Origin of the sequence: Tenebrionibacter intestinalis, assembly GCF_016632365.1 — a bacterium.
Lineage (GTDB): Bacteria > Pseudomonadota > Gammaproteobacteria > Enterobacterales > Enterobacteriaceae > Tenebrionibacter > Tenebrionibacter intestinalis.
Window position 1 is genome coordinate 1 of sequence record NZ_JAEPBH010000009.1, and the last position, 56544, is coordinate 56544.

Below are 56544 nucleotides of genomic sequence, written 5' to 3' on the forward strand. Positions count from 1 at the left end.
TAGCGCTGATTTATGGGGATCCCTCAGCGCGTAAGCGGGCCTTGTTTGTTTGCATCGTTCACCGCTATCCCGTCTCGCGCCTTATAACCCCAACGCATATTTCAGTGCCTGACGTTTAAGCGCGCCCGCGCGCTGCGCGGCCATCAGCCCCAGATTACGCAGCACCCGTACCGGGGCAAGGGAGTGACTAAAACCATTACACAACAGGTCCATACCGCTTTGCATCACATAGTTATCCGGCATACGGCGATTCTGGTAGCGCGTAAGCACTGGCAAACCGTGCCATTCTTCGTCGCGATCCCGGGCGTTACCCAGTACCTCCAGTAACGCCCGGGCGTCCCGATAGCCAAGATTCACCCCCTGCCCGGCCAGCGGATGAATCGTGTGCGCCGCATCTCCCACCAGCGCCAGGCCGGGATTAACATAGCGCATCGCATGGCGGCGAGTCAGCGAAAATGCGCCGCTGGCAATCGGGTCAACCTCTCCCAGCCGGGCGGGGAAAGCGGCGGCAACGGCATTTTTTAACTGCGGCATCGTCATTGCCTGCAACTGGCGAATCCGCGCCGGCGCGTCGTACCACACAAGCGACGCCCAATGGTCAAATAAAGGGAGAAACGCGTGCGGCCCGCTGGGGGTGAAGTGCTGCCAGGTACTGTCGCCTGGCGCATGTTCACACCGTACGGTAATTAACAGACAGGACTGGCGGTATTCCCAGGCGTGGACGCCAATGCCGGCCCACGCGCGCACGCGCGAACAGGCGCCGTCTGCGCCAATCACTAACTGCGCTGTCAGTGTATCGCCGTTATCAAACATCAGCTCATGCCCGCCGCTGCGGGAATGCATTGCCGTCAGGGTCGCCGGGCTGCGAAGCTGTACCTGCGGGTGCGCTTCCAGCGCCTGCCACAGCGCATATTGCAACACCGTATTTTCCACCATAAAGCCCAGCTCCGGCAGCCTCAACTCTGCGGCGTCGAACACGACGTGCGCGCTTTCCCATTCCCACGTTTCCAGCCGCCGATAGGGGTGACAGCGCATAGCGCGCACCTGCTGCCATACGCCAAGCGATTTGAGCAAATCCACCGACGCGCGGCTGATAGCTGAAACCCGCACGTCCGGCGGTGAAGCCGCGTTAAAGGCGCAAGGCGCGTCATGTTCCACGACAACCACCCGAAACCCGCGCTGCGCCAGCCCCAGCGCCACCGCGCCGCCAACCATTCCGCTGCCGACAACCGCTACCTCAATGGATTGATTTGCCATAGCCATTTTTCCTTAATCACGAATCCCTTAAGTCTACCGGATTTTTCACCGCCGCGCGGCAGGCGCGCTTTGCTGGTCACAACGCCGCCAAAGCATTACAATACGCGCCCTGCATTCCTTGTATGACGTATGACATAAGCCAGACCAATGACAAAAAAACTTCACATCAAAACCTGGGGCTGTCAGATGAACGAGTATGATTCATCAAAGATGGCCGATCTGCTGGAAACCACTCACGGTTTTACATTAACCGACGTGGCTGAAGAGGCGGACGTTCTGCTACTGAATACCTGCTCAATTCGCGAGAAGGCCCAGGAGAAAGTATTTCATCAGTTAGGTCGCTGGAAGCTTCTCAAGGAAAAGAATCCGGCGCTGATTATCGGCGTCGGCGGCTGCGTGGCCTCTCAGGAAGGCGAGCATATTCGCGAACGCGCGCGCTATGTAGACATCATATTTGGGCCGCAGACGCTGCACCGTTTGCCGGAAATGATCAACCGCGTCAGCGGCGATCGCAGCCCGGTCATTGACGTCAGCTTCCCGGAAATCGAAAAATTCGACCGCCTGCCGGAGCCGCGCGCCGAAGGGCCGACCGCCTTCGTCTCCATTATGGAAGGCTGCAACAAATACTGCACTTATTGCGTGGTGCCCTACACGCGCGGCGAAGAAGTCAGTCGCCCCTGCGACGATATTCTGCTGGAAATCGCCCAGCTTGCCGCCCAGGGCGTACGCGAAGTGAACCTGCTCGGCCAGAACGTTAACGCCTATCGCGGCGCCGCCTTTGACGGTGGCGTTTGCTCCTTTGCCGAGCTGCTGCGTTTGGTCGCGGCCATCGACGGCATCGATCGCATTCGTTTTACCACCAGCCACCCTATTGAATTCACCGACGACATTATCGATGTGTATCGCGACACGCCGGAACTGGTGAGCTTCCTGCACCTTCCCGTGCAAAGCGGCGCCGACCGCGTGCTGAATATGATGGGGCGCACCCACACAGCGCTGGAATATAAGGCCATCGTTCGCAAACTGCTGGCCGCGCGGCCGGATATACAAATCAGCTCAGATTTCATTGTTGGTTTCCCGGGGGAAACCGCCCAGGATTTTGAACAAACGATGAAGCTGATTGCCGACGTAAACTTCGACATGAGCTTTAGCTTTATCTTTTCAGCTCGCCCGGGCACGCCAGCCGCCGATATGGTGGATGATGTTACGGAAGAGGAGAAAAAGCAGCGCCTGTACATTCTTCAGGAGCGCATCAACCAGCAGGCAATGGCATGGAGCCGCCGTATGCTTGGCACCACTCAGCGTATTCTGGTGGAAGGAACGTCGCGCAAGAACCTGATGGAACTATCCGGGCGCACGGAAAACAACCGGGTGGTGAATTTTGAAGGCACGCCGGATATGATCGGCAAATTTGTCGATGTGGAAATCGTCGATGTTTTCCCGAACTCGCTGCGCGGCAAGGTCGTGCGCACCGAAGACGACATGGATTTACGTGCGATGGAAACGCCGGAGTCCGTTATTGCCCGCACCCGTAAAGAGAACGATATCGGCGTAGGCATCTACCAGCCCTGACGCCCGGCCCGCCTTTCGTCAGTGGAACTGGCTTCGCATAGTTCCACTGGCGTTTGCAGCCGAATACTTGCATTCCTGAATCACCGCCCAGATATTGAACTTCTGTCGCCAGAAACCGCATTAGCTCCATGCAACAGGCGCTATTATTCATCTCAAAGCCCTGTATGACGTAAAGAGGAACAGTTTGAATATCGAAACACGTGAAATAACCCTTGAACCAGCGGATAACGCCCGCCTGTTAAGCCTGTGCGGGCCATTTGATGACAACATCAAACAACTGGAGAGCCGGCTGGGCATTGAAATTAGCCGCCGCGATAACCGTTTCAAGATTACCGGGCGGCAGCTTAGCGTCAGCGCCGCTACGGATATACTGCGCCATCTTTATATTGATACGGCCCCCATGCGCGGGCAAACGCAGGATATCAATCCAGAACAAATCCATCTCGCTATAAAAGAATTTCGCGTGCTGGAGCAGGCGGCGCAAAGCATTCCCGATTACGGCAAAGCGGTTAACATTAAAACCCGCCGCGGCGTTATCAAGCCGCGTACGCCGAATCAGGCGCAGTACATCGCTCATATTCTTGATCACGATATCACCTTCGGTATTGGCCCGGCGGGCACCGGTAAAACCTATCTGGCCGTCGCCGCCGCGGTCGATGCGCTGGAGCGTCAGGAAATTCGCCGTATTCTGCTGACTCGCCCGGCAGTCGAGGCGGGCGAGAAGCTTGGCTTTCTGCCGGGCGATCTGAGTCAGAAAGTCGATCCCTATCTGCGCCCGCTGTACGATGCGCTGTTTGAGATGCTGGGGTTTGAGCGCGTTGAAAAACTGATTGAGCGCAACGTCATTGAAGTCGCGCCGCTGGCCTATATGCGTGGCCGCACGCTAAACGATGCCTTTATCATTCTTGACGAAAGCCAGAACACCACCATCGAACAGATGAAAATGTTCCTGACCCGTATCGGCTTTAACTCCAAAGCGGTCATCACTGGCGACATCACGCAGATTGACCTGCCGCGCAATGCCAAATCCGGCCTGCGTCACGCTATTGAAGTGCTGGCTAACGTTGAAGAAATTAGCTTCAACTTCTTTCACAGCGAAGACGTGGTGCGCCACCCGGTCGTTGCGCGCATCGTTAATGCCTACGAAGCGTGGGAAGAAGCCGACCAGAAGCGCCGAGCGCAGTCAGCCGACGAACGCAAGCATGAAGCAGTGACAAACCGTTCTCAGGAGCGCAAATGAGCCAGGTGCTTCTCGATTTACAACTGGCCTGTGAAAACAACAGCGGCCTTCCCCAGGAAGCTCAGTTTCAACGCTGGCTTGATGCCGCCGTGATACCGTTTCAGGAGGTAGCCGAAGTGACCGTTCGCCTGGTGGACGAAGCCGAAAGCCACAGCCTGAACCTGACCTACCGCGGCAAAGACAAGCCCACCAACGTGCTTTCCTTCCCATTCGACGCGCCGCCGGGTATTGACCTGCCGCTGCTTGGCGATCTGGTGATTTGCCGCCAGGTCGTGGAGCGCGAAGCGCAGGAGCAGGAAAAACCGCTGGAAGCCCACTGGGCCCATATGGTGGTTCACGGCAGCCTGCATCTGCTGGGTTACGATCATATTGAAGACCGGGAGGCCGAAGAAATGGAAAAGCTGGAAACAGAGATAATGCTTGCTCTTGGTTACGCCGACCCGTACATTGCCGAGAAAGAGTAGCCCGCGCGCAAAATATTAACCGCCCGGTGCATCATACCGCCGCAGCGTGCGTTTACCCGCTGCGCCAGTACATTAATCAACATGAGATCCCTATCCTTACGCCATGAGCGACGACAATTCTCACAGTAGCGACACCTCCACAAAAAAGGGCTTTTTCTCCCTGATTCTTAGCCAGCTTTTCCACGGTGAGCCAAAAAACCGCGATGAACTGCTGGCGCTAATTCGTGATTCTGAACAAAACGAGCTTATCGATCAGGACACCCGCGATATGCTTGAAGGCGTCATGGATATCGCCGACCAGCGCGTGCGCGATATCATGATTCCACGCTCTCAGATGATAACCCTCAAGCGCAGCCAGAGTCTGGACGAATGCCTCGATGTCATCATTGAATCCGCCCATTCGCGCTTCCCGGTGATAAGCGAAGATAAAGATCACATTGAAGGGATTCTGATGGCTAAGGATCTGCTGCCGTTTATGCGCAGCGACGCCGAGCCATTTAGCATGGACAAAGTACTGCGCCCGGCTGTAGTGGTGCCGGAAAGCAAACGTGTGGATCGCATGCTCAAAGAGTTCCGCTCCCAGCGCTATCACATGGCTATCGTGATTGATGAGTTCGGCGGCGTTTCCGGTCTTGTGACCATCGAAGATATCCTTGAGCTTATCGTCGGTGAAATTGAAGACGAGTACGACGAAGAAGACGATATCGAATTCCGCCAGCTCAGTCGCCATACCTGGACTGTGCGTGCGCTGGCTTCAATCGAAGACTTTAACGATACGTTCGGCACGCATTTCAGCGATGAAGAAGTGGACACGATAGGCGGCCTGATTATGCAGGCCTTCGGCCATTTGCCCGCACGCGGCGAAACCATTGATATCGACGGCTATCTGTTTAAGGTGGCGATGGCCGATAGCCGGCGCATTATTCAGGTTCACGTCAGATTGCCGGACGACTCGCCGCCTCCCAGACTGGAAGAATAACGCTATGGCGCTCCGCTCACTGCTCCAACGCCAGCCCCTGCGTTTAGCACTGGCGCTACTCTTCGGGGCCAGCGGCACGCTGGCCTTTTCGCCGTATGATATCTGGCCTGCGGCGTTGCTTGCGCTGGCTGGCCTCCAGGGGTTAACGCTCAACCGCCGCCCTCTGCAAAGCGCCTGGATCGGTTTTTTTTGGGGGCTTGGCCTGTTCGGCGCCGGCATTAACTGGGTGTATGTCAGTATTGCCCAGTTCGGCGGTATGCCCGGCGTCGTTAACGTTTTCCTGGTTGCGCTGCTTGCCGCTTACCTCTCACTCTACACGGGTCTGTTCGCGGGCCTGCTCAGCCGCCTGTGGCCACGCGCCAGCCTCTGGCGCGTAGCGCTTGCGGCCCCTGCGCTGTGGCAACTCACCGAATTTTTACGCGGCTGGGTACTAACCGGTTTCCCGTGGCTTCAGTTCGGCTACAGTCAGATTGATGGTCCCCTTAAGGGCCTGGCGCCGCTGTTTGGGGTGGAAGGGATCAATTTTCTGCTCATGATCATCGCAGGGCTTATTGCCTTTGCCCTCGCGCAGCGCAGTTGGCGCCCAGCCCTGGCCGCTGTTCTGCTACTGGCGCTGCCCTGGCCGCTACGCTATATCCAGTGGTTTCAGCCGCTCAACGAGCGCAGCTTCAACGTTAGCCTGGTACAGGGAAATATCCCCCAGTCGATAAAATGGGATGAAGGCGAGCTGCTTAATACGCTGCGCGTCTATCTTGATATCACCCGGCCAGTGCTGGGCCAGTCGCAACTGATTATCTGGCCGGAGTCAGCCATACCGGATCTGGAAATCAACCAACAGCGCTTTTTGAAATCGCTTGACGGTTTACTGCGCGAACACCGCAGCACATTGCTCACCGGCATCGTCGATGCACGCCTCAACAACCAGAACCGTTATGACACTTATAACAGCATCATCACGCTCGGCGAAGGCAGTCCGTACAGCTACGCGTCCCGCGATCGCTACAATAAAAACCATCTTGTGCCGTTTGGCGAGTTCGTACCGCTGGAAGCAATTCTGCGTCCGCTGGCGCCGTTTTTCGACCTGCCGATGTCTTCCTTCAGCCGAGGCCCGCGCGTTCAACCGCCGCTGGAGGCGCACGGCATTAAACTCACGGCGGCCATCTGCTATGAAATCGTACTTGGCGAACAGGTAAGGGATAATTTCCGCCCGGATACCGATGTACTGTTGACGGTTTCTAACGATGCCTGGTTCGGTCACTCCATCGGCCCGTGGCAGCATTTCCAGATGGCGCGTATGCGGGCGCTGGAACTGGCGCGCCCGCTGTTACGCAGCACCAATAATGGCGTTACGGCGGTCATTGGCGCAGACGGGAGCGTGCAAAAAGCCATCCCGCAGTTTGTGCGCGAAGTGCTGAGCGCGCAGGTTACGCCAACCCGCGGGCTTACGCCGTATGCACGCATGGGCGGCTGGCCGCTGTGGACCATCGCTCTTCTTTTCGGCGCAGGCGCGCTAATGCTAAACCGCCGTTTCACGCGCTAAGCGGTATTATCACGAAAAACGCCGTCCGGTTAAGTATCGTAAGCATGGTCCGCTGGCGTAAAAAACCTGCTGAAGCAGCGCTTTTACGCCAGCGGCCAGTAACAGAAGTGAGCAGATAACGTTTCGTAGCTTCGTACATACTTCTTCACAACCGCAACACGACATGCCGGCTTTACTTTACACGTCCCACTCCTTGCCCGTAACCGAGCGCATTTTCTTCAGCCGCCAGAACAGCAGGTTGCTCCACTCCCAGCGCAGCTCGTCCACGCTGCTGCTGTCAAAGTTGTACGGGTCCTCCGGCGCTATTTCGCACCGCGCCTCAATCTCCTCCGGCCACTGCGGGATTTTGCTGGTGCGAAAGGATACCCAGCGGCCCACGCTCTCCAGCAGCACATAGGGCGACATCGGTATGGCCGCCCAGCCATACTGTATCATCTGCATACGGAACCCCAGCCAGAACGGCTCCCGGCGTTTGACTATCGGCAGGAACCAGCCCACGCCGTCCGCCACTTCGCGCACGCCCTCTTCGTCTTCCATATAGCGGCGCACCAGCTCCCAGAAGCGATACACATACTCCTCCTCCGGGCCATAAAAGCTGACGGTGAACATATCGCGCACGGTTATTTTATCTTCAGCAAATATTATCCCGCACAGATACCACATATTCGAAGAGAAACCGTGCGGCTTACGCAGCACCCTGGTGAAAAAAATATCATTCCAGCTATAGGTGGTGGCCTCGCCATTATTACGAAAGAGATGTACCTCCTGACTACGGCGGTTAAAGCGAATGGGGTAATGGGTATATTTAAAACATTCTCGCCGCATAAGAAAACCACACATTATTTCCACAGGCGAAAAAATTAAAAAAATATATAAAGCAGGCCACCAGTCTGACATTAAAACGCCAAATTTCCAGGCGCTCATCACAAAAAAAATGAGGCTCAGAAAACTAATAAACAATCCAACAAAAGTAAAGGCTCCTCTTTCCCGGTAATGCACATCCACGGTCTCCAGATAAGTAGAGTTCATCCGTATCAACTGCATATTATCCATCAGCTCTCTTTCGCTGTAGGGATAGCGTGAACCCTGATACAGGCCGCGGTGATTCGCCAGCTCTTCGCGGGACAGGACGCGATCGACCGTAAACTTAAGATGTAAATCCTTTATTTGCCGCATTCTGTCCCTTTACCGTTTTATGCTGGCAGGAGGCTGCCAGAGTTGATTAAAGCCATCTTCTTCCTGCTGACCCGTTATAAAGGGCTGCTCCTTATTATCAGGGTCAGCAACGCCCCAGTATGTACGCGACAGCCAGTTTTGCATATCGTTAGGTTTAAAATATTCAATCAGGTATGCCACACCTAAGATCATTATTCCCAGAACAATTCCCAACATTGGTAAACCCATAAAAATAAAAATAAGTCCAATGAATCCCAAACCAGCAGAAGTCCAATAAAAGCTAGCTAACATCTGATGGCCTAAAGTCCATTGTTTCCATCCCTCTAATATATCAAGCCACGCAATAAACCCCGAAGCCGCTAACCCAAGCCCCTTCCCTAATCTACCCAACACTTTCACCCACGGCCTGGCCGCCCGCATTCCGCGCATCATATGAAACTGGATCATTCCGGCCGCGGTTTCCAGCGTGCTGCCCGCTATCCCCGCCCAGGTCGCCGTCAGGCGCTGCGCCGCCGGCGTCTTCACACCGCCGTACCAGCTCTGCTCCTGCTTCACCATCAGCCCCACCGCCGCCAGTTGAAAAAGCACCGAGACCACATTGCCCCCCAGCGAGGCCCGCGTCAGCCGCCGTTTCAGCAGAAAATCTTCCGCCATATCCCCGCTCATCGCCCTCTCCTTTGCCCACGCCAGCCGCTCATCCACGCTCCTGCCCTTCAGGGCGTCGTCCATCTCATCCTGAAGAAGCATCAGATAACCCTGTCTCGCCTCGCCCTGTAAGTTTATGCCGCTGGCCTCTTTTTGCAGCATTTCCTTTTCCAGCAGCTTCACCATCTCCTGCGTATCCGGCCGCGACGTCACCTGCCGCACAAAGCGCTCACGCGCCTGTACCCTTTTCGCCGGCGACAGCCCCTCTCCGTCAAAAAGATGATTTAACAGCAGGCGCGAGAGTTTTTCCGACAGTTCCCTGCGCCTGCCCTGCCGCTCAAAATACGCCAGCGGCGCTTCTGTTCTTACGCTCAGCAGAACAATAAAACGCGACACGCCTTTTTCACCCATCTCCCCCAGCAGGGAAAGCAGCACCCCCGTCAGCGGTATACTCAGCGTATTCAGCAACTCTTTCCTGCTCCCCAGCTCGCCAAGCCAGGACGCATAAGCGCCAATCATCGCGCTCCAGGGCAGTTCGTGCACATGGCTCATCGCCACCTGCGTCGGGGCTGAGCGCTTTATCATCTGCGCAAGCGAATCCTGGTTGAGCAGCCAGGCGCGCAGAAACGGGTTTTCAGGGTCCTCCGGGTCGCCCTGCAGCCGCTCGCGATAAAATTCAAAACAGCGCCCCTCCTGCTGCCCGCCCAGCAGGCAAAGCCCGAGCGTCAGCGAATAGTGCGCGCCGCCCGCGATGTCCGTGGGGTCAAAATTATGCTCAAAAAAACGAATGAAGGTGGGATGGCGGAGCTGTTCAAGATACATCTCCGTCAGCGGCCCGGTATGCGTGGCGTAAAACACATCCATCGCCTGCCTGACTTTGGTTTCAAACCGCCGCTGTTCAGCTACCCTGTAATATTCCTGATAGCGCGGCCAGCTCTCGCTGCTCCAGTTTTCAAACTGCTTTTTTGCAGCGTCGTGTATCATTTCCGCTACGACGCGCCGCGTCTGCGCCGTCATGGGCACATACTGCATTTCCCCGAAGGCGCCCGTTACATACCCGGCCGACGCCCGCTCTTCACGCCGCTTCATTTCCTGCGTGATAAACATTTTTTCGCTTTCCTGCACGCTGTATCGCATTGTTTCAATCATGGCGTGCAGCTTCATTTCCCTGTCAAAGTCGCTGAACCCGCCGCTGTTGCGGCAGTATTCCAGTGATTCATCCGGGGCCTGCGCCAGTATCTGCGCCAGGTCGCGCGCCACGGCGGTGGCATCGCAAAGCGCCAGCATCACAGGCAGCGTCGGGTCAACGCGCAGCGGCGGCTGCGACGACACGCTCACGGCCGTTTCCAGCAGGTACCGCGCGGCATCGTCATCCCGCGCCAGCCAGGGGGCCGAGAGAAAATCAAATCCCCCGCCCTGCGCCAGCGCCGGAACATATTCCGCCACCGTCTCCTGCAACTGACTCAGCGGCAGCGCCTGCGGCCCCCTGCGCTCTTTCAGCCAGGCCGCCAGGTCAAAACACTGCATATGCCTTTCACGCCAGCCCGCCTGTTCATGGGCCTGACGCACCACGGGCGTCCAGGGGTAGTCAGACCAGGCAAACCAGAAGCGGCCATGATTTTCCGCATTCAGGGAAACGGGCAGTGTGATAAAGCTGGCTTTCGCCACCTCATCTTTTTTGCCGGCGCAGGGGCGAATACAGGAAGGGGCGTCCACTACCGGTAGCGCCGCATCGGTACGTCTGAAGTATCCTTCGCCGGTAACGAGGTAGTCCGTCCAGCGGCGGCGCTTTTCATCCCAGACATAGAGATAGCCTTCCCGCAGCAGGCGGCAGGTGTAGGTCACTTTAGCGCGCGCCGGCACGGCCGGCTTAATTTCCGCCGCCAGCGCGGGCGCCCCCACCTCACAGCGCACCACCGCCGGCCTGACCGGCAGCACCGCCAGCCCTTTTTTATCGCAAAAATCACAGCGCATTGACTTTTTCCTCCCTGAAATCGCGCTCACACGCCTGCTGAAGCGACGCGCGCGTCTGCCTGTCCCATAACGCCAGCTCATCGCTGAACGCCCCCGGCACCCCCGTCGTCTGCTGCAATGTTTGGGTGCGCCGGCCAATTACCCAGCAAAACGGACGGTTGAGGAATGCCCGGGCTTCCAGAGCCAGTACATAAAGAGGGACGGCGCAGTTTTGTACGCTCAACCGCTGGCGGTTGCGGCTAAAAAAGCGGGGCAAGGCATTATCCATCCGGGCTGACCTCCTGTGTCAGGGGTGGTTCGGGAATGAGGAGCTTCAGATATACCCGTGGCCTTTTCGTCCTGGCCCGTCATGCGTGACACACCCATTAGTTATTCTGTATGGCATTTAGTCCGTAAAGCGACCCTAAAAACTATCCGGAAAGTATATAAATCAGCCGGAAAAGTTTGTAAAGAAGGGGAAACATGCCTTAGCGGATATCTTCACGCCGTAACGGCAGGCGGAAGAATTAAAAACCAGCGATGACAAGCTTCAGGGAAAATAAAATATCTTCAGACACAAATTATTAATGCTTAAAAAATACCGTAACCGATCACAAAAATTTCCCGTCACCGGCTGATGAATAAGCGCCACATTGCGGTGACAGGTTTCACGCTGCCGCACAGACACCGTTCAATACTACGGTCACACGCAACTGTCCCTGCCTGGTTAGCCACGTGACGGTGCGGCGCGCCTCGCAAAAACACACAAATAATTAGCAAAATATTTACAGTAAACCAGGATAAAGAGAGGCCGGGTCGCAGCCTGTTAACGGCCGCAACCGCTATCACAACAACAAACAGTACATACGGTATCAGCGCCAGCCTGGCGCAACAATAAGGAGTGGATATGCCATTACGTACATTAACCACAACAATCCTGGCGCTGAGCCTTGGCGCGGGCGTGGCGCAGGCCGCAGATCGGCAGGCGGCAGAAAGCGCTACGCTTGCAAAAATCGCCAAAAACGGCGTTATTGTGGTTGGCCATCGTGAGTCTTCCGTGCCTTTTTCATATTACGATAATCAACAAAAAGTGGTTGGTTACTCTCAGGACTACTCCAGCGCCATCGTAGAAGCCATCAAAAAGAGGCTGAACAAGCCCGATTTGCAGGTCAAGCTTATCCCCATCACGTCCCAGAACCGTATTCCGCTGCTGCAAAACGGCACTTATGATTTTGAATGTGGTTCTACCACTAATAACCTGGAACGCCAGAAACAGGCAGCCTTCTCCGATACTATCTTTGTGGTCGGCACCCGGCTGTTGGTGAAGAAGGGCGGCGATATTAACGATTTTGACGACCTGAAGGACAAAGCTGTAGTCGTGACTTCCGGAACGACGTCAGAAGTTCTGCTGCACAAACTTAACGACGATAAGAAACTGAATATGCGTATTATCAGCGCTAAGGATCACGGCGACTCCTTTCGCACGCTGGAAAGCGGCCGCGCCTACGCGTTTATGATGGACGATGCCCTGCTGGCCGGCGAGCGCGCTAAAGCGAAGAAACCCGACAACTGGGAAATTGTCGGTACGCCGCAGTCCAAAGAAGCCTACGGATGTATGCTGCGTAAAGGCGATCCTGAATTCAAAAAAGTCGTTGACGATACCATTGCCCAAATACAGACGTCCGGCAAAGCGGCGAATTGGTTTGATAAATGGTTTAAGCGCCCCATCCCCCCCAAAAATCTCAACCTCAATTTCGAATTGTCTGACGACATGAAAGCGCTGTTTAAACAACCCAACGATAAGGCAATGAATTAAACGCCAGCGGCCTTAAGCTGAGTTTCAGGCCAGGCCGCTCGCCTTGCTGCCGGCACGCATTGCTATTCTGAATATGGCCGCCGCCGGAACCTTATGCTTCTTTCTCCAGGCCATATTAAGCGGGAGAAAGCACGCACAGCTTCCGCCAGCCTGGGCCAGGCCTTCATTTCTGGAGCGCGTTTATGTCTATAGACTGGAGCTGGGGGATATTTTTACAACCCGCCCCGTTCGGCAATACTACTTACCTTGGCTGGTTGTGGAGTGGTTTTCAGGTCACCGTGGCGCTGTCTGTCATGTCCTGGATTATCGCTTTTTTGGTAGGTTCGCTATTTGGTATCCTGCGCACCGTCCCAAACCGCTTTCTTTCCGCTCTCGGCACGCTATATGTGGAGCTGTTTCGCAACGTACCGCTGATCGTGCAATTTTTCACCTGGTATCTGGTCATACCTGAACTGCTGCCGAAAAATATCGGTATGTGGTTTAAGGCCGAGCTGGATCCTGACGTGCAGTTTTTTGTCTCCTCAATGCTCTGCCTTGGGCTATTTACCGCCGCCCGCGTGTGCGAACAGGTGCGCGCGGCTATCCAGTCGCTGCCGCGCGGGCAAAAGGACGCCGGGCTGGCGATGGGGCTGACGCTCACGCAAACCTATCGTTACGTGCTGCTGCCTAACGCGTATCGCATTATTGTTCCTCCTGTGACCTCGGAGATGATGAATCTCGTTAAGAATTCCGCTATCGCCTCCACCATCGGGCTGGTGGATATGGCGGCGCAGGCAGGCAAACTACTCGACTATTCCGCCCACGCCTGGGAATCCTTTAGCGCTATCACGCTGGCCTATGTGCTGATCAATGCCTTCATCATGCTGGCGATGCACCTGGTTGAACGTAAAGTACGCCTGCCGGGCAATATGGGAGGCAAATAATGTACGAGTTTGACTGGAGTTCCATCGCCCCTTCCCTACCGTATTTGTTAAACGGCATGATTATTACGCTGAAAATCACCGTAACGGCAGTGGTGACGGGCATTGCCTGGGGAACGCTGCTGGCGGTGATGCGCCTGTCCAGCATCAGGTTGATAAGCGGGTTTGCCAGCGCCTACGTTAACGTGTTTCGCTCGGTGCCGCTGGTGATGGTGCTGCTGTGGTTTTACCTCATCGTGCCGGGCTTTTTGCAACAGGTACTGGGGCTGTCGCCGAAAACCGATATCCGACTGATTTCCGCTATGGTGGCTTTCTCTTTGTTTGAAGCCGCCTATTATTCAGAAATCATCCGCGCGGGCATTCAAAGTATTTCACGCGGCCAGTCCAGCGCCGCGCTGGCGCTCGGCATGACCCACTGGCAGTCCATGAAGCTTATTATCCTGCCGCAGGCGTTTCGCGCAATGGTGCCGCTACTTCTCACCCAGGGGATCGTATTGTTTCAGGATACCTCGCTGGTTTACGTACTGAGTCTGGCGGATTTCTTTCGCACTGCCTCCACCATCGGCGAGCGCGACGGCACGCAGGTGGAGATGATCCTGTTTGCGGGCGCCGTATATTTTGTGATTAGCCTCAGCGCTTCACTGCTGGTCAACTGGCTGAAAAAAAGGACGGTAACATGATTACCCTAAACAACGTTTCAAAATGGTATGGGCAATTTCAGGTATTGACCGACTGCACCACAGCGGTTAAAAAAGGCGAGGTGGTCGTGGTATGCGGCCCATCCGGCTCCGGCAAATCAACGCTGATTAAAACGGTAAATGGCCTTGAACCGGTGCAACGCGGCAAGATTGTCGTCGACGGTACGGTCGTTACCGACAAACATACCAATCTGGCGCGCCTGCGCTCGCACGTGGGCATGGTGTTTCAGCACTTTGAGCTGTTTGCGCACTTATCTATTATTGAAAATCTCACGCTGGCGCAGGTGAAAGTCATCGGGCGCAGCAAAGAGGAATCACGCAAGAAAGGGCAAAAATTGTTAGAGCGCGTAGGGCTGACGGCGCATGCGGAAAAATACCCGGCCCAGCTTTCCGGCGGGCAACAGCAGCGCGTGGCCATTGCTCGCGCGCTGTGCATGGATCCGGTCGCTATGCTGTTTGACGAACCAACCTCGGCGCTCGACCCTGAAATGATCAACGAAGTGCTTGATGTCATGGTGGAACTGGCGCATGAAGGCATGACAATGATGGTCGTTACCCATGAAATGGGCTTCGCCCGGAAAGTGGCAAACCGGGTTATTTTTATGGACGAAGGTAAAATCGTTGAGGACTCCCTGAAAGACGCGTTCTTTGACACCCCCCAGTCGCCGCGTGCAAAAGAATTCCTCGCCAAAATACTTCACTAACCCGCTTAATTAAATAACAAAGAGAGCAAAATCAGCGTTATGCCATTTTTAAATCTCACCAGGATGCGTTAATTTTCTTACACGTCGGGCCGGAGTTATTCGGCCCGACATGTAGCTCCCCCTTTCCGGCAAGCCTGGATACGCGCCCACCGCCATTTTATGGCTCAAACGCGTGGCGATGAAACTGCGTATGACCGCACTTCGGGCACGGCGTCAGCACCTCCGGGGTATAAAAGGCCTGATGATGGCGGCAGTTTTCACACACCAAATTCCCAAGCCCCACCACCTCGCCGCTGTGATAGACGCCGTGGTGGTTCAGATCCTCAAATACCTCGCGCCATTCCAGTTGAGTTTTATCCGTAATATCCGCCAGTTCCTGCCACAGGCTTTCTTTAATAACGCGCATAAAAACACTGTCGTCGTCTTCACGGCTTTCACCATAGCTACGGGCGAATTCTTCAAGATCGCGGCGCACCGCACGGGTGGTTTCTTCCACTTCAATGCGGGTCAACTCCCCCGCCTCCATCATCCGTTTGCGCGCGCTGGCAACCAGCGCGTCAATGTCACGTTCGCCGTTACGCAGACGCTCGGTGAGCGATGCCAGCAGTTCGCGATAAATTCGAGCAACCTTGTTCATCTTACTCCCTCCAGGATTTGCTAAAAGCGCGGTAACCACTTCTAATAGTAGCCGCGAATGACGACGCACTCTGCCGGATACGCCACGGTACGCATAATTTCGCGCCAGCGGCGAAGCGCGGGATTTACGCCTGCCGGAATCGAAGTGCTGTTGCGCTGCGCGCGAATCGGCTATGCTATTGCGATCTATACGTATAAGACCTCATTATTGGTATTTTTCACAGGACCACAGGCTGCCATGCAAGAGCAATATCGCCCGGAAGAGATAGAACCCCACGTACAGCTTCACTGGCAAGAGAAGCGCACATTTGAAGTCAAAGAAGATGCAGATAAAGAGAAGTATTACTGCCTTTCAATGCTTCCCTATCCTTCTGGTCGGCTACACATGGGCCATGTGCGCAATTACACCATTGGCGATGTTATCGCCCGCTACCAGCGTCTGTTAGGCAAAAACGTGCTACAGCCTATCGGCTGGGATGCCTTCGGCCTGCCTGCGGAAGGCGCGGCGGTGAAAAACAACACCGCGCCGGCCCCCTGGACTTACGATAATATCAACTACATGAAAACGCAGCTCAAAACGCTGGGTTTTGGTTATGACTGGCGCCGCGAGCTGACCACCTGCCGCCCGGAATATTACCGCTGGGAGCAGAAGTTTTTCACTGAATTGTATAAAAAAGGCCTGGTGTACAAAAAAACCTCGGCGGTGAACTGGTGTCCGAACGATCAAACGGTTCTGGCGAACGAACAGGTCATTGACGGCTGCTGCTGGCGCTGCGACACCAAAGTTGAGCGCAAAGAGATCCCGCAGTGGTTTATCAAAATTACCGCCTACGCCGACGAATTGCTAAGCGATCTCGATACGCTGGAGCAGTGGCCGGATACGGTCAAAACCATGCAGCGCAACTGGATTGGCCGCTCAGAAGGCGTAGAGATTACCTTTAATGTTGAAAACAGCGAGCGCGCCCTGACGGTCTATACTACCCGCCCGGATACCTTTATGGGGGTAACCTATCTGGCCGTGGCCGCAGGCCATCCGCTGGCGCAGCAGGCCGCTGCCGCCAACCCGGCGCTGAACGCCTTTATTGATGAATGCCGCAACACCAAAGTCGCTGAAGCCGAAATGGCGACAATGGAGAAAAAGGGCATCGCTACCGGCTTTAACGCCATCCACCCGCTGACCGGCGAAGCAATACCCGTGTGGATTGCTAATTTCGTGCTCATGGAGTACGGCACCGGCGCAGTGATGGCGGTTCCGGGCCACGACCAGCGCGACTGGGAATTCGCCACGAAATATCACCTGCCGATTAAGCCCGTTATCCTTGATCAGAACGGCAACGCGCCGGATCTGCGCGACGCCGCCATGACCGAAAAAGGCGTGCTGTTTAATTCCGGCGAGTTCGACGGCCTCGATTTCGCCGCCGGCTTTAACGCTATTGCCGACAAGCTGGCTTCACTCGGCATGGGCGAGCGTAAGGTTAACTATCGCCTGCGCGACTGGGGCGTATCACGCCAGCGCTACTGGGGCGCGCCAATTCCAATGGTAACGCTGCAAGACGGCACGGTAATGCCAACGCCAGAAGATCAATTGCCGGTCATACTGCCGGAAGATGTCGTTATGAACGGCATCACCAGCCCTATCAAAGCCGATCCGCAGTGGGCGAAAACCACCGTTAACGGCCAGCCCGCGCTGCGCGAAACCGATACCTTCGACACCTTTATGGAGTCGTCCTGGTACTACGCGCGCTACACCTGCCCGGATTATGATAAGGGCATGCTGGATTCCGACGCCGCCAACTACTGGCTGCCGGTCGATATTTACGTCGGGGGAATTGAGCATGCCATCATGCACCTGCTTTATTTCCGCTTCTTTCATAAGCTGCTGCGCGATGCGGGCATGGTTAAGTCCAACGAACCGGCGAAGCAGCTATTGTGCCAGGGTATGGTGCTGGCCGATGCGTTCTGGTACACCGGCAGCAATGGCGAACGCGTCTGGGTTTCTCCTGTTGACGCCATCGTTGAGCGCGACGACAAAGGCCGTATTGTAAAAGCGACCGATGCCGCAGGTCATGAGCTGGTTTACGCCGGCATGAGCAAGATGTCCAAGTCAAAAAATAACGGCATCGATCCGCAGGTGATGGTGGAGCGCTATGGCGCAGATACTGTACGCCTCTTCATGATGTTCGCCGCACCGACGGAGATGACGCTTGAGTGGCAGGAGTCCGGCGTAGAAGGCGCTAACCGCTTCCTCAAGCGCGTGTGGAGGCTGGCTTTTGAGCACACCGAAAAAGGCGCCGTCACGGCCCTGGAGATGGATGCGTTGACCGGGGAGCAGAAAGCGCTGCGCCGGGAACTGCACAAAACCATTGCTAAAGTTACCGACGATATCGGTCGCCGCCAGACCTTCAACACCGCCATTGCGGCCATTATGGAGCTGATGAACAAACTGGCGAAAGCGCCGCAGGAAAGCGAGCAGGATCGCGCGCTGCTTCACGAAGCGCTGCTGGCGGTTATACGAATGCTGTATCCGTTCACGCCGCACATCTGCTTCTCATTGTGGCAGCGCCTGGGCGGCGAGGGCGATATCGACAACGCAAGCTGGCCACAGGCGGACAAAAACGCCATGATTGAAGACACGCGGCTTATCGTCGTACAGGTTAACGGCAAGGTGCGCGGTAAAATTACCGTTCCGGCCGATGCTACCGAAGAGCAGGTGCGTGAACGTGCGGGACAGGAACACCTGGTGGCGAAATACCTCACCGGCGTGACCATCCGTAAAGTGATTTATGTTCCAGGTAAGCTGCTGAACCTGGTTGTGGGCTAAGCACAGGAGGAAGCGTGCGCTATTTGTTCACTCTGTTTGTTGGCCTGGCGGTACTGTTAACCGCTGGCTGCGGCTTTCATCTTCGCGGCACCGCTCAGGTGCCAAACCAGATGCATACCCTGATTCTTGACTCCAGCGACCCCTACGGCCCGCTGACCCGCGCGGTGCGTAACCAGTTGCGCCTGAGCGGCGTGAACGTCGTTGAGAAAGATCCGCTTCGCCAGGACATACCGTCCCTGCGCCTTGTCAGCGCGGCCATTGGTAAAGATACCGCTTCAGTATTCCAGGACGGCCGCACTGCGGAATATCAGATGGTGATGGTAGTAAGGGCTAACATTTTAATCCCGGGGCACGATATTTACCCCATCAGCACCAAAGTATACCGTTCATTCTTTGATAACCCGCTGGCGGCGCTGGCAAAAGATGCCGAACAGGACATGATTATCAAGGAGATGTATGACAAAGCCGCCGAGCAACTGGTGCGTAAGCTTACTTCCGTTCACGTTGCCGACGTACAGCAAACCCGCCAGAATGAACAACCTGTCGTAAGCGACGCGCAAAACGGCAGCGAGCTGACCAGTTCCGGCAACCGCGTCGCCGCCACGCTCCCCGCTGCCAGGTAATGCTAAAACTCTGGCCGGAACAACTGCGCGCGCAGCTCCACGAAGGGCTGCGCGCCGCTTATCTGTTGCCTGGCAACGACCCGCTGTTAATTCAGGAAAGCCAGGACGCCATCCTTCAGCGCGCTGAACAACAGGGCTTTAGCGAACGCCACTCGTTCCAGCTCGATGCCGCCACCGACTGGGACGCTATTTTTACGCTAAGCCAGGCGCTGAGCCTGTTCGCCACCCGCCAGACGCTGCTGCTGACGCTGCCGGAAAACGGCCCGAACGCCGCGATGGCCGCAGAGCTTGAAAAGCTGGTCGGCCTGTTGCACGACGACCTGTTACTTATCATACGCGGGCCGCGCCTGACCAAAGCGCAGGAAAGCGCCGCCTGGTTTACCGCGCTGAGCAAACGTGCCGTACAGGTTACCTGCCAGACGCCGGAGCAGGCGCAGCTCCCGCGCTGGGTGAGCGCGCGCGCAAAACAGATGCAACTAAAGCTTGATGATGCGGCCACCCAACTTCTGTGCTACTGCTACGAAGGCAATTTGCTGGCGCTCAATCAGGCGCTGGAGCGCCTGTCTCTGATATGGCCGGATGGCAGGCTGACGCTGCCTCGCGTTGAACAGGCAGTAAACGATGCAGCGCACTTTACGCCGTTTCACTGGGTGGATGCTCTGCTGGCGGGAAAAAGCAAGCGTGCGCGTCATATTCTGCAACAGCTAAGGCTGGAGGCCAGCGAACCCGCTATGCTGTTACGTACCGTGCAGCGAGAACTGCTGCAGCTTATCAATCTCAAACGCCAGTCAGCCCAGACGCCGCTGCGCGCGCTGTTTGACAAACAGCGCGTATGGCAAAACCGCCGCGCGCTCATTACCGACGCCCTCGGTCGGCTCAGCGACAATACGCTGTGGCAGGCGGTGCGCCTGTTAAGCCGCGCCGAGCGTTCGCTAAAACAGGATTATAGCCAGTCGGTCTGGAGCGAACTGGAGAATCTGACCCTGCTGATGTGTCATAAGGCGCTGCCGGATGTGTTTATTGATGAATAACGCCGCCCCGCCCCTGCGCGCTATTTATGGCGGCACCTTCGATCCTATCCATTACGGCCACCTTAAACCCGTGGAGGCGCTGGCGCAGCAAGCAGGGCTGGCGCGGGTCACCATTATGCCAAACAACGTGCCGCCCCATCGCCCACAGCCGCAGGCAAGCAGCGAGCAGCGCAGCGCAATGGTTGCGCTGGCCATTGCCGATCGCCCCTTGTTTGAGCTTGATGAGCGTGAACTGCGTCGCGCTACTCCATCCTGGACGGTGGAAACCCTTAGCGAAATACGCCGTGAAGCCGGGCCAAAACAGCCGCTGGCGTTCATTATCGGCCAGGATTCTCTACTTACGCTGCCGCAGTGGCATCGCTACGAAACCCTGCTTACGTTATGCCATATTCTGGTCACCCGTCGCCCCGGTTATCCCCTGAGCATGAAAACACCTGCGAACAAGGCATGGCTAAAACGCCACCTGACCCAGGATATTCACGAGCTGCACCAACGTCCCGCCGGGCGTATTCTTCTGGCCGACACGCCAGAGCTGGCTATTTCCGCCACCGCTATCCGCCAGCGTCTGGCTCTACGCCAGTCGTGCGACGATATGCTGCCGCCTGCGGTACAGGCATATATTCAGCGCCAGGGCCTGTACCAATAAGAAAACGCGGTAAAAATCCTGATTTCGCGGCCGGTTTGCCCCCACAGGGGCCACACGGGCCGTTGACCATTGACACAGCCGGTCAGGCTGCTATCCTCCGCAGCCATAAACACCGCCCGGCCGACCCGATTCTGATATTGTTTTACAAAAATGACGATGCAATCGCTTGCTGTGGATGGGATGATAGCCCACCTTACGGCATCGGCCTTGTGGGCGCTTTTTAAACAGGTAACGACGCAGGGGGAAGACTTGCAGGGTAAAACGCTTCAGGATTTCGTCATCGACAAAATCGACGATCTTAAGGGTCAGGATATTATTGTCATTGACGTTAAAGGCAAATCCAGTATCACCGACTGCATGATTATCTGTACCGGCACCTCCAGCCGCCACGTTATCTCTATTGCGGACCACGTTGTTCAGCAATCCCGCGCCGCTGGCCTGATGCCGCTTGGCGTCGAGGGGGAAAACGACGCCGACTGGGTGGTGGTCGATCTTGGCGACGTCATTGTACATGTGATGCAGGATGAAAGCCGCCGCCTGTACGAACTGGAAAAACTCTGGGGCTAACGGGTGAAGCTGCAACTCGTGGCTGTCGGCACTAAAATGCCCGACTGGGTGCAAACCGGTTTTACCGATTATCTGCGGCGCTTTCCAAAAGATATGCCTTTCGATCTGGTGGAAGTTCCCGCTGGCAAGCGCGGTAAAAATGCTGATATCAAGCGTATTCTGGATAAAGAAGGCGAACTCATGCTGGCGGCAACAGGCAAAGGCAACCGGATCGTCACGCTGGATATCCCCGGCCGCCCCTGGGATACCCCGCAGCTCGCCCATGAACTGGAGCGCTGGAAACAGGACGGACGCGACGTCAGCCTGCTAATCGGCGGCCCGGAAGGGTTGGCGCCGGCCTGTAAGGCGGCGGCCGAGCAAAGTTGGTCGCTATCTCCGCTCACCCTGCCGCATCCGCTGGTGCGTGTGCTGGTGGCAGAGAGCCTGTACCGGGCATGGAGCATAACCACTAATCACCCCTATCATCGGGAATAAAGGCAAGCAGCCAGGCAAACGCAGCGGATGAAATTACAGAACTCTTTTCGTGACTATTCAGCTGAGTCCGCGCTCTTCGTGCGCCGGGCGGTCGTCGCTTTTCTCGGCATTCTTGTGCTGACCGGCATACTCATTGTCAACCTGTATAATCTGCAAATCCGCCGTCACGACGACTACCAGACCCGCTCTAACCAAAACCGTATCAAGCTGGTGCCGATTCCTCCGTCGCGCGGCGTAATTTATGACCGCAACGGCGTGCCGCTGGCGCTTAACCGCACCATTTATCAGGTAGAAATGATGCCAGAAAAGGTTGATAACGTGCAGAACACGCTTGATGCTCTGCGTCCTGTTGTCGATCTGACGGACGAGGATATCGCCGCCTTTAAAAAAGAACGTTCCCGTTCTCATCGCTTTACCTCCATCCCGGTAAAAACTAACCTGACGGAAGTGCAACTGGCGCGCTTTGCCGTCAACCAGTACCGCTTTCCGGGCGTGGAAGTCAAAGGCTACAAGCGCCGCTATTATCCCTACGGTTCGGCGTTGACTCACGTTATCGGCTATGTTTCAAAAATCAACGATAAAGACGTAGAGCGCCTCGATAAAGAAGGCAAATTGCCCAACTATGCCGCCACGCACGATATCGGCAAACTGGGCATTGAGCGCTCCTACGAAGATGTACTCCACGGCCAGACCGGCTACGAAGAGGTTGAAGTTAACAACCGCGGCCGCGTCATTCGCCAGCTTAAGGAAGTGCCGCCGCTGGCCGGACACGATATTCAACTTACCATCGACCTTAAGCTTCAGCAGTACATTGAAACGCTGCTTGCCGGAAGCCGCGCGGCGGTGGTTGTCACAGACCCGCGCACTGGCGGTATTCTGGCGATGGTCTCCATGCCAAGCTATGACCCAAATCTGTTCGTTGACGGCATCTCCAGTAAAGACTATTCAGGGCTGCTCAAAGACGAGAACACGCCCCTGGTTAACCGCGCTACGCAGGGTATTTATCCGCCCGCCTCCACCGTCAAGCCCTACGTCGCGGTTTCAGCCCTGAGCGCGGGCGTCATTACCCGCAACACCAGTCTGTTCGATCCCGGCTGGTGGCAGCTACCCGGCTCGGAAAAACGCTACCGCGACTGGAAAAAGTGGGGGCATGGCCGTCTGAATGTGACCAAAGCGCTGGAGGAGTCGGCAGATACTTACTTTTATCAGGTCGCTTACGATATGGGCATCGATCGCCTGTCGGAGTGGATGAGCAAATTCGGCTATGGCCATCTGACCGGCGTGGATATCTTCGAGGAGCGCGCAGGCAACATGCCGACTCGCGAGTGGAAGCTTAAGCGTTTTAAAAAGCCGTGGTATCAGGGCGACACCATTCCTGTCGGTATTGGCCAGGGTTACTGGACTGCGACCCCCATGCAGATTAACAAATCGCTGATGATTCTTATCAACGACGGCGTGGTAAAGGTCCCGCACTTTCTGATGAATACCACAATTAACGGGCAGAAAGTGCCGTGGAAACAGCCGGAACAGCCGCCGGTAGGCGATATCCACTCCGGCTTCTGGGAAATCGCCAAAGACGGCATGTACGGCGTAGCGAACCGCCCTAACGGCACTGCCCATAAATATTTTCAGAGCGCGCCTTACAAAATTGCCGCCAAGTCTGGCACCGCGCAGGTCTTTGGGTTGAAGGCCAATGAAACCTATAATGCCCACAAAATTAGCGAACGCCTGCGCGATCACAAGCTTATGGTGGCCTATGCGCCCTATAAGAATCCACAGGTTTCAGTGGCGATGATACTTGAAAACGGCGGCGCTGGCCCGGCTGTCGGCACCCTTATGCGCCAGATCCTCGATCACATTATGCTGGGCGATAACAACACGCAACTGCCGAATGCTAATCCGGCCACACTATCGGCAGAGGATCAGTAACATGACCGAAAATCATTCTAAAAAGTCGCTATGGGAAAAAATACATATCGATCCCACCTTCCTGCTCACTATCTTCGCCCTGTTGTTGTACAGCGCGCTGGTCATCTGGAGCGCCAGCGGCCAGTCGCCGGGCATGACAGAACGTAAAGTCGGCCAGATTCTGGCAGGTATTGTGGTGATGATCATCATGGCGCAGGTGCCGCCTCGCGTATACGAAGGATGGGCGCCGTGGCTTTATATCGTCACAATTATCCTTCTGGTCGCGGTGGATGCCTTCGGCGCCATTTCCAAAGGCGCACAGCGCTGGCTGGATCTGGGGATTATTCGTTTTCAGCCGTCGGAAATCGCCAAAATCGCCGTACCGCTGATGGTTGCTCGCTTTATTAACCGCGACGTTTGTCCGCCCACGCTTAAGAATACCGGCATTGCGCTGGTGCTGATTTTTGTACCAACGCTGCTGGTTGCAGCGCAGCCAGACCTCGGCACCTCAATTCTGGTAGCGGCCTCGGGCCTGTTCGTACTGTTCCTCTCGGGCATGAGCTGGCGGCTTATTGGCATTGCGGTTCTGCTTCTGGCGGCCTTTATTCCCATTTTGTGGTTCTTCCTGATGCATGACTATCAGCGTCAACGCGTCATGATGCTGCTCGATCCCGAAAGCGATCCGCTGGGCGCGGGTTACCACATTATTCAGTCTAAAATTGCTATCGGGTCAGGAGGCATGCGCGGCAAAGGCTGGCTGCACGGCACCCAGTCACAACTGGAGTTTCTGCCGGAGCGCCATACCGACTTTATCTTCGCGGTGCTGGCCGAAGAGCTGGGTATGATTGGCGTTCTGGTGCTGCTGGCGCTTTACCTGCTGCTGATTGTTCGCGGCCTGTGGATTGCCGCCCGCGCTCAAACAACGTTCGGGCGCGTAATGGCCGGCGCGTTAATGCTCATTCTGTTTGTGTATGTATTTGTCAATATCGGCATGGTAAGCGGCATCCTGCCGGTGGTAGGGGTGCCCCTGCCGCTTGTAAGTTATGGAGGCTCGGCGCTTATCGTGCTAATGGCCGGGTTTGGCATCGTCATGTCGATACATACCCACAGGAAAATGTTGTCCAAAAACGTGTAAGAGGTGGATGATGCGTAAGCAATGGATAAGCGTCTGCATAGCGACAGGTTTGCTGGCGGCATGCAGTACAAATAACGATAACCTGCCGCAAACCAGCGCAATACCGCAGCCAGCGGTGTGTACCGGTCCTACGGTTGAAATTACCGGCGCGCAGCCACGCTATGAGCCGCTTAACCCTGTTGCGAACCAGGACTACACGCGTGGCGGCAAAGCCTGGAAAATCGTGCGCGATCCGTCACGCTTCACGCAGACCGGCCTTGCCGCCATTTACGACGCAGAACCCGGCAGCAACCTGACCGCGATTGGCGAGGCGTTCGATCCGACCCAACTGACCGCCGCGCATCCTGTTTTGCCGGTACCGAGCTATGCGCGCATCACTAACCTTGCGAACGGCCGCATGATCGTTGTGCGCATCAATGACCGTGGGCCTTACGGAAACGGCCGCGTTATTTCGCTCTCCCGCGCGGCGGCAGACCGTCTGAACACGTCAAATAATACGAAAGTGCGTATCGATCCGATTATCGTCGCCCCGGATAATTCCCTGTCCGGCCCCGGCACCGCCTGCACGACTATCGCAAAACAGACCTATGCTCTGCCCGCCCGCCCCGATTTGAGCAGCAGCACAGGCGACGCGGCCCTTGCGCTTCAAACGCCTGCCGGTAATGTTAATGCCATTGACAACAATACGCTGACGCCAGCGGCTGCGGCCCCTATCACCGCTGCGCAAGCCAGCCATAACGCCGCCGCTCAGGCGCCGGCGACCGTCAGCGAAGCAAGCGCTCCGGTACAGCCCGCCGGGCAACCGCAGCTTGCCACAGGCAGTATGAATGCCCCGATCACCGCGCCGGGTTCAGTACAGGGGGCTGCGACCGGCGCCGGATATATGGTACAGGTTGGCGCCATCGGCGACGGCGTACGCGCCGCGCAGTGGCAGCAGCAACTGAGCCAAACATTTAGCGTGCCGGGTAAAGTAACGCAATTCGATAATATTTATCGCGTACAGCTTGGCCCTTTTAGCCTGCGTAGCGAAGCCATTGCGCTTCAGCAGCGCCTGATGGCGCAGGCCCAGCTACAGTCATTTATTACAGCGGCGCAGGCGCACTAGTTTGCGACATCCGGCTTTGTGTCAGGTTATGTAAACCTCTGTCACAATTACTTTGCAAAGTCGGATGTCTCTAAAAATAGCGTTTGCTATAGTTAATCACTTTTTTGACTTCATCACGGATGTTGCTCGTTCAGACCATGACCATATCTCCTCGTAAACGATTTGCCCGGCGCCTTGCGCTCGCCGCGGCCGTAACCCTGGCTACCCTCTCTGTTGCACAGGCTGACGACCTCAACATTAAAACCATGATCCCCGGCGTTCCGCAGATTGACGCCGAATCTTACATTCTGATTGACTACAACTCCGGTAAAGTGCTGGCTGAGTCAAATGCCGATGAACGCCGCAACCCGGCAAGCCTGACCAAAATGATGACCAGCTACGTCATCGGCCAGGCGATGAAAGCGGGAAAATTCAAAGAAACGGATCTTGTCACTATCGGTAAAGATGCCTGGGCCACTGGCAATCCCGTATTTAAAGGCTCGTCTCTGATGTTTCTCAAACCGGGGATGGAAGTGCCGGTTGCTCAGCTTATCCGCGGCATCAATTTGCAGTCTGGCAACGACGCCTGTGTGGCAATGGCCGATTACGTCGCAGGCAGTCAGGATGCCTTCGTCGGTTTGATGAATAATTATGTGGCGGCGCTGGGCCTGAAGAACTCCCATTTCCAGACCGTACACGGCCTGGACGCAGACGGCCAGTACAGCTCCGCGCGCGATATGGCGCTTATTGGCCAGGCGCTGATCCGTGATGTGCCGAACGAATACGGCATTTATAAAGAAAAAGAATTTACTTTTAACGGCATTCGCCAGCTAAACCGCAACGGCCTGCTGTGGGATAAAACCCTCAATGTAGACGGCATCAAAACCGGCCACACCAGTAAAGCTGGCTACAACCTCGTGGCCTCCGCCACCGAAGGTCAGATGCGCCTCATCTCTGCGGTGCTGGGCGGACGTACTTACAAAGGGCGCGAAACCGAAAGCAAAAAACTGCTCACCTGGGGCTTTCGCTTTTTTGAAACCGTAAATCCGCTTCAGGCCGGTAAAGAATTCGCCTCTGAACCGTCCTGGTTTGGCGACAGCGATCGCGCATCGCTGGGCGTGGATAAAGACGTTTTTCTGACTATCCCGCGCGGGCGTATGAAAGATCTTAAAGCCAGCTATGTGCTAAACGCCCAGGAGCTGCACGCGCCCCTTGAGAAAAACCAGGTCGTTGGCACCATTAACTTCCAGCTTGACGGCAAAACCATTGAACAGCGTCCGCTGGTAGTGCTTAAGCCCATTGAAGAAGGCAACTTCTTCAGCAGAATTATCGACTACATCAAACTGATGTTCCACCGCTGGTTCGGTTAAGGCGGGCAGGCTTGAAAAGCGCATAACCGGCCCCATATACTGATTATCAAAGCGACTCCCGCCCAGGCGGGAGTTATTATTTTGTTACGCTGGAGCGACTATGAAAACCAATCTGAAAGAGCTGCTTGAATTCCCCTGCCCGTTCACTTACAAAGTTATGGGCCTAGCGAAACCAGAGCTGGTTGATCTGGTGGTTGAAGTTGTACAGCGCCATGCACCGGGCGACTATACGCCACAGGTCAAACCCAGCAGCAAAGGAAACTATCACTCCGTTTCCATCACCATTAACGCCACCCATATTGACCAGGTTGAAACGCTCTACGAAGAACTTGGCAATATTGAAATTGTTCGGATGGTGCTGTAATTCCTCTACCCGGCCGCGCGCCGGGTAAGTTTCCCTTTCCCCTGTGTTATACTGCGCCCACCGATTTCCCACCGGAGACGCTGTTTTGTCTGAGGATACTCTCCTTATTCGCCAGCTCGGGCTTCAGCCTTACGCGCCCGTTTCCACGGCAATGCACGCTTTTACCGATAACCGGGGCGAGCATACCGCCGATGAAATCTGGCTGGTTGAACATCCGGCCGTTTTTACCCAGGGCCAGGCCGGTAAGGCTGAACATGTGCTAATGCCGGGCGATATTCCGGTTATCCAGAGCGATCGCGGCGGCCAGGTCACCTATCACGGCCCCGGTCAACAGGTGGTCTACCTGCTGCTCAACCTCAGAAAACGCCATCTGGGCGTGCGCGATCTCGTTACGCTACTGGAAAATGCCGTTATCGCCACGCTTGACGAACTGGGCATTGAGGCGCGCGCGCGCGCGGATGCGCCCGGCGTATACGTAGGCGACAGTAAAATTTGTTCGCTGGGGCTGCGTATCCGTAAAGGTTGCTCGTTCCACGGGCTGGCGCTGAATATCGACATGGATCTCAGCCCTTTTGAGCGCATTAATCCCTGTGGCTATGCCGGTATGACGATGACGCAGGTCCGGGCGCTGCGCCCGGACGTTACGCTTGCCACAGTACAGCCGTTGCTGGTGTCGCATTTACTGCGTCTGCTTGGTAACCCGCCAACACGCTGTAAACAGGGTTTACCGCAGGCTACGGAAAACGCGCCTCTCTGACAGGTAAGCGGTAAAATTGGCTGCTTTTTTCGATTTCTTCGACTGCTTAAGACGTTTCATAAATGATATACTGCGGTTAATTAATTTGAAAAAAGTTGACGAATAAGCACGTAAGCCAAATTTATCTTCTTCTTTTCCCGATCATACAGTGGAATACGCACGCTATGAGTAAACCTATCGTGATGGAACGCGGCGTCAAATACCGCGACGCAGATAAAATGGCGCTTATCCCGGTGAAAACCGTGGCCGCCGAGCGCCAGGAGCTGTTAAGAAAACCGGAATGGATGAAAATCAAGCTTCCAGCCGATTCTACCCGTATCCAGGGTATCAAAGCGGCAATGCGTAAAAACGGCCTGCATTCCGTGTGTGAAGAGGCCTCCTGCCCTAACCTTGCAGAATGTTTTAACCACGGCACCGCAACCTTTATGATCCTCGGAGCCATCTGCACCCGCCGCTGCCCGTTTTGCGACGTCGCCCACGGCCGCCCCAACGCGCCGGACGTAAACGAGCCGGCGAAGCTTGCCCAGACCATTGCCGATATGGGCCTGCGTTACGTGGTGATTACCTCCGTTGACCGCGATGACTTACGCGACGGCGGCGCTCAGCACTTCGCAGACTGCATCAGCGCCATCCGTGAAAAAAACCCAACTATTAAAATTGAAACGCTGGTGCCCGACTTTCGCGGGCGCATGGATCGCGCGCTGGATATTCTTACCGCCACGCCGCCGGACGTGTTTAATCACAACCTGGAAAACGTGCCGCGTATTTATCGCCAGGTGCGTCCGGGCGCAGACTACAACTGGTCGCTCAGGCTGCTGGAACGCTTTAAAGAGGCCCACCCGGCCATCCCGACCAAATCCGGCCTGATGGTAGGACTTGGCGAAACCAATGCAGAAATTATCGAGGTCATGCGCGATCTACGCCGTCATGGCGTAACCATGCTGACGCTGGGGCAGTATCTGCAGCCCAGCCGCCATCACCTGCCGGTACAACGCTACGTCAGCCCTGACGAATTTGAGGAGATGAAAGCTGAAGCGCTGGCAATGGGCTTTACCCATGCGGCATGCGGCCCGTTCGTGCGTTCGTCTTACCATGCCGATCTCCAGGCAAAGGGCATTGAAGTCAAATAAAGCCAAACATTTAGTTACATTTCACTTTCGCACGCCATAAAAAAACCGGCCCTGACGGCCGGTTTTTTACATCCATGGTCTGAATCACTCTTTATGAGAGATGCGCTCTGCCGATGCTTCAGCGCCGGTAGCAGCTTTAGTTGCGCTATCTTCGTCGTTCATGGCCTTTTTAAAGCCCTTGATCGCCGCCCCGAGATCGCCGCCGAGCGTGCGTAACTTCTTAGTACCGAACAGCAATACAATCAGTACGCCAACTACCAGCAGTTTGGTAATGCTAATCTCGCCCATATATACCTTCTTTTTAAAACAGACCGGAAAAAAACTAAGCCCATTAACGGTCATTCAGTGCGGCAACACAATAGCAATCTGTAACAAGGTGAATCAAGCGTCGATAAAAACCCTTACTGCAAACGAGGCGGCGCAAAACGGCGGTTTTTCAATACCGACAGTTGCGCACGCACTTCCGCTACCCGCTCAGCGCTGACGACGAGCAGAGCGGGCGTTTGAGCGGCTGCGGCCACCGTTACGCCAAAAGGATCCACCACCCGGCTATGGCCGATATTTTTATTTCCGCCTTCGCCTGCCGCAGCTACCCGGCAGGACGTATCCAGCGCGCGCAGCCAGCCGCGTTTCCCAGTGCCGCTCCTTATGCGCCCTTCGAACCCACGCCGCAGGCAGCGCCTGCGCGTGCGCTCCGGACAGCGCCAGTTCGGGGAAGCGTAAGTTTTAGCAGGTAAGCAGGCCCGCCTTCATACCCGCCCCGTCAATCAGCGGCGGCAACGCCCTGCCCGCATCCACACGCCTTGATTCCTGAACCTGGAAGACATCATAAAGATGGAGTTTTTCTTAACGTGCCAGCACGCAACGCCAACAGCGTGTTCGCCGCTCCGCCTGGCGAGGTTGGAACGTGTATCGTCAGCGCCGTTGTCAGGCTATAGCCGCAGCTGGCGGTCAGCAAACCCTGAACACAGACGCCATCCAGCGGCTGAGCGGATATCACGGACAAATCCGGATCGTTATCTGAGCGTGCAAGCACGGCTTGCGGCAACACCAGTAAATCCGCCCGCGGCCGTCGGGCAGAACGCATCATCGCCTGACAGGCTGCAAGGTTTTTGCGCCACGCCGGCGTTACGGCAAATTGCCCAACAGCAGCGTTCATTTCCCCTCCTGTGCATAAAGCTGGTCAGCAGCGCCCGCGCAGCGGTACACTTGCGCCATTCCAGATTATTTTTAGCAGGAAAAACGCGTGTTACAGATGTTTTTAGCGGTTTTCATTGGCGGGGGCATCGGCAGCGTCGCGCGCTGGGCGCTGGGCCTGCGGCTTAACCCGGTATACGGTCAACTGCCGCTTGGTACGCTCGCAGCCAACCTCATCGGCGCATTTATTATCGGGCTGGGTCTGGCCTGGTTCAGCCGCATGACGCAGCTCGATCCCATGTGGAAGCTGCTCATTACCACCGGCTTTTGCGGCGGACTGACCACATTTTCCACCTTTTCAGCAGAAACTGTTTTTTTGCTCCAGGAAGGGCGCCTGGCCTGGGCCGGGCTGAATGCGTTGGCCAATATGCTGGGCGCCTTTGCCATGACGGCACTCGCCTACTGGTTGATAACCGCATCACAACAGGCATAAGGCCTTAGGCTGTGTCCCTTAAACCTTATGATGCTGGATTAAGGGACACAGCTTAATGTTCCTTTAAGCTTTCACTGTTACCATTCGGTAAGTCATTACCGGAGAACCATGATGAAAACATTTTTGCAAAATGTCCAACGCTGGGGTTCGCTGTTAATGTGTATTCTTATCGTGGCGGCCTTCCTGTACGGATGGCTGTTCAGTTGGGGATAATGCAGGCATACAGCGCTAAACGGCGGGACAAAAAAAACCCGCCCTGATGGGTGGGTTTTTAATTCTTACTGCGGCTTACAGAGCGATTACGTTAGCAGCAGAAGGGCCTTTGGCACCGTTAGTGATTTCGAACTCAACGCGCTGGCCTTCAGCCAGGGTTTTGAAACCATTGCTCTGGATCGCAGAGAAGTGTACGAACACATCTTTGCTGCCATCTTCCGGAGTAATGAAACCGAAACCTTTGGATTCATTAAACCACTTAACGTTACCTTTAATCTTAGACATCAAAATTACCTTTACATGAAAAACGACACAAATGCTGTGTCGGACACCAGTACAACAATTGTGGTGGCTTTTGTCCAGTCGAACATTGCTAAAAAGTGATAAAAATCGCCAACTTTTTTTTACACAACGCGTTATCCCTTGTTTTTGCAGGTAACAGTGAAAAATGGCGTATAAATTTTATACACCTCAAAACTGAACACGCAGCCAGGCAAAATAAACATTACCGTTATTATATGTACCAGGGATATAGGTCATCTGGAATGTCGCCGGGCCATAGCCCACGGACGCCAAAGGCAACAGCGCTGGAATTGGGATATATTTCCAGTTATCACGCGCCGTAACGCCGGCGGTATAGCCCAGGCCAAGACGAAATTTCTCGTCGGGCAACGGGCGCCAGGTGGCTTCCCATCCGTAACCGGCAAACGGCTCCCATTTGTTAAAAGAGTCTTTAAACGCCATCACATATAATCCGTGCCAGTTACCCTTCTTATCCCAGCGAGACTGGCCGATCCCCGCGCCCCAGGGGCGCTCATTATAGCCATCGGTTTTTTCTTTATCGTAAGCGAAGCGCGCATGCCAGGTAATAGCAGGCACGTACAGGTCGACATGCTGCGCAGCATGCCAGGTTTGCGCGACATTATCGGTAAAGGTAGAAAACCATCCCGTTTTTTCATCTGCGGCGTACGAAGCCGAAACAGCAAATAACTGAGTGATAAACCCAGCCAAAATAATGAAATATTTATTTGATGCTTTCACAATACTATTACCATTATCTCAAATTCGGATTCTGTATACACGCGCCCGGATTAGCCAATACGCAATGAGGACGATTAGCAGCCGCTGGTATACTTTCTTTTAGCCGGGCAGCCCTTTTTAATTAAGAGGCATTAATGTATTTACGTTTCTACGGTGCGCGCAAAGGCGCCAGGCCCGTAGAGGGCCTCACATTGTACCGACTTATGGCGCATCTCATTCAATAACCCAAAAGGGTTATTATGCCATAAAGCGCTATCACGCGATCAACCCCGTCATTATTTTTACCCTTCAGGCTGACCTTAATAATCCATTCGGAATTTTACTGTTAACAGGCGTAAAAAAATAAACGCTTGCTGTGCGTAATGCTGCGCTGACGGATTATTGTTAGTTATATAACGTATTTCCTGACTCAGACAGCCCCGTATTTCTCTGCGCAGTTTAACTGCGCAAGGCGCGCGTAAAAACGGGCACGCCAGGCATACTGGCGGCACAGCGCGCTATGCTCTACATGGCTTTTTGAGCGCGGCCGGGTTAAAAACGGCTAATGAGCGCCTCTGCCGGGATAATGTCTGAATCAGCGGAGCAACGGTTTTTGTGGTTAAATAGCGCCGCATCGAGCGTCACCGACGGAAACCCAATGAAAAACAGGCTTATTAGTAGTGCATTTATTTTATTGTCCGCCTTTGTCAACCACAGCGAAGCGGCAACAGCGCTGGCGCCAACCCGCTATGGCGACTTTGATAACTATGTGCTGGCCCTTTCCTGGCAAACCGGCTTTTGTCAGAGTATGCACGTGCGCGGGCGCAACGTCCCAACAGAGTGTCGCATGCAGCAGGAAAAACGGGATAAAACCCAGTTTCTGACAATCCACGGCCTGTGGCCAGGTTTACCCAAATCCATCGCCGCACGCGGCGTAGATAATAAACGCTGGATGCGTTATGGCTGCGCCACACGTCCCGTTCCGGATATGCCCGAAGCGAAAAGCGCGCGAAAATGCGCGCTGCCGCAGGTAGCTATTAGCCCCGACATTGCAGAAAAGCTGAGTAATGCCATGCCCGGCGCTGGCGGTAACTCCTGTCTGGAACGTTACGAATATGCCAAACACGGCGTTTGCTTTGGCTTCAGTCCGGACGCGTGGTTCGCAACGATGCTGCGTCTGAATCAGGAGGTACGCCAGAGCGCACTGGGTCGCTTCCTGGCCGCGCACTATGGAGAAACCGTGAGCCGCAGTGATTTTAATCGTGCGCTGGAAAATGCGTGGGGTAAAAACAGCGTGAAGGCGGTGAAGCTTACCTGCCACGGCAACCCGGCCTGGCTGACGGAAATACAAATTAACCTGCGGGCCGATAGCATTAACGCCCCGCTCAATGCCCACTCCTTCCTCGCCCAGCCCCATCCCGGCAACTGCGCTAAGCGCTTCCTGCTCGACGCAGCAGGTTTTGACAAATAACGTAAAAAGGCCTGCCCTGGACCTCGCCGCCCTTCAGGCGGCTTCCCCCGCCTTCAATTTGCCGATTTCAGCGCGGCTACCTCGTTTCACGCTGCAAGCATCTGCGTTTTAACAGCGGCTCTGGCGCTGTTCGCGCTTTTTAAAAATGTTTGCGCGGTCGGTATTATTCACCACGCTTTTTCGTAAAAAAGTAAAGCACAATACGTCCTGCCGCATCCGGCTCCCGATGTCTGGGTTAATTGTTGCCTCACACAAATCCGCAAGCAAAAAAGCAATCGCTTCTCTTTTTGTTCCCTATTTTTCTGTCACGCTTTATTCCATTACCGGCAGGAGGACATTATGCTCAACACCGAAAACTATCTTCGCAGTCTTCGCGCGTTGTTTGATGCGCAACCTCAACCCCGTATACAGCCCCGCTGGCTGTGGCTGTCGCCGGAACAGCGCGAACAGCGGCTACGCGAACTTCTGCAACCGCAGGCCAACCGGCACCGTTAACGCGCACTGCCTCACCGTTTTATCCGGGCGCGAATACAGCAGCGTTATTTGTAACAGCAGCCGTTATCATTATGTAACAGGGCCGCCTGATTTCTGTCAAAAGTGCGGCCCTCTGACGCAAGGCCGGGATCGTTTACGTCCAGCTCCGGTTTTACGGTCAGGCTATACCCACAGGAAAGCGCAAGAAATGAGAAGCCGGACGGTATGTTTATGTCGAATGTTTGATGTTCTTCTCAAAATGTTAATCACAGTAGCAATACTTATAACTCCGCACTGAATGTTACCAGTATCATGTTACCGGTATCAGCACAATCGGCGGTCAGGCCGGTATCGTAAAAAAGAGTAGAGGTAGAGAAATGACAGAAATGACCTACGCATACGGAGCCGGAACGCTACTGGGCATCGCGGCTCTGGCCGTCGCCCTGCTATTGGTGCTGATTATGCGCTTCAGAGTACATGCGTTTCTGGCGCTAACCGTCGTTAGCATTATGGTCGCGCTGGTGACCAAAGTCCCGTTTGATAAAGTCGTCCCCACGCTGCTTGGCGGCTTTGGCAGCACGCTGGCAGGCGTTGCCCTGCTGGTAGGACTGGGCGCCATGATTGGCCGCCTGCTGGAAGTATCGGGCGGCGCCAAAGTGTTGGCCGATACGCTTATTAACAAATTTGGGTCGCACCGGGCGCCGTTCGCACTCGGCATCGCTTCACTGCTGTTCGGCTTTCCAATCTTCTTCGACGCAGGTCTGGTGGTCATGTTGCCGATTATCTTTAGCGTGGCGAAGCAGTTTGGCGGCTCAACGCTAAAATACGCCCTTCCGGCCGCAGGCGCATTCGCCGTTATGCACGCGCTGGTTCCGCCCCATCCGGGGCCGGTAGCCGCTGCGGAATTGCTCGGGGCTAATATTGGTCTGCTGGTGATGCTGGGCCTGATTATCGCCATCCCGACCTGGTACATTGGTAGTTATCTGTTCGGCCTGTACGCGGGCAAAAAATTTGACGTTAAGCTGCCCCGTTCTTTTTTAAGCGCCGTAGAGGTTGATTGCGAACATCAGCCGCCCTCTTTCGGCATGGTTATGACTATTCTGATGCTGCCGCTGGCGCTTATCTTCCTTGATACCGGCCTGAATACCGCCATAGTAATGGGAGCGGTACCCGGCGATAACGCCCTGGTAAACTTCCTGCGCATGTTGGGTAAGACCCCGATTGCGCTTTTGATTACTGTACTGTTTGCGCTGATCGTCTTCAGCGGCCGTCACTCGCGCCAGCACCTGGAAAAAATTTGCGAAGGCGCGCTCGGCCCTATTTGCGGCATTATTCTGGTAACGGGCGCAGGCGGTATGTTCGGCGGCGTTCTGCGCGCCAGCGGCATTGGCGATGCGCTGGCAGGCGTATTGTCCGACACCGGGATGCCGATTATCGTGGCGGCCTTTGTTATCTCCACCGCGCTACGCGTAGCCCAGGGGTCCGCCACTGTTGCCCTGACGACTACTGCCGCGCTGATAGCGCCGCTGGTGGAAACCGCTACCGGACTTAGCCAGTTTGACCTGTGTTTTATCGTTATCGCTATCGCGGGCGGCGCGACCGTGCTGTCTCACGTAAACGACTCCGGCTTCTGGCTGGTTGGCCGCTTCCTCGAAATGGATGAAAAAACCACGCTGAAAACCTGGACTGTAATGGAAACGCTGCTCGGTAGTATCGCATTCCTGCTGGCGCTGATGGGAAGCCTGCTTCTGTAGCCTTCCATACAACCTTTTCTGACAGCGCCCCCGGACTTACGGCGGGGGCCTGTTTTTGCCAAAACGGCGTAACCTTCGCGGCTACAACGCGCATCAGCGTCAAAACCGCCGGCTAAGGCCATCCGCTGTCTGGCACGGTATGAAAACGTCACTCACGCCACAAATTAGCTCACGCTCACAATCCTGTTGGCGTCTTACACGCCCGGCTCACGCAGACTATTTTCACGTACTACGCTTAAAAAGGAGGCGTTTTTCCACTCTCATAAGGCGTAAGCGTATGTACAATACAATCCTGATGCCGGTAGACGTTTTTGAAATAGAGCTCAGCGAAAAAGCAATCGGCCACGCTGAGTTTCTGGCGCAGGATACGGGCATGATTCATCTGCTGCACATACTGCCCGGCTCCTCAGCCAGGTTATTTCGCGGTTTTGCCGCCGAGCTGCGGCGCTTTGAAGAGCACCTGACGCGTGAAGCTAAAGAAAAGCTTGACGGCATAGCAGCGCATTTCCATCTGCCTTCGCACCGTATCCAAACCGTTATACGCTTTGGCAACGTACGCGACGAAGTGAATGCGGCAGCGAAAGCGCTCGGTGCAAACATCATCGTCATCGGCTCTAAAAACCCGACCATCGCCACTCACCTGCTTGGCTCGAATGCCGCGAGCATCATTCGCTATGCGACCGTGCCGGTACTGGTTGTCCGTTAATTGCGCCTGCGGCGACAGGCGATAAAATAAGAGGCTACCCGAAGGTAGCCTCATCACATTGCTGTATATTGTCTTTGTCCGTTTTCCAGGCTTGCGCCTGAACGGCTTCCTTTTTTATACGGTTTTAGTACGAATCAGATAATCAAAGGCGCTCAGAGAGGCTTTAGCGCCCTCGCCGGTCGCAATGATTATCTGTTTGTACGGCACCGTGGTGCAGTCACCTGCGGCAAACACGCCTTTCACACTGGTTTCACAGCGCGCATCGACGATAATTTCACCCATGCGGTTACGTTCAACCGCGCCTTCAAGCCAGTTAGTGTTCGGCAACAAGCCGATTTGCACGAAAATACCGGATAGCGCCAGGCTGTGTACGTCGCCGCTGACGCGATCCTTATACTCAATACCCGTCACTTTCTGACCATCGCCCTTCACTTCTGTGGTCTGGGCGTTAAGAATAATATCGACATTCGACAGGCTGCGAACTTTATCCTGCAGCACCCGATCGGCCTTCATTTCTGGCGCGAATTCCAGCAGGGTCACGTGGTCAACCACGCCTGCCAGGTCAATTGCGGCCTCCACGCCGGAGTTGCCGCCGCCAATCACCGCGACACGCTTGCCTTTAAACAGCGGGCCATCGCAGTGTGGGCAATAGGTTACGCCGCGGGTACGGTATTCATTTTCACCCGGCACGCCCATGTTGCGCCATTTAGCCCCGGTCGCAATGATGATGCTGCGCGCCTTCAGCACTGCGCCAGAAGCCGTTTCAATCTGATGCAATCCGCCTTGTTCGGCTGGCGGAATCAGACGGGTTGCGCTCTGAGAGTCGATAACGTCCACGTCATAGTCATTTACGTGCGCCTTCAGCGCCCCAGCCAGCTTCTGGCCTTCCGTCTTCGGCACCGAGATATAGTTCTCAATATCTACGGTATCCAGCACCTGGCCGCCAAAGCGTTCGCCCATCAGACCGGTTCGGATACCTTTACGCGCCGAATAAACCGCCGCCGCCGCGCCCGCCGGACCGGAGCCAACAATCAGCACGTCAAATACATCCCGCTTGTTCAGCGCTTCTGCCGCACGCTTTTGCGCGCCGGTATCCACTTTGCCGAGAATCTCAGCCAGCGTCATGCGGCCCTGACCGAACTCTTTACCATTCAGAAACACCGCCGGCACGCCCATCACGTTACGTTCGGTAATTTCATTTTGATAAACGCCGCCGTCGATAGCGGTGTGTTTGATGCGCGGATTAAGCACCGCCATCAGGTTCAACGCCTGCACCACGTCCGGGCAGTTGTGGCAGGAGAGCGAATAATACGTTTCAAATTCATAATCGCCGTCGAGATCGCGAATCTGCTCCAGCAGTTCTTTCGCTTCTTTCGACGGATGGCCACCGGTCCACAGCAGCGCCAGCACCAGTGATGTAAATTCATGGCCGAGCGGCGATCCCGCAAAGCGCGGCCCTTGCTCAGAGCTGGGGTTTGTAATCAGAAAGGACGGTTTACGAACCGGCAAATCGTTACGTTCCGTAAAAGTGACGCTATCGGACAACTGTGCGATTTCCCCCAACAGTTCCCTGATTTCTGCCGACTTTGCGCTGTCGTCCAGCGTAGCGATTAACTCAACAGGTTTCGTCAGTTTCTCAAGATAGGCCTTGAGCTGTGTTTTCATATTTGCGTCGAGCATGGTTTTCTCCCTGGGGCCGGCAAGAAACAGCGGGCTATCGCCCCGATAACTCATAAACGGAATTGCTGTAAATTGCGCCGCAAAATACTGCGGCGCCAAAGACGTTTCTCGTCAGGTTTACATGGCGCTATGAATATCCCCGATGCTGCCATCGGGGGTAGCGCGTTTGTTCTGTAACGGGCAGTGAATTTAGATCTTACCAACCAGATCCAGCGACGGCGCCAGCGTCGCTTCGCCTTCTTTCCATTTTGCCGGGCACACTTCACCCGGGTGTGAGGCGACATACTGAGCCGCTTTGATTTTACGCAGCAGGTCGGTCGCGTCGCGGCCGATACCTTCAGCGGTCACCTCAACAGCCTGGATGATACCCTGCGGGTCGACAAGGAAGGTGCCGCGGTTTGCCAGGCCTTCATCTTCGCGCAGAATTTCAAAGTTGCGGGACAGCGCCATCGTCTGGTCGCCCAGCATCGCATATTTAATTTTACCGATGGTTTCTGAGCTGCCGTGCCACGCTTTATGCGTGAAATGGGTATCGGTAGAAACAGAGTAAATATCCACGCCCAACTTCTGGAACTCGTCGTAATGATCGGCCAGGTCGCCCAGTTCAGTCGGGCAAACAAAGGTGAAGTCTGCCGGATAGAAGAAGAAGACGCTCCAGCGGCCTTCGATGTCTTTCTCCGTTACTTCAACAAATTCACCGTTTTTGAACGCCTGGTTTTTAAACGGTTTAACTTTAGTATTAATCAAGGACATCTGTACTTCCTCCACGTTTTCGATGGGATGTAAGGTACCGAATTCTGAACAATTCAGCTAATGCATATCCATTATCAAATCAATAAGCGATATCTAACAACGCGGCCTGGCAACCGCCCGCTACTGAATTTAACCATCCGTCAGCGTAGCGGGTCAACGCATACAGAAAAATCCCACCCAACGTTATAAATCAGCGCACTAACTGGTAACGGCTTTCAGGGCAACCGGCGTTCAGCGAAGCCCCGTTTATACGCTGACCCACGGTTCAAATACGCGCGCCGCGGCAGGCGAAAACGCGACGCTTTCGCCCCCGCTCAATGTTAACCTGCATGCAGGCGCAGCGGATTTTACAGCGCCGCGCAACGCTTCGGGCTGTTTGGCAAAACACAGGCGAATAAGCGTACAGGGAAACAGCCCTTCGCAGAAAACGGAAAGCGGTATCGCCGCCACGCCCGCTTCCGTTGTCAGCCAGCGGCAAAACGCCACGTCATCCTGCGATGAAATAGCGCTATAGTCCGCCAGCAGAAAACAGGCGCCTTCACAAGGCAGCAGTTTAACGCCCCGGCGCAGGCGCCTGCACAAACAGATCGCGTTGTGCGCGGTAAAACGCGGGGGAGTTCGCGGTAGTGTTCCGGCCCGGCGCGCAGCATATCCGCCAGCGCAAGCTGCGCCGGCGAATTCACGGAAAACGTCAGATATTGACGCACTTTGCGTAATTCAGCGCTCCACGCCGCAGGCGCAATGCAGTAGCCGACTTTCCAGCCAGTCATATGAAAGGGTTACGCGGCCACCGCGCGTTGGCGGTAGTTTGGGCTGGCTCAACGGTGGCGTCTTTTATGCACACGTGATACATGAGAGTGGTACGACGCTATCACGGCGCTACCGCTCAATTTCAGCCGGAATGGAGGGCTAAGCCGCTGGAAACAATATCCGGTATGGGCCAGTGTTACAGAGATTCGCTTTATAACAAAGTAAGAAGAGGCCAGCCGACTGTTTCACAGCCGGCCTTCAGGGCCTCGCTAACGCTTAGCGTCAGGCGCCGTCTCTCCCATAGCGGTGGTGATTTCCGCTGCTAAAAACGCAGCCCGAAGCGCATCAAGCGGCAGATAACGGCCAATAATCACCAGCCGTGAAAGCACAGGCTCCTGCCCGCCCCAGGGCGCGCCGTAATCAAACCCCGCCACTTTATGCACGCCCTGCACAATCAGGCGTCGGGGGTTATCGTCTACGGCCAGCACGCCTTTGTAACGCAGCATATCGTTGCCATAACGTGCAATACAGCTTTCCATAAATGCGCCAATCTTTTTAAGATCCAGCCGTCCGGCCTCGAAAACGTGCGCCTGAATGGCATCATCCCACGAACGCATGCCCCCTACAGGCTGGCGAAACGGCATAAAGCGCGGCGCCTGGACGTCTGCGGCGCGAATAATGTGGAAACCCTGGCTAAGCGCGTTGCCGTCGCTCAGTTCAAATGCGGCGATATCAAGCCACAGCGCCGCCGGACATTCACCCTGAGTGATGTGGAAAATCTCGGCTTTATTATTGATACGGTGAATGCGCGCCAGCGCCTGATTCTGCTCTTCTTCATCGCAAAGATCGGCTTTGGTCAGCAAAATACGATCGGCAAAGCCTATCTGCGCCGCCGCCACCGGATGCTCATCAAGCTGGCGCTGAATGTGTCGGCAATCCACCAGCGTAACCACTGCGTCCAGCCGCAGCGCCTCGCGCAGGCGCTCTTGTACAAAAAATGTCTGAATCACCGGCGCCGGATCGGCCAGCCCCGTGGTTTCAACAATCAGGCGTTCAAAACGCATTTCTCCGCTTGCGCGCTTATCAAGCAGTTCGTTGAGCGCAGCGGTAAATTCGCCGCGCACGCTACAGCACACGCAGCCGTTAGACAGCTCCACAACGTGGACGTTTTCGCCGTCGCGCAGCAGCGCGCCGTCAATATTGACCGCGCCAAACTCATTTTCGAGAATAGCGACTGACGCGTCGCCGTGGTGAGAGAGAAAATAATTGATTAGCGTGGTTTTTCCCGCGCCGAGAAAACCGGTAAGCAGCGTAACGGAGACAACATCATTCATAACAACTTTCCTGAACTGCGCCTGCGGCACAAACTTAACAACAGCGCGCGCCGCCTTTGCCGCCGTAGCGCGCATCCTGGCGATCGCGGAAGAATTCTTCATAAGACATCGGCGTCTGGTCCGGATGGTTCAGGCGCATATGCTGGACATAATTATCATAATCGGGCACCCCAACCATAAGCTTCGCCGCCTGGCCCAGGTATTTGCCCGCTTTTGCAAGCGTGTCGAACATTGTTTCTCCTTAAAGCGCTACCCGCGCCTCCCACACGGGAAACGGCGAAGAGCGTTAACAAACGCCGGAGCGAAAAATCATGGCAATCAATCTGAAAAAACGATTACGTTGATTTTCATCTGTTAACCGCAAAGAGGGCAAAACCCCGGTTTTGCGCTCTGAGCCTCCCATACGAGAGACGTTTTTGCAACTGACTCAGTGCGCGTTTTTGGGCTGCGCAACAAACTGTTCAAGGTTTTCCGGCGCTGGCGCATACGGCGTCTCACGCGCCGTTGGCCGCGGATTACGCATCGCCGCAAGCGCGGCTTTCACCGAAAACAGCGCCAGCGCCATAACCATAAAGAAAAGCGTCAAGTCGATGGTTGCCCTCCCGTTGCGTAAGCTGCGAGCGGGTTTACTGCGCCAAAATCGCGCCGCTGTCAATCGTGGCCTGAAACTTACCGGCAACGGCCAGAAACCCCACTTTCGCAACCGGGCTGAAATATTTTTTGCCCACCTGCCGCCGACCTCACCCAGGCGTAGCGCTGACGGGTATATGCCGAAGAGATAGCCAGCGCCTCACCCCCGCCATGAAGCTGACGACGCATTTCATACCAGCCCCGCTCCCGTATCGCGCAGTGACGTCCTGATTCGGCTCTGGCGTTTCTCCCGTGCTGCGCGGCCATACCTTTTGCCGACTTTGACATGTTGCTGACCTTCAGGCCCTCAATGACAATCATCGCGTGGTTTTCGCTGGTTTCTGCCGGTTGGCACTAAATTTAACTTTGCGGTTTACCTGTCTCTGGCGCGTCGCCAGCTTGCGCTGGCTGGCTTTAAAGCGGTTTACAGGCGCGTATATCGTGCCGTATGAGAGTGTCGCAGGTTTGGTTATTCCGACATCCAGCCCAACCATCGATTCGGCGTTGCAAACGGGGTCAGTCGCTTCGTATTTCGTCTGGGTATTCACAAACCCTTTACCGCATGACTGGCTGATCGTGACGTTTTTCACCCCCCCTGTGACTTCACGGCTGCTGCGGTAGCGTATCCAGCCCGGCTTTGGAAGCGAGCGACAGGCAATTGTTGACCCGATCGCGTTTCACGCCCTGCGGGTAGCGGAATGCATCGTTTTGACCGCGTTTTTTGAAGCGGGGAAACGCTGCGCGCTTCTGGCAGTCATTCCTGCCGCCACGCTGCGGATCTTTCAGTGACGGCTGCAATGGCTGGGCAGGCAGTTGCGCTGATGCGCCGATATCGATCAGCGGGCAATACGCTGAGCAGCAGCAAACGCAAGGTTAGTCGGAAAACCGCGCCCTATCCCCCCCGCCATGCAGGACGGGGGGATAAGGGCGCGCTGGATAATAATCAACCCAGAACCGCCGTACTCAACCGGCTGGTGCAGCAGCGTTTTCCCTGCGCGTCATAAAGCATGATTTCCCAGCACTGAGAGCTGCGGCTAAGGTGCAGGGGCTTACACACGCCGCGCACCACCCCGCGCGACACGGCGCGGTGGTGGGTGGCGCTGATTTCCGTTCCCACCACGCTTTGCCCCTCCCGGCTGGCTAAAAAGCCGGCCATCGATCCCATTGTTTCAGCCAGCGCGGCTGAAGCGCCGCCGTGCAGCAGGCCAAACGGCTGTAGGGTGCGGTGATCCACGGGCATTTCAGCTTCCAGCCTGTCGTCATGAATGCCGGTAAACACAATACCAAGGTGGCCGACCAGCGTTTGCGCCGCCATATGGTTAAGCGCCTCAAGGGACAGCTCACGTTTCCAGATCATATTACGCTCCCAGCGTCGAACCGCCATCGACCACAATATCCTGAAGCGTAATGTGGCTGGCGCGCGATGAAGCCAGAAACAGCACCGTGTTGGCTATCTCCTGCGGATGGGCGATTTTGCCAAGCGGAATGCCCAGTTTGTATTGCTCCGGGTAGCCTGCTATACGCGCGCTTTGCGCATCCGGCGTTGTCCACATTGCGCGCTGCATATCGGTATCCGTCGAACCCGGCGAGACAAGATTACCGCGCACGCCGTAAGGCGCCAGCTCCAGCGCCACGGTCAGCGCCAGGCTTTTCAGCGCTGCTTTCGACGCGCAATAGGCCGACATCCCAAGCCGCGGAGTATGGGCCGCATCCGACGCCACCGTCACCAGCGCCCCGCCGCGCTGGGCGCGAAACTGCGCCATCGTGGCGCGAAAAAAGTTAAACGCGCCGCCGACATTAACCGCGAAAGTCTCCTGCCAGTCGCGCAGCGCCAGCGCGTCGGTCGCGCCCATACGCAAAATACCGGCAGCGTTCACCAGCACATCCAGCCGCCCGGTATCCTGAAGCAGACGCCGGCATACCGCGTTTACCTCATCGGCGCTGGACACATCCACCACTTCTGTGGCGAACGGATAGTCACCCAGCGCAAACGTAAGATCAAAGCCCACCACGCGCGCGCCCGCCAGGCGGAAGGCCAGGGCAGTCTGATAGCCAATGCCGCGCCCCGCGCCAGTCACCCAGACCGTCTGCCCCTGAAATTCCTGCGTCATGACGTGCTCCTGCGGCTCAGCAACGCCCACCAGGCGTCAATGGTCGGCTCTTTAGCGAGCATAACAAAATCAATATCATTCAATGCCTTACGCCAGCGCGCCGCCAGCGCCATCATGCGTACTGAATCCAGCCCGTAATCGATAAGATTTTCATCGTCCTCAGGCACATCCTCTTCATCGAGCTGCGCCAGCACCAGCGCGCGAAGCTGCGCTTTACTCTGCGGCGCCGGCAACAATTCACCGGTTGTCACAACGCGCCCGCTGCGCCCGGCCACGTAATTCAACGCCATCATGTGCTCTTCACGGCTGAAATCCGCCAGCCCGTCGGCCACCAGAAACGGTTTAATATCACGCATAAACGCATCGGTGGCGGTAGTCATGCAACCAATGTGGGCATACACGCCGCAAATAATTAGCTGGTCGCGCCCGGTTTCCTTAAGCGCCTGCTCCAGCGGCGAGCGGATAAACGCGCTGTAGCGCCACTTGGCGAGCACGGTATCGCCCTCTTGCGGCGCCAGCGCGTTCACGATGGATTTACGTTCGGCATGCTGGTTAATGCCCGGTCCCCACATATCATTGAGCAGCGCACGGTCCTCATCGCGCTGATTTTCCGGCTGGGCGGTGTAGTAAACCGGTATAGCGTTCTGGCGGCAGAACTGACGCAGCGCGGCGATATTAGCAATGACCTGCTCTATCATCGGGCAGCCGTCGCCCCAGAAATCAATAAAATAATCCTGCATATCGTGAATCAGCAGCGCGGCACGCTCTGGCTCAAACGCCCAGTTAACCTTATTTTCAGGTAGATCCGCCGCCCCCGGCAGGGCATATCCGTGTAGTTTTGGAATGGTCATTACAAAAATCTCCTTTAATTTGTGGACAAACGACGCCCGGCAATCAACTGCCGCAAACGTTTTTTATCAGGCTTCCCCACGTGGGTTAGCGGCAGTTCGGACACGTTTTCCACTTTGTCCGGCAGTTTGTAATCCGCAACGCCCAGCTCACGCAGCCAGCGGCGAATGTCTACCGGGCGAAAAGGGCGTCGGCCAACAATAAACGCACAGCTTTTTTCCCCCATCAGCTCGTCATCCATCGACACCAGCGCGGCGTGGATAATGTCTTCATGGCGATGCAACAGATTTTCTATCTCTTCAGCGGCAATCTTTTCGCCGCCACGGTTGATCTGATCTTTTTCGCGGCCCACCACGCGGATATAGCCGTCTTTGTCGATAACAATCAGATCGCCCGAGCAATAGAAGCCATCGGCGTCAAACGCCTTCGCATTCGCCTCAGGGCTGTTGTAATAACCGCGAAACGTATATGGCCCGCGCGTCATCAGCAACCCAACCTCCCCCGGCGCCACCGGGTCGCCGTTTTCATCAGCGGCCCAAACTTCGTCGTCCGGGCACATTGGGCGGCCCTGGGTTGTGAAGATATGTTCATCGTCATCATCAAGCGCGGTGTAGTTCACCAGCCCTTCCGCCATACCGAACACCTGCTGTAACTGACAACCAATTTCAGACGGCACGCGGCGCGCCAGCGCCTCAGGGAAGCGCGCGCCGCCGACCTGCAACAAACGCAGCGAGGCCAACTGTCGGTTGCCGTTCTCTTCGCCCACAGCCTGCAACCACAGGCTGACGGCAGGCGGCACCAGCGCAGTGACGTTAACCTGATGCTTTTCAATCAACGGGAAACACAGCGTCGCACTGGGATCGTCCGCCAACACAACGCAGCCCTGGCAGTAAAAAACGCCAAGCGAGCCGGGCGAGCTAAGCGCATAGTTATGCGCCGCCGGAATGGCGCAAAGAAAGCGGGTATGCTCATTAAGGCGGCAAATTTCGGCGCTGCGCCGAATACTGTAGTAATAATCATTATGCGTGCGCGGGATGAGCTTTGGCGTGCCGGTACTGCCGCCGGAAAGCTGGAAAAACGCCACTTCATCCGGCGCCGACGAACGGGTCCCGACATTCTCTTGCGGCGTGTCGATCATCGACTGAAGTGAATACTCACCGTCATCGCCACGCAGCGCGATCGTAGCCAGGGTTGGATAATCGCAGCGCAGTTGATTGAGGAAATCGTCGTTGCGAAACAGCGCATGCGCGCGATCGGCCACCAGCAGCCTCGGCGCTATCTGCGCGGCATAGGCCGTCAGTTCCGTGCGCTGATGGCTGAACAGCGCGTTAACCGGCGCCACGCCCGCCTTCAGCAGGGCAAACAGCGTAATAAACAGCTCAGCGTGATTGCCCAGTTGCACCAGCGCGGTATCGCCCGTTTTCAGTCCCCGGCGCTGCAACGCAGCCGCCATCCGGCTGGAAGCCGCATTCAGCTCGCGGTAGCTGATGTGACGCTCGCCATCGATAATTGCCGTACGTTCACTGTCGGCGTGGCGAGTCAGTATGTCCGTGAGCGGTAACTCCGCCCAGTAGCCCTTCTCACGGTAGCGCGCAGCCAGCGCATCCGGCCAGCGGTTAAAAGGAATTGCCATATCCTTGCCTCAGTTCAGACCAAATACATTTAACATGGTAGAAAGTTTGGTACCCGTCTCCTGCCATTCAGCGGTGGGTGACGACGCGGGCACAATTCCCGCGCCGGCAAACAGCCGCACCTGGCTGCCGTGCAGCCTTGCGCAGCGGATCGTCACGACCCATTCGCCGTTGCCTTCGGCATCGCACCAGCCGACAATGCCGCCAAACAGATCGCGCTCAAACGGCTCCAGCTCATGAATAAGACGGCGCGCCGCCTCGTCAGGGAAACCGCTCAGCGCCGGGGTTGGATGCAACAGGCAGGCCAGCGACAGCGCATTTTCCGCCGGGTTGCGCGCCTGCCCTTTAATCGGTGTGGACAGATGCCACAACGTAGGGGTGGTAATCAGCCTCGGGCAGTCCGGCAGCGCCAGGTACGATGCGCGCGGCGCCAGTACATCGCGCATCGCGTCAGTGACCAGCTTGTGCTCGTGGCGATCTTTACGCGAGCGCATCAGCGCTTCGCCAGCGGCGTTATCCGCGTGCGGATCGGCGTCACGACGCGCGGAACCCGCCAGCGGCAGCGAGCTAAACGCGCTGCCCTCCATGCGCAGCAACAGCTCAGGGCTGGCGCCTATCAGCGCGCCGCCGTCTGCAAGCGGTACGTGAAAATTAAAGCTATCCGGATTCTGGGCGGCCAGGCGTTCAAACAGCGCCGCACAGTCAACCGGACGCTCGGTGGTAATATCAATCAAACGCGACAGCACCACTTTGTCCAGGCCCGGTTGACGGGTAGCGTCAGCGCCACGCGCCACCATCTCTTCAAATACAGCCTGCTCAGGGATAGCCTTGCGGGACACCACGCCGGGCTGGCGCAGACGGCTTTCGCTCTGGCTCTCTCGCTGGCGCTCCCTGCGGCAAAACGGCGTCACCCGTTGCGGGATAAACAGCGCCGAAGGCCGGCGAGGATCAAACGGTATCGCCCCAACCATTATCGGGTCTTTAACGCCCTGCGCTTTTGCCGCGTCAAACGCAGCTTGCAGCCGGCGCTGAAAACTCCCCTGCAAATCAGCGCCGTCAGCGGCGCTGGCGGTAAAGCGAGAAACACAGCCAGACGTGGTAAAGCTTCTGAACGCAGACATAAAAAAGAAACTGTCCGACGCCAGTGCAGACGGGGCCTGCGTCGGCGCTTGCATCAATAGTGTATCCATGCACCCTCCATATAAATGATAAGATGATTGATAATTATTATCATTTGTATTTTGTTGCGTAAGCTACGTCCAGAACTTTATTCTGTCAACAAGGTTAAATTTTTTAACCTGTCTGATGCTTGCACCCTGAAGCGTCAGGCGTGAAAATGAGAAGCATTCCAAAATAACACTCACAGGATATCCGCTTTGAAACGTCATCTCTCTGGCCTGCTTCCCGCGCTTTATGCCGCGCTTTTACTTTTCGGATTAACTTCAGCTTCCGCTGCCGAATGGCCGCGCCAGATAACCGACAGCCGCGGCGCGCATACGCTTACGCAGGCGCCGCAGCGTATTGTCTCCACAAGCGTAACCCTCACAGGTTCGCTGCTCGCCATTGACGCGCCGGTCATTGCCAGCGGCGCCACCACGCCCGGCAACCGCTTTGCCGACGATCGGGGTTTTTTGCGCCAGTGGAGCGACGTGGCGAAAGCGCGCCGCGTCCAGCGCCTTTATATCGGCGAACCCAACGCCGAAGCCGTGGCGGCGCAAATGCCCGATCTGATCCTCATTAGCGCGACCGGCGGCGATTCAGCCCTGGCGCTTTACGATCAGCTCAGCGCTATCGCCCCTACACTTGTCGTAAACTACGACGATAAGAGCTGGCAGGCGCTGTTAACGGAGCTTGGCACGATTACCGGCCATGAAGCGCAGGCCAAAGCACGCATCGCCAGCTTTAATGCCGAACTGGCTAAAACGAAAGCCGCCATTACTCTGCCGCCGCAGCCGATAAGCGCGCTGGTGTACAACACGCCTGCGCGCACGGCCAATCTCTGGACGCCGCAATCCGCGCAGGGCCAGTTGCTCAGCGAACTGGGCTTTACCCTCGCCACACCGCCTGCGCAGATGCAGACCAGCCAGAGTCAGGGCAAACGCCACGATATTGTGCAACTGGCGGGCGAAAATCTCGCGTCCGGGCTAAACGGCCAGACGCTGCTCCTGTTCGCCAATGACGAGCGCGACGCCGACGCCCTGCGCAATAATCCGCTGCTTGCCCATATCCCGGCCGTGCGAGAGCAACAGGTCTGGCCGCTTGGCACAGAGACATTCCGCCTTGATTATTACAGCGTCAGGCATCTGCTTACGCTGCTCAACCAGCGGTTTAAATCCTGATGATTAACAGGCGGGCGCGCAACCACATCAGATGGCCTTCCCGGTTACGCCAGCCTCCGGCGGCAACTGGCGAAAACGGCGCAGTTGGCTGAAGGCAAGCGTCAGCACAGCGCCCAGCGCCGCCAGGGCAAAGCCGCTCAGGCTTGCGGAGCTTACCGGCGACAGCGCCGCGCCCATCCCGCCCAACAGCGCCGCGCCAATGGCATCGCCGGTGACAATTTGCGCCGTCCAAAGCCCGTTGATGCGCCCCAGCATAGCGTCCGGCGTCTGCGTCTGAATCAGGGTGTATTGCAACAGCGAGCTTATCGCGCTCAGGTAGCCAAACAGCGTCAGGCAGAACATCCCCAGCGCCCAGCCTGGCATCAGGCTGAACATACCCACCGCGACAAACGAAGCCACCGTGCTAAACAGCATAATCCGCCCCGGCCGCACGCTCTGCGCTACCGATCCGCTGGTAAGCGCGCCGAGCGCTGCGCCAAGCGGTATCGCCGCATAAAGTAGGCCTATTTGCGCTTCACTCATGCCCCAGTAACCAGCCAGCGCCGGATATAACACACGTACTGCGCTCGCCATCGTCAACAAAGCGCCAATAAGCGCTACGCCGCCCAGCAGCGGATGACCCAGCAAAAACGCCAGCCCCTCATAGAGCGCACGCAGCGGATGCTGGCGCGCCTGCGCCGGTGGATGCTGAGGCGGCAGGCGCAGCAGCGGCAGCAGCGTAATAACAGTGCCAAAAGCCGCCAGGCCGTAGTTCCACGCCACACCGCCAAAGGCAAGCAGTAACCCGCCCAACATCGGCGAAATCACCGATCCCAGACGAACCGTCAGCATGGTTATCGCCCCGGCCTGCATCAGATTTTCTCGCCCTACCAGCCCCGGCGTCGCCGCCAGCAGCGCAGTAACGCCTACTGCGGCAAAAAGCCCGTCCCAGACCCCCAACAAATAAATGACCGTCAGCGATGGCGCAGGCGACATGGCGTTGACGCACAAACCGATAAACCCCAGCCCGCAGGTAGCGCGCGCCAGCAGAATCAGGCGTTTTCGCTCATAGCGATCTGCCAGCACGCCGCCTGCCATCATGCCGATAAACATCGCGCCGCCGGTGAGCGTCACTGACAGCCCGACCTGTAGGGTTGAGCCTGTCAGATGCTGAATCTGAACCGGTACGGCCACGCCGAGCAGGCCCAATGAGAGAATAGAAATCAGGCGGGCTACAAATACCGCGCAAAAAGCAGGATGGCTCCTCAGCAGACTGAGGTTCAGCCATAAAGAATTTTTCTTCATTACATGGCCTTAAACATTTTTCTTTACCAGGAGACGCGCGCGCCATGCTACCATAAACAAATAGTAGTGATAACGATAATAAAAATCATTATCAATATTCAGGATATGCATTTATGTGGTTTTCCCGCTTTTCAGCGCGCGGCGCCGTGCTGCTGGGCCTGGCTATTTTTCTGCTGCTGATGGCGGCGCTAAGCCTGTTTACAGGCGCTAAAACGCTTTCTCCTTCTGTGGTCATTGACGCCCTCGGCGGCCAGTGCCGCAGCGCCGATTGTACTATCGTGCTCAATGCGCGATTGCCCCGCACGATAGCCGGGCTACTGGCCGGCAGCGCCCTGGGCGTCGCGGGCGCGCTAATGCAAACGCTCACGCGCAACCCGCTGGCTGACCCCGGACTGCTGGGCGTGAACGCAGGCGCAAGCTTCGCTATCGTGCTGGGAACCGCGCTACTTGGCTACTCTTCCCCTGTGACGCTACTGGGTCTGGGCTTTACCGGCGCGCTGCTCGCCTCGCTAACGGTCGCCCTGACCGGCAGCCAGGGCGGCGGCCAGCTCAGCCCGGTACGCCTGACGCTGGCAGGCGTTGCGCTGGCAGCCGTACTGGAAGGGTTAAGCAGCGGTATCGCCCTGCTCAACCCGGCGGTATTTGACCAGCTACGTTACTGGCAATCGGGTTCGCTCGACATCCGCACCTTTTCAACGCTAAAAATAATTTTTGCGCCGATCGCAGTCGGGCTTGCGACAGCGCTGCTGCTGTCACGCTCGCTAAACAGCCTGAGCATGGGGAGCGATACGGCAACGGCGCTGGGGAGTAAAGTGGCCCGCACTCAGCTTCTGGGCCTGCTGGTTATTACGCTTTTATGCGCCAGCGCCACCGCCGCCGTTGGCCCCATTGCCTTTATTGGGCTGATGATGCCGCACATGGCGCGCTGGCTTACCGGCCCGGATCATCGCTGGTCGCTGCCCGTTACCCTGCTGGCAACGCCGTCGCTGCTGCTGGCGGCCGATATTCTCGGGCGTCTGCTGGTGCCCGGCGAGCTGCGCGTTTCCGTCGTCAGCGCCTTTATCGGCGCGCCAGTGCTTATCTGGCTGGTGCGCCGACGCCGTGCGGGGGTCGCGCTATGAAGCCATTAACCCCACGCCTGCTTACGACTATTATCTTACTGATTGCCGCAGCCGTCGGCCTGGGCGGCTGGAGCCTCGGCAGCGGCGCCGTGCCGCTCAGCGGCATCCAGGTTTTCGAGGCCCTGTTCGGCAACGCGCCACGCGGCATAACATTAGTGGTTGTTGAATGGCGTCTGCCGCGCGTCCTGTCGGCGCTGCTGGTTGGCGCCGCGCTCGGCGTGAGCGGCGCTATTTTTCAATCGCTGCTGCGTAACCCGCTGGGCAGTCCGGACGTCATGGGTTTCAACACCGGGGCATGGAGCGGCGTGCTGTTGGCGATGGTGTTATTCAATCAGCAGGCGACCACTGTCGCTTTTGCCGCTATGGGCGGCGGCATTCTCTGTTCGTTTGTCGTCTGGCTGCTGGCATGGCGTAACGGCATTGATACCTTTCGCCTGATTATTATCGGTATCGGCGTACGCGCAATGCTGATGGCGTTCAACACCTGGCTACTGCTGCATGCCTCACTCGATACAGCCGTTTCCGCCGGGCTATGGAACGCCGGTTCGCTCAACGGCCTGACATGGAGCAAGCTATTTCCTGGCGCGCCGCTGATTGTGGTAATACTGGCGGCGGCCGGTATTCTGGCGCGCCGTATGCGCCTGCTGGAGATGGGCGACGATACCGCCTGCGCGCTCGGCGTACGCGTGGAATTATCGCGCATGCTGTTAATTCTCACCGCAGTGCTGCTCACCGCCTGCGCTACCGCGCTGGCCGGGCCCGTTTCTTTTGTGGCGCTGGTTGCGCCGCATATTGCGCGCCGCATCAGCGGCACGGCGCGCTGGGGGCTGGCGCAGTCGGCATTGTGCGGCGGCGTGCTGCTGCTGCTTGCGGATTTATGCGCTCAGCGCCTGTTTATGCCTTACCAGTTGCCGGTCGGCGTTGTTACCGTCAGCATTGGGGGGCTTTACCTCATCGCTCTGCTGATTAAGGAGTCACGCAAAAGATGACGACACAATCCCGCCTGCGAGGCGAAAAGCTCACCCTGGGCTACGGCAAACATACGGTGGCGGACAATCTTAGCGTTTCCATTCCCGACGGTGAATTCACCGCTATTATTGGCCCTAACGGCTGCGGCAAATCGACGCTATTGCGTAGCCTCAGCCGCCTGATGACCCCGCTTAACGGCCAGGTCTGGCTTGATGGCGAACCTATCGGGCGCTACGCCACAAAAGAAGTGGCGCGGCGCATTGGGCTTCTGGCGCAAAACGCCAGCACGCCGGGGGATATCAGCGTTCAGGAACTGGTATCACGGGGACGCTACCCGCATCAACCGCTCTTTACCCGCTGGCGCGAAGAGGATGAGAACGCCGTGCGCAACGCCATGCGCGCAACCGGCATCGAGGCGCTGGCAAAACAGCCTGTGGATACGCTCTCCGGCGGCCAGCGCCAGCGCGCCTGGATAGCAATGGTACTGGCGCAGGAAACCGCCATCATGCTGCTGGATGAACCCACGACCTGGCTTGATATCAGCCACCAGATCGATTTGCTTGAATTACTAAGCAGCCTTAATCGCGAGCAGGGCTATACGCTGGCGGCCGTACTGCACGATCTCAACCAGGCCTGCCGTTACGCCACGCACCTTATCGCCCTGCGCGAGGGGAAAATTATCGCCCAGGGCGCGCCTAAAGCAATCGTGACCGCCGAACTGATTGAAGCCATATACGGCCTGCGCTGCATGATTATTGACGATCCGGTCGCCCACACACCGTTGGTCGTCCCGCTGGGGCGCAGATAACAAAACGCCTGCGCCGCACCGGCGCAGGCGATATCTTCTGCGTATAGCGTCTACTTCGCCCCGGCGTTCGCGTCCACTGGCTGCGCCATACACGGCGTATCGTGATTACTGGCGTCAAGCCACGTAAATAGCTGCGTAATTTCCGGCTGCAACGGTGTTTCAGACACAATAAACATCAGGCTATGGTCTTGTTTATAACTTCTGAATTTGTTTAATACTTTCAGATTAAATTTCTGGCTGTTAAGCGCCCTTACCTTTTTATAGGCCGACAACAACTGGCTGCACTGTTTAAAAGCGGTTTCAATAATCGCCGCATGCGCGCTGGAATTTTCAGGAAAGTAGGTTACAAAATCGGCCAATTTAATCAGTGAAGCCTTTGTAAAAATATCGGTGGCGAATTGATCATTGAGAAATTCCACCTGTTCACTGGCATCAACGCTATTAAATTTAACAGACAGCTTATGGCGAAATGCAGGTGCGCCCTGAATAATATCAAACCATTTCAGCGCCTGGCTTTCTCCGGTATATGAAAAATTAACTTCATCGATATGCCTTTTAAATCCATTATGCTGTGCTAACGCCGCCGTTGTGGCTAACAGGGCTATACCCAAAATATATTTTCGCACCCTTTCCTCCTTTGTGCGGCCAAATAAAAATTTTACTAAAACCTGATTCAGGCATTCCACAGCCGCAGCGCTGGCCTTAGCGCTCTTTCATAAGTAATTTTCTTCCTGCCCGCATGAGCGATATCACGCAGTTGCCGCGCCCGGGGAAGGGCCTTTTCAACGCCGGACAGCCTGATAATTAGCGAATTAACGCGATCAAAGCCATACGGATCATCACACACGTCGATACAGCCGGCGGTCGCATAAACCTCCCGTACAGGGTTATCCGCACCATCGTGAATAAGGTAATCTTTAAAAACATGCCGGGCGCTATGCACACTATAGTCGGGAAGCCAGCGGCGAATATAAGAGGACTGGAGTTTGGCAAGTCCATAAACATAACTGACGTTTGTTTGTGTGCTCCAGCCCACGCCGAAACGAATCACCCGAACTGTGTGTTGAACCGCATTACCGGCATCGTCTCTCCCGCTTATTGTCATTCGGTACAGCGGGATTCGATAAAGATTTTTATCCTGGCTTTTTCCATCCCGATGATAAGAAAACGTTTTTGCATACTCATTACTGATGGCCGTACCGCTTACGGTCAGGTTAACAGGTCTGATTGCCATATTCATTATCCTTAATGAAAAATCACAAGGCCAACGGTGTATCATAATTTGTATAAAAATAAAGTGGAGCTGATAGCATATAAAAATAAACGAGGAGAGAATCTTGCCTGTTATACCGCCAATAAAGCTTCGGCCATTTTCTGGCATGAATATTCTGAACCGCTTTATTCAAACACAGCCGGGCGAAGTAATTACGCTTACGCGTTTGTAACTGAATAAATAACAGACCCGTAATCAGATTAACACAGCATTATGTCGAATATTCCGTTATCGCGCCGCCGAAATAAAAACCGCCCTGATGTTTAGCCTGAGAGTGTTCTGGCCCCAAAAAGTTGATCAGATTAACCGGGGCATCAGTTAAAGAGTCCATATAATACACGGGCGCTTTTTTATTCTGGCTATACCTAAATAACATTTTCCGCAATCGGATCATTCATTTCGTTGCTTTCTTACATCACGCGGATTCCTGTCTCATCAATATTTTGTTCGTCGTATTCTTTCCTGAAGGATTCCTACTGATTTAATCTTATACGTACTATCAAATTATCGCTTATGGCGATTTGAACGTAACAGTCTTTGCGTTCTATTGAGGGAGCCTCAGGAACAATGTTCGCTGCTGAGTTTGTGATGATTTGAGACCATGATGAATGTAGAAATTTTTGGCTTCTTCGGTAAGCGCATGAACCATGATTGCACGTACACCAATATTCCCGGCAACCCGATAGCAACGAAGCACTGCATCATGAAGTAAATCGGCACCAAGCCCTTTTCCATGGAATGAGAGATCGACAGCAAGACGGGCAAGTATAAAGACAGGGATGGGATCTGGCATGTTACGCCGAAGATTACCTGTCGCTTCTGTATGGTTGACGCTGCCGGTGGCCAGAGAGTAAAAACCGACTACTTGCTTCGCGTCTTTCTTGCGCACAACAAATGTTCTGGCCGCTCCGGGAGCCGGGTTTTTGAGGCCCTTTTGCTTCAACCAGTCATCGAGCACAGCCTCACCGCTGACGAACTCAGCCACCTGATGAAAAGCGGACAAAGGTTCTGGTGCTGTTACACGTCCCACTGAGGTTTCCTTGCCAGCAGTTTTTCGATAACGGGATCGTCTGCGACCGGCGCATCAAGCGTATCGATGAACTTCGCAAATTGCTCATCGTTAAAGTTAAATACACGGCGGTCAAGGATCACATTCTCGGCAGCCTTACAGGCCATTTCCAGAATGAAATCTGTACGTGACTTGTGAAGGATTTCCGCAGCTTCATCAATAAGCGCCCGCTGCGATTCCTTAGCTCTAAGGTTAAGTTGAACAACTGATTTCATGAGACACACCATGTATAGCAAATGCTATACATCAAGTCGTCGTTTTTCATTTTTTTGAATACTGATGTCCGCTTTGTGCCAGAAGCGGACCTTTATTTGTAAAAGAACTGAGTTATCTTTGACAAGCCTGCTCTTATCAAGCTGAATCAGGCGGCCAAATTCAGTAAACCACTATAAGTCCAACTAAATGGGTGCAGCGTAATAGTATTGCGAGCCGACCTACCTGAGCAGAAAGGCCCCTTCGCCAGAGAGCGATATATAAAAGCTGGGGAATAGAGTAATAACGAAAAGGGCAAAAACGACATTTTGCCCTTGTTGAAAATATCAGCCGAAACCGTTCGTTACGGTAGCTTATCGATAACCTCAACGCCATGCAGAACATGGCGTGAGACTGCTGACAACCCCCATCCTGTCGCAGACAGGATGGAGGAAATTCAATAAAAAATAACGAAAATCAATGCATTGTTTTTCGCCTGCTTACCACGAAGAAGGAAAAAACCCGTTTTTTCCTTCTTTGTCAACAAACTGACGCCATGCAGAACATGGCGTTTTATTTACCGAAGCGCTAACAGCCGCTGGAGTACTGGCCCGATAGTCGTGAATGCTTGCGGCGCAATAATATCCACATGCGCGCAGTCCACCGGATAAATATCCAGCGCCTGCGTCCAGGCCGCCCACGCATCGCGTGGGGACAGCCCCGGCATCATCGTGCGTTCGGCCACAAACAGCGTCGCCTTTCCGGCAAAGCGCACGCTACGCGCGGTAGACAACAGCCGCACTGCGTCGCCGTAATTACCCTCAATCGCCGAAAACAGCGCATCGGAGCCCATTTCCTGTTGGGCGGCGAGAAAAGCTTCACGCTCGCGCGCAATCTCCGCCAGCACAGCAGGCTCCAGCGCATTGGCCCCTTTCTCCTGCCAGTTCTGGGTTTCCGGCGGCCAGGTATCAAG

The 56544-nt window shown here is 55.7% G+C and carries 57 protein-coding genes and 2 pseudogenes (1 of these 59 only partly in view); 31 read left to right on the forward strand and 28 right to left on the reverse strand.

Going from position 1 to position 56544, the window contains the following annotated elements; all coding sequences use genetic code 11:
- Positions 1-81: 81 nt before the first annotated feature.
- Positions 82-1257: a 3-demethoxyubiquinol 3-hydroxylase gene (ubiF, locus tag JJB97_RS04740; RefSeq protein ID WP_238712845.1), complete on the reverse strand. Its 1176-nt coding sequence runs from the start codon at positions 1255-1257 to the stop codon at positions 82-84.
- A gap of 147 nt (positions 1258-1404) precedes the next feature.
- Between ubiF and miaB the strand changes: the two genes are divergently transcribed.
- The 5 genes from miaB (at position 1405) to lnt (ending at position 7052) form a co-directional block, all read left to right on the forward strand.
- Positions 1405-2829, forward strand: a complete 1425-nt coding sequence (miaB, locus tag JJB97_RS04745; protein ID WP_238712847.1) for a tRNA (N6-isopentenyl adenosine(37)-C2)-methylthiotransferase MiaB — start codon at positions 1405-1407, stop codon at positions 2827-2829.
- 184 nt (positions 2830-3013) lie between these two features.
- A complete protein-coding gene (locus JJB97_RS04750; protein ID WP_238712848.1) occupies positions 3014-4069 on the forward strand; it encodes a PhoH family protein in 1056 nt (351 codons plus the stop codon).
- Entirely contained in the window at positions 4066-4533 is a 468-nt protein-coding gene (ybeY, locus tag JJB97_RS04755; protein WP_238712849.1) for an rRNA maturation RNase YbeY, read from the forward strand. The genes JJB97_RS04750 and ybeY overlap by 4 nt, the downstream gene beginning before the upstream one ends.
- Positions 4534-4636: 103 nt before the next feature.
- Complete coding sequence (gene corC / locus JJB97_RS04760) at positions 4637-5512, forward strand: CNNM family magnesium/cobalt transport protein CorC (RefSeq protein ID WP_238712850.1); 876 nt, start codon at positions 4637-4639, stop codon at positions 5510-5512.
- A gap of 4 nt (positions 5513-5516) precedes the next feature.
- Positions 5517-7052, forward strand: a complete 1536-nt coding sequence (gene lnt, locus JJB97_RS04765) for an apolipoprotein N-acyltransferase (RefSeq protein ID WP_238712851.1) — start codon at positions 5517-5519, stop codon at positions 7050-7052.
- A 177-nt stretch (positions 7053-7229) separates the two neighbouring features.
- Here lnt and JJB97_RS04770 read toward each other — a convergent pair whose 3' ends face one another.
- The 3 genes from JJB97_RS04770 to JJB97_RS04780 are packed head-to-tail and all read right to left on the reverse strand — an operon-like array spanning position 7230 to position 11115.
- On the reverse strand, positions 7230-8228 hold the full coding sequence (locus JJB97_RS04770; RefSeq protein ID WP_238712852.1) for a DUF6708 domain-containing protein: 999 nt from the start codon (positions 8226-8228) through the stop codon (positions 7230-7232).
- Between the two features lie 9 nt (positions 8229-8237).
- A complete protein-coding gene (locus tag JJB97_RS04775) occupies positions 8238-10847 on the reverse strand; it encodes a T6SS effector BTH_I2691 family protein (RefSeq protein WP_238712854.1) in 2610 nt (869 codons plus the stop codon).
- Positions 10837-11115 carry a hypothetical protein gene (locus JJB97_RS04780; RefSeq protein ID WP_238712856.1) on the reverse strand — a complete coding sequence of 93 codons (279 nt, stop codon included), beginning with the start codon at positions 11113-11115 and terminating at the stop codon, positions 10837-10839. Before JJB97_RS04780 ends, JJB97_RS04775 begins: the two co-directional genes overlap by 11 nt.
- 618 nt (positions 11116-11733) lie before the next feature.
- Between JJB97_RS04780 and JJB97_RS04785 the strand changes: the two genes are divergently transcribed.
- The 4 genes from JJB97_RS04785 to JJB97_RS04800 all read left to right on the forward strand — a co-directional run bounded on the left by JJB97_RS04785 (position 11734) and on the right by JJB97_RS04800 (position 14964).
- Positions 11734-12642 carry an amino acid ABC transporter substrate-binding protein gene (locus tag JJB97_RS04785; protein ID WP_238712858.1) on the forward strand — a complete coding sequence of 303 codons (909 nt, stop codon included), beginning with the start codon at positions 11734-11736 and terminating at the stop codon, positions 12640-12642.
- A gap of 182 nt (positions 12643-12824) precedes the next feature.
- Complete coding sequence (locus tag JJB97_RS04790; RefSeq protein WP_238712860.1) at positions 12825-13565, forward strand: amino acid ABC transporter permease; 741 nt, start codon at positions 12825-12827, stop codon at positions 13563-13565.
- Positions 13565-14242 carry a glutamate/aspartate ABC transporter permease GltK gene (gene gltK / locus JJB97_RS04795; protein ID WP_238712862.1) on the forward strand — a complete coding sequence of 226 codons (678 nt, stop codon included), beginning with the start codon at positions 13565-13567 and terminating at the stop codon, positions 14240-14242. Before JJB97_RS04790 ends, gltK begins: the two co-directional genes overlap by 1 nt.
- Positions 14239-14964, forward strand: coding sequence for an amino acid ABC transporter ATP-binding protein (locus JJB97_RS04800; RefSeq protein ID WP_238712864.1), 726 nt, complete (start codon positions 14239-14241; stop codon positions 14962-14964). Before gltK ends, JJB97_RS04800 begins: the two co-directional genes overlap by 4 nt.
- Before the next feature lie 157 nt (positions 14965-15121).
- Here the strand turns inward: JJB97_RS04800 and JJB97_RS04805 are convergent, their stop codons facing one another.
- Entirely contained in the window at positions 15122-15601 is a 480-nt protein-coding gene (locus JJB97_RS04805; RefSeq protein WP_238712866.1) for a zinc ribbon-containing protein, read from the reverse strand.
- A 237-nt stretch (positions 15602-15838) separates the two neighbouring features.
- On the opposite strand from JJB97_RS04805, the gene leuS reads away from it, so the two are divergent.
- The 13 genes from leuS to lipA all read left to right on the forward strand — a co-directional run bounded on the left by leuS (position 15839) and on the right by lipA (position 29510).
- Positions 15839-18421, forward strand: a complete 2583-nt coding sequence (leuS, locus tag JJB97_RS04810) for a leucine--tRNA ligase (protein ID WP_238712867.1) — start codon at positions 15839-15841, stop codon at positions 18419-18421.
- Between the two features lie 14 nt (positions 18422-18435).
- Positions 18436-19044 (forward strand): LPS assembly lipoprotein LptE, encoded by a 609-nt coding sequence (gene lptE, locus JJB97_RS04815; RefSeq protein WP_238712869.1) that lies wholly within the window; start codon positions 18436-18438, stop codon positions 19042-19044.
- Complete coding sequence (holA, locus tag JJB97_RS04820; protein ID WP_238712870.1) at positions 19044-20075, forward strand: DNA polymerase III subunit delta; 1032 nt, start codon at positions 19044-19046, stop codon at positions 20073-20075. The genes lptE and holA overlap by 1 nt, the downstream gene beginning before the upstream one ends.
- Entirely contained in the window at positions 20068-20721 is a 654-nt protein-coding gene (gene nadD, locus JJB97_RS04825) for a nicotinate-nucleotide adenylyltransferase (protein ID WP_238712871.1), read from the forward strand. The genes holA and nadD overlap by 8 nt, the downstream gene beginning before the upstream one ends.
- Positions 20722-20970: 249 nt before the next feature.
- Positions 20971-21288 (forward strand): ribosome silencing factor, encoded by a 318-nt coding sequence (rsfS, locus tag JJB97_RS04830; protein WP_238712970.1) that lies wholly within the window; start codon positions 20971-20973, stop codon positions 21286-21288.
- A gap of 3 nt (positions 21289-21291) precedes the next feature.
- The gene (gene rlmH / locus JJB97_RS04835) at positions 21292-21762 is read left to right on the forward strand and encodes a 23S rRNA (pseudouridine(1915)-N(3))-methyltransferase RlmH (RefSeq protein WP_238712872.1); all 471 of its coding nucleotides are present in this window, start codon (positions 21292-21294) and stop codon (positions 21760-21762) included.
- Positions 21763-21789: 27 nt separating this feature from the next.
- Positions 21790-23691, forward strand: coding sequence for a peptidoglycan DD-transpeptidase MrdA (gene mrdA / locus JJB97_RS04840; protein ID WP_238712873.1), 1902 nt, complete (start codon positions 21790-21792; stop codon positions 23689-23691).
- A gap of 1 nt (position 23692) precedes the next feature.
- Complete coding sequence (gene mrdB, locus JJB97_RS04845; RefSeq protein ID WP_238712874.1) at positions 23693-24805, forward strand: peptidoglycan glycosyltransferase MrdB; 1113 nt, start codon at positions 23693-23695, stop codon at positions 24803-24805.
- Positions 24806-24815: 10 nt separating this feature from the next.
- Positions 24816-25910: an endolytic peptidoglycan transglycosylase RlpA gene (rlpA, locus tag JJB97_RS04850; RefSeq protein ID WP_238712971.1), complete on the forward strand. Its 1095-nt coding sequence runs from the start codon at positions 24816-24818 to the stop codon at positions 25908-25910.
- Positions 25911-26047: 137 nt separating this feature from the next.
- Entirely contained in the window at positions 26048-27259 is a 1212-nt protein-coding gene (gene dacA / locus JJB97_RS04855; RefSeq protein ID WP_238712875.1) for a D-alanyl-D-alanine carboxypeptidase DacA, read from the forward strand.
- A 100-nt stretch (positions 27260-27359) separates the two neighbouring features.
- Positions 27360-27623 (forward strand): DUF493 family protein YbeD, encoded by a 264-nt coding sequence (ybeD, locus tag JJB97_RS04860; protein WP_238712877.1) that lies wholly within the window; start codon positions 27360-27362, stop codon positions 27621-27623.
- Between the two features lie 85 nt (positions 27624-27708).
- Positions 27709-28380, forward strand: coding sequence for a lipoyl(octanoyl) transferase LipB (lipB, locus tag JJB97_RS04865; protein WP_238712879.1), 672 nt, complete (start codon positions 27709-27711; stop codon positions 28378-28380).
- Between the two features lie 164 nt (positions 28381-28544).
- On the forward strand, positions 28545-29510 hold the full coding sequence (lipA, locus tag JJB97_RS04870) for a lipoyl synthase (protein WP_238712881.1): 966 nt from the start codon (positions 28545-28547) through the stop codon (positions 29508-29510).
- Positions 29511-29594: 84 nt separating this feature from the next.
- Here the strand turns inward: lipA and tatE are convergent, their stop codons facing one another.
- Positions 29595-29798: a twin-arginine translocase subunit TatE gene (gene tatE / locus JJB97_RS04875; RefSeq protein WP_238712883.1), complete on the reverse strand. Its 204-nt coding sequence runs from the start codon at positions 29796-29798 to the stop codon at positions 29595-29597.
- Between the two features lie 113 nt (positions 29799-29911).
- Positions 29912-30669 (reverse strand): annotated as a pseudogene (locus tag JJB97_RS04880) (nitrilase-related carbon-nitrogen hydrolase).
- Positions 30670-30756: 87 nt separating this feature from the next.
- Here JJB97_RS04880 and crcB point away from each other — a divergent pair.
- Positions 30757-31140: a fluoride efflux transporter CrcB gene (gene crcB, locus JJB97_RS04885; RefSeq protein ID WP_238712885.1), complete on the forward strand. Its 384-nt coding sequence runs from the start codon at positions 30757-30759 to the stop codon at positions 31138-31140.
- A gap of 288 nt (positions 31141-31428) precedes the next feature.
- On the opposite strand, the gene cspE is transcribed toward crcB, so the two are convergent.
- Both cspE and pagP read right to left on the reverse strand, forming a co-directional pair.
- Positions 31429-31638, reverse strand: coding sequence for a transcription antiterminator/RNA stability regulator CspE (gene cspE, locus JJB97_RS04890; protein WP_002439184.1), 210 nt, complete (start codon positions 31636-31638; stop codon positions 31429-31431).
- A gap of 186 nt (positions 31639-31824) precedes the next feature.
- Positions 31825-32394 carry a lipid IV(A) palmitoyltransferase PagP gene (gene pagP / locus JJB97_RS04895; RefSeq protein WP_238712887.1) on the reverse strand — a complete coding sequence of 190 codons (570 nt, stop codon included), beginning with the start codon at positions 32392-32394 and terminating at the stop codon, positions 31825-31827.
- Between the two features lie 637 nt (positions 32395-33031).
- Here pagP and rna point away from each other — a divergent pair.
- The 4 genes from rna (at position 33032) to uspG (ending at position 36778) form a co-directional block, all read left to right on the forward strand.
- Positions 33032-33844 carry a ribonuclease I gene (gene rna / locus JJB97_RS04900; RefSeq protein ID WP_238712888.1) on the forward strand — a complete coding sequence of 271 codons (813 nt, stop codon included), beginning with the start codon at positions 33032-33034 and terminating at the stop codon, positions 33842-33844.
- Between the two features lie 339 nt (positions 33845-34183).
- On the forward strand, positions 34184-34339 hold the full coding sequence (locus tag JJB97_RS04905; RefSeq protein WP_238712890.1) for a hypothetical protein: 156 nt from the start codon (positions 34184-34186) through the stop codon (positions 34337-34339).
- 356 nt (positions 34340-34695) lie between these two features.
- Entirely contained in the window at positions 34696-36072 is a 1377-nt protein-coding gene (locus tag JJB97_RS04910) for a GntP family permease (RefSeq protein WP_238712892.1), read from the forward strand.
- A 277-nt stretch (positions 36073-36349) separates the two neighbouring features.
- On the forward strand, positions 36350-36778 hold the full coding sequence (gene uspG / locus JJB97_RS04915) for a universal stress protein UspG (protein WP_238712894.1): 429 nt from the start codon (positions 36350-36352) through the stop codon (positions 36776-36778).
- Between the two features lie 114 nt (positions 36779-36892).
- Here uspG and ahpF read toward each other — a convergent pair whose 3' ends face one another.
- The 13 genes and pseudogenes from ahpF to entC form a co-directional block, all read right to left on the reverse strand.
- Positions 36893-38458: an alkyl hydroperoxide reductase subunit F gene (gene ahpF / locus JJB97_RS04920; protein ID WP_238712896.1), complete on the reverse strand. Its 1566-nt coding sequence runs from the start codon at positions 38456-38458 to the stop codon at positions 36893-36895.
- 189 nt (positions 38459-38647) lie between these two features.
- Positions 38648-39211 (reverse strand): alkyl hydroperoxide reductase subunit C, encoded by a 564-nt coding sequence (gene ahpC / locus JJB97_RS04925; protein WP_238712898.1) that lies wholly within the window; start codon positions 39209-39211, stop codon positions 38648-38650.
- 246 nt (positions 39212-39457) lie between these two features.
- Positions 39458-39793, reverse strand: a complete 336-nt coding sequence (locus JJB97_RS18710) for a hypothetical protein (RefSeq protein WP_399198109.1) — start codon at positions 39791-39793, stop codon at positions 39458-39460.
- A complete protein-coding gene (locus tag JJB97_RS04930; RefSeq protein WP_399198092.1) occupies positions 39676-39981 on the reverse strand; it encodes an aminotransferase class I/II-fold pyridoxal phosphate-dependent enzyme in 306 nt (101 codons plus the stop codon). Before JJB97_RS04930 ends, JJB97_RS18710 begins: the two co-directional genes overlap by 118 nt.
- Before the next feature lie 249 nt (positions 39982-40230).
- The gene (locus JJB97_RS04935; protein WP_238712900.1) at positions 40231-41295 is read right to left on the reverse strand and encodes a CobW family GTP-binding protein; all 1065 of its coding nucleotides are present in this window, start codon (positions 41293-41295) and stop codon (positions 40231-40233) included.
- Positions 41296-41329: 34 nt separating this feature from the next.
- Complete coding sequence (locus JJB97_RS04940) at positions 41330-41527, reverse strand: YbdD/YjiX family protein (RefSeq protein WP_238712902.1); 198 nt, start codon at positions 41525-41527, stop codon at positions 41330-41332.
- 195 nt (positions 41528-41722) lie between these two features.
- Entirely contained in the window at positions 41723-41881 is a 159-nt protein-coding gene (locus tag JJB97_RS18715; protein WP_399198094.1) for a hypothetical protein, read from the reverse strand.
- Positions 41882-41976: 95 nt separating this feature from the next.
- Positions 41977-42735: pseudogene (locus JJB97_RS04950) on the reverse strand (RNA-guided endonuclease InsQ/TnpB family protein); the annotation flags it as partial.
- A gap of 133 nt (positions 42736-42868) precedes the next feature.
- Positions 42869-43282: a proofreading thioesterase EntH gene (gene entH / locus JJB97_RS04955; RefSeq protein ID WP_238712904.1), complete on the reverse strand. Its 414-nt coding sequence runs from the start codon at positions 43280-43282 to the stop codon at positions 42869-42871.
- A gap of 1 nt (position 43283) precedes the next feature.
- Entirely contained in the window at positions 43284-44036 is a 753-nt protein-coding gene (dhbA, locus tag JJB97_RS04960; RefSeq protein ID WP_238712905.1) for a 2,3-dihydro-2,3-dihydroxybenzoate dehydrogenase, read from the reverse strand.
- On the reverse strand, positions 44033-44887 hold the full coding sequence (locus tag JJB97_RS04965; RefSeq protein WP_238712906.1) for an isochorismatase: 855 nt from the start codon (positions 44885-44887) through the stop codon (positions 44033-44035). Before JJB97_RS04965 ends, dhbA begins: the two co-directional genes overlap by 4 nt.
- Before the next feature lie 14 nt (positions 44888-44901).
- Entirely contained in the window at positions 44902-46518 is a 1617-nt protein-coding gene (locus tag JJB97_RS04970) for a (2,3-dihydroxybenzoyl)adenylate synthase (protein WP_238712907.1), read from the reverse strand.
- A gap of 9 nt (positions 46519-46527) precedes the next feature.
- Positions 46528-47706 (reverse strand): isochorismate synthase EntC, encoded by a 1179-nt coding sequence (gene entC, locus JJB97_RS04975; protein ID WP_238712908.1) that lies wholly within the window; start codon positions 47704-47706, stop codon positions 46528-46530.
- Positions 47707-47892: 186 nt separating this feature from the next.
- Here entC and fepB point away from each other — a divergent pair, with 186 nt between their 5' ends.
- Complete coding sequence (gene fepB, locus JJB97_RS04980) at positions 47893-48855, forward strand: Fe2+-enterobactin ABC transporter substrate-binding protein (RefSeq protein WP_238712909.1); 963 nt, start codon at positions 47893-47895, stop codon at positions 48853-48855.
- A gap of 27 nt (positions 48856-48882) precedes the next feature.
- Here fepB and entS read toward each other — a convergent pair whose 3' ends face one another.
- Complete coding sequence (entS, locus tag JJB97_RS04985; protein WP_238712910.1) at positions 48883-50139, reverse strand: enterobactin transporter EntS; 1257 nt, start codon at positions 50137-50139, stop codon at positions 48883-48885.
- Between the two features lie 179 nt (positions 50140-50318).
- Here entS and fepD point away from each other — a divergent pair, with 179 nt between their 5' ends.
- From fepD to fepC, 3 genes are read left to right on the forward strand one after another with little or no spacing between them, the layout of a single operon-like run.
- The gene (gene fepD, locus JJB97_RS04990) at positions 50319-51260 is read left to right on the forward strand and encodes a Fe(3+)-siderophore ABC transporter permease (protein WP_399198106.1); all 942 of its coding nucleotides are present in this window, start codon (positions 50319-50321) and stop codon (positions 51258-51260) included.
- Complete coding sequence (gene fepG, locus JJB97_RS04995; protein ID WP_238712914.1) at positions 51257-52249, forward strand: iron-enterobactin ABC transporter permease; 993 nt, start codon at positions 51257-51259, stop codon at positions 52247-52249. The genes fepD and fepG overlap by 4 nt, the downstream gene beginning before the upstream one ends.
- On the forward strand, positions 52246-53037 hold the full coding sequence (fepC, locus tag JJB97_RS05000; protein WP_238712916.1) for an iron-enterobactin ABC transporter ATP-binding protein: 792 nt from the start codon (positions 52246-52248) through the stop codon (positions 53035-53037). Before fepG ends, fepC begins: the two co-directional genes overlap by 4 nt.
- A 50-nt stretch (positions 53038-53087) precedes the next feature.
- Here fepC and JJB97_RS05005 read toward each other — a convergent pair whose 3' ends face one another.
- From JJB97_RS05005 to JJB97_RS05025, 5 genes are all read right to left on the reverse strand, one after another.
- Positions 53088-53663, reverse strand: a complete 576-nt coding sequence (locus JJB97_RS05005) for a hypothetical protein (RefSeq protein WP_238712917.1) — start codon at positions 53661-53663, stop codon at positions 53088-53090.
- A 47-nt stretch (positions 53664-53710) separates the two neighbouring features.
- A complete protein-coding gene (locus JJB97_RS05010; protein ID WP_238712918.1) occupies positions 53711-54418 on the reverse strand; it encodes a hypothetical protein in 708 nt (235 codons plus the stop codon).
- Between the two features lie 436 nt (positions 54419-54854).
- Complete coding sequence (locus tag JJB97_RS05015) at positions 54855-55340, reverse strand: GNAT family N-acetyltransferase (RefSeq protein WP_238712919.1); 486 nt, start codon at positions 55338-55340, stop codon at positions 54855-54857.
- On the reverse strand, positions 55328-55594 hold the full coding sequence (locus tag JJB97_RS05020; protein WP_238712920.1) for a type II toxin-antitoxin system TacA family antitoxin: 267 nt from the start codon (positions 55592-55594) through the stop codon (positions 55328-55330). Before JJB97_RS05020 ends, JJB97_RS05015 begins: the two co-directional genes overlap by 13 nt.
- Positions 55595-56148: 554 nt before the next feature.
- A protein-coding gene (locus JJB97_RS05025; protein ID WP_317980894.1) for an enterobactin synthase subunit F crosses the window boundary here: on the reverse strand, positions 56149-56544 show its 3' portion. The gene runs 3537 nt beyond the window's last position; only the last 396 of its 3933 coding nucleotides appear in the window; its start codon lies beyond the right edge, outside the window; it ends in the stop codon at positions 56149-56151.

What these genes read in the sequence shown, in the direction of transcription:
- cspE (WP_002439184.1), bottom strand. Translation starts at nt 31,638, where the DNA reads ATGTCTAAGATTAAAGGTAACGTTAAGTGGTTTAATGAATCCAAAGGT.
- entH (WP_238712904.1), bottom strand. Translation starts at nt 43,282, where the DNA reads ATGATCTGGAAACGTGAGCTGTCCCTTGAGGCGCTTAACCATATGGCG.
- rlpA (WP_238712971.1), top strand. Translation starts at nt 24,816, where the DNA reads ATGCGTAAGCAATGGATAAGCGTCTGCATAGCGACAGGTTTGCTGGCG.
- fepD (WP_399198106.1), top strand. Translation starts at nt 50,319, where the DNA reads ATGGCGGCGCTAAGCCTGTTTACAGGCGCTAAAACGCTTTCTCCTTCT.
- ubiF (WP_238712845.1), bottom strand. Translation starts at nt 1,257, where the DNA reads ATGGCAAATCAATCCATTGAGGTAGCGGTTGTCGGCAGCGGAATGGTT.
- ahpC (WP_238712898.1), bottom strand. Translation starts at nt 39,211, where the DNA reads ATGTCCTTGATTAATACTAAAGTTAAACCGTTTAAAAACCAGGCGTTC.
- JJB97_RS04970 (WP_238712907.1), bottom strand. Translation starts at nt 46,518, where the DNA reads ATGGCAATTCCTTTTAACCGCTGGCCGGATGCGCTGGCTGCGCGCTAC.
- JJB97_RS04965 (WP_238712906.1), bottom strand. Translation starts at nt 44,887, where the DNA reads ATGACCATTCCAAAACTACACGGATATGCCCTGCCGGGGGCGGCGGAT.
- mrdB (WP_238712874.1), top strand. Translation starts at nt 23,693, where the DNA reads ATGACCGAAAATCATTCTAAAAAGTCGCTATGGGAAAAAATACATATC.
- fepG (WP_238712914.1), top strand. Translation starts at nt 51,257, where the DNA reads ATGAAGCCATTAACCCCACGCCTGCTTACGACTATTATCTTACTGATT.
- fepC (WP_238712916.1), top strand. Translation starts at nt 52,246, where the DNA reads ATGACGACACAATCCCGCCTGCGAGGCGAAAAGCTCACCCTGGGCTAC.
- JJB97_RS04785 (WP_238712858.1), top strand. Translation starts at nt 11,734, where the DNA reads ATGCCATTACGTACATTAACCACAACAATCCTGGCGCTGAGCCTTGGC.
- JJB97_RS04775 (WP_238712854.1), bottom strand. Translation starts at nt 10,847, where the DNA reads ATGCGCTGTGATTTTTGCGATAAAAAAGGGCTGGCGGTGCTGCCGGTC.
- JJB97_RS04905 (WP_238712890.1), top strand. Translation starts at nt 34,184, where the DNA reads ATGCTCAACACCGAAAACTATCTTCGCAGTCTTCGCGCGTTGTTTGAT.
- JJB97_RS04805 (WP_238712866.1), bottom strand. Translation starts at nt 15,601, where the DNA reads ATGAACAAGGTTGCTCGAATTTATCGCGAACTGCTGGCATCGCTCACC.
- tatE (WP_238712883.1), bottom strand. Translation starts at nt 29,798, where the DNA reads ATGGGCGAGATTAGCATTACCAAACTGCTGGTAGTTGGCGTACTGATT.
- JJB97_RS04800 (WP_238712864.1), top strand. Translation starts at nt 14,239, where the DNA reads ATGATTACCCTAAACAACGTTTCAAAATGGTATGGGCAATTTCAGGTA.
- holA (WP_238712870.1), top strand. Translation starts at nt 19,044, where the DNA reads ATGCTAAAACTCTGGCCGGAACAACTGCGCGCGCAGCTCCACGAAGGG.
- gltK (WP_238712862.1), top strand. Translation starts at nt 13,565, where the DNA reads ATGTACGAGTTTGACTGGAGTTCCATCGCCCCTTCCCTACCGTATTTG.
- nadD (WP_238712871.1), top strand. Translation starts at nt 20,068, where the DNA reads ATGAATAACGCCGCCCCGCCCCTGCGCGCTATTTATGGCGGCACCTTC.
- JJB97_RS04935 (WP_238712900.1), bottom strand. Translation starts at nt 41,295, where the DNA reads ATGAATGATGTTGTCTCCGTTACGCTGCTTACCGGTTTTCTCGGCGCG.
- JJB97_RS05010 (WP_238712918.1), bottom strand. Translation starts at nt 54,418, where the DNA reads ATGCCAGAAAATGGCCGAAGCTTTATTGGCGGTATAACAGGCAAGATT.
- entS (WP_238712910.1), bottom strand. Translation starts at nt 50,139, where the DNA reads ATGAAGAAAAATTCTTTATGGCTGAACCTCAGTCTGCTGAGGAGCCAT.
- JJB97_RS04930 (WP_399198092.1), bottom strand. Translation starts at nt 39,981, where the DNA reads ATGACTGGCTGGAAAGTCGGCTACTGCATTGCGCCTGCGGCGTGGAGC.
- JJB97_RS04770 (WP_238712852.1), bottom strand. Translation starts at nt 8,228, where the DNA reads ATGCGGCAAATAAAGGATTTACATCTTAAGTTTACGGTCGATCGCGTC.
- ybeD (WP_238712877.1), top strand. Translation starts at nt 27,360, where the DNA reads ATGAAAACCAATCTGAAAGAGCTGCTTGAATTCCCCTGCCCGTTCACT.
- corC (WP_238712850.1), top strand. Translation starts at nt 4,637, where the DNA reads ATGAGCGACGACAATTCTCACAGTAGCGACACCTCCACAAAAAAGGGC.
- JJB97_RS04790 (WP_238712860.1), top strand. Translation starts at nt 12,825, where the DNA reads ATGTCTATAGACTGGAGCTGGGGGATATTTTTACAACCCGCCCCGTTC.
- ybeY (WP_238712849.1), top strand. Translation starts at nt 4,066, where the DNA reads ATGAGCCAGGTGCTTCTCGATTTACAACTGGCCTGTGAAAACAACAGC.
- lnt (WP_238712851.1), top strand. Translation starts at nt 5,517, where the DNA reads ATGGCGCTCCGCTCACTGCTCCAACGCCAGCCCCTGCGTTTAGCACTG.
- miaB (WP_238712847.1), top strand. Translation starts at nt 1,405, where the DNA reads ATGACAAAAAAACTTCACATCAAAACCTGGGGCTGTCAGATGAACGAG.
- JJB97_RS04940 (WP_238712902.1), bottom strand. Translation starts at nt 41,527, where the DNA reads ATGTTCGACACGCTTGCAAAAGCGGGCAAATACCTGGGCCAGGCGGCG.
- dhbA (WP_238712905.1), bottom strand. Translation starts at nt 44,036, where the DNA reads ATGACGCAGGAATTTCAGGGGCAGACGGTCTGGGTGACTGGCGCGGGG.
- JJB97_RS05020 (WP_238712920.1), bottom strand. Translation starts at nt 55,594, where the DNA reads ATGAAATCAGTTGTTCAACTTAACCTTAGAGCTAAGGAATCGCAGCGG.
- ahpF (WP_238712896.1), bottom strand. Translation starts at nt 38,458, where the DNA reads ATGCTCGACGCAAATATGAAAACACAGCTCAAGGCCTATCTTGAGAAA.
- rna (WP_238712888.1), top strand. Translation starts at nt 33,032, where the DNA reads ATGAAAAACAGGCTTATTAGTAGTGCATTTATTTTATTGTCCGCCTTT.
- dacA (WP_238712875.1), top strand. Translation starts at nt 26,048, where the DNA reads ATGACCATATCTCCTCGTAAACGATTTGCCCGGCGCCTTGCGCTCGCC.
- JJB97_RS04910 (WP_238712892.1), top strand. Translation starts at nt 34,696, where the DNA reads ATGACAGAAATGACCTACGCATACGGAGCCGGAACGCTACTGGGCATC.
- uspG (WP_238712894.1), top strand. Translation starts at nt 36,350, where the DNA reads ATGTACAATACAATCCTGATGCCGGTAGACGTTTTTGAAATAGAGCTC.
- entC (WP_238712908.1), bottom strand. Translation starts at nt 47,706, where the DNA reads ATGGATACACTATTGATGCAAGCGCCGACGCAGGCCCCGTCTGCACTG.
- lipA (WP_238712881.1), top strand. Translation starts at nt 28,545, where the DNA reads ATGAGTAAACCTATCGTGATGGAACGCGGCGTCAAATACCGCGACGCA.
- mrdA (WP_238712873.1), top strand. Translation starts at nt 21,790, where the DNA reads ATGAAATTACAGAACTCTTTTCGTGACTATTCAGCTGAGTCCGCGCTC.
- JJB97_RS04780 (WP_238712856.1), bottom strand. Translation starts at nt 11,115, where the DNA reads ATGGATAATGCCTTGCCCCGCTTTTTTAGCCGCAACCGCCAGCGGTTG.
- leuS (WP_238712867.1), top strand. Translation starts at nt 15,839, where the DNA reads ATGCAAGAGCAATATCGCCCGGAAGAGATAGAACCCCACGTACAGCTT.